Origin of the sequence: Gracilibacillus boraciitolerans JCM 21714, from assembly GCF_000521485.1 — a bacterium.
Lineage (GTDB): Bacteria > Bacillota > Bacilli > Bacillales > Amphibacillaceae > Gracilibacillus > Gracilibacillus boraciitolerans.
This window is the reverse complement of record NZ_BAVS01000027.1, coordinates 1-42735: the sequence shown is the minus strand read 5'-3', so window position 1 is coordinate 42735 and position 42735 is coordinate 1. Positions and strand designations below refer to the sequence as shown.

Sequence of the window (42735 nt, the reverse complement as noted above, 5' to 3'; positions counted from 1 at the left end):
GGATTTGACTGTTTTAAAATTTTTTATGAATAATTCAGGTAGAAAACTCCTGTTTGTTTAGTACTAGTTTAGGTTTTTTAGGTTGGTCAAAATATTTAGTAACCTCAAAGCGAATTTGATCAGGTTTTACAAGACATAGACTTCTTCCGTTTGCATGCACTGTATTTTGAAATATTGTTCTATTATCTTCTTTACCTACAAGAAAATTAATTAATTCATAGTTGGAATATCTTCTCAAAAAAGTAATTTTACCATCTTTTACAACAATATCTTCAATATGGTTTTCATGTTGAAAGGAAGTAGGCTCATATCCTTGAAATTCTATAATATCGCCCGATCTCAGAAAGTCATTTTTATTTCCGAATCGTAAATCCGATTCCTCCCAAAAACGAGTAGTAAAACTGTTAGGAATTGGCCTCACCCATTGGCCATTTTCAGTTAAACCTGCAATACAATATTTGTCAAACGCCTTCGTGACAGCTGAAATTACTATTCTCATTTTAATGCCTCCTAATTAAAATTAACTAAGTATATTTTATCATATTTTGGAAACGTTATCCATGTATCTTTGTTATTTTTTTAATTATGATTTATAATAAAAACAAGAGGTGAATGAAATGAAAAAACCAACTGGTAAACTTTATACAAGTAATCCACAAGGTTTGCGTTATTTAAAAGAGGATGCTGAATTATTACAAATCACTAGAGCTGGAGCTGATTTACCAAATACTACTGTCGTTAAGGAACTATCACCATCTCCTTATCTATTTAAATTATTTGTGAATGAATGGAAAGGCAAACCAGCTGAACAATGGTGGGATAATTATAAAGAAAGGTTTAATGAAGAATTAAAAAATGAAACAAAACTTATAGGTTTAAGATATGTTTATAAAAAATTATTGGCGGGTAATAATGTCGTTCTGATTTGCTTTTGTAGTGATCATCGAATTTGTCATCGTAAATTAGTTGGGGGGGAGTTCTTTAAGACTTATGGGGGGGTAAAAGTTTTGGAGTTAAACCCAGTAAAACAAGATCAATTATCACTATTTTAAGAGGAGTATGAGTATGGCTAAAATTGTAACGATTGGGTTTGCACAAAAGTCACTGCAACATTTTTTAGAACTCTTAAGAAGTGAAAAAGTTACTTGCTTAATTGATACAAGACTGAATAATACATCGCAACTATCAGGTTTTGCGAAAAAAAAGGATTTAAAATTCATTCTTGAAGAGTTTATGAATATAAAATACATTCATCGTGTGGATATGGCACCAACAAAAGATATACTTAAAGATTTTAAAAACAATAAAATAACTTGGAACGAATATACCAAAAAATATTTAGCTTTACTAGAAGAACGTGAAATTAAAAATAATATCGATGACTTATTCACAACAAGTGATACCGTTTGTTTTTTATGTAGTGAACATAATCATACTCATTGTCATAGAAGTTTGTTATCTGAATATATAAAAGAAAACTTTGCTAATGTAGAAATTATTCATTTGCAATGATCTGTGTATGATGTCAGAAAAGGTGACAGACCCCCCCTAAAAAAGATAAATGTTCACGTATGTAGGACACATATTATCGAATGGTAATGGATTATAATAAACAACAAAAAATGTGAAGGAAATAACTTAAATTGTGTCGATTGCTTTATTGTAAAAGTTAAAATCGTTGAACTATTTGCTTTAACCATTTTTCTATCAGATTGAGATAGTTAAGTAGTTGTTGAAAGACTTCAAGAGCGAGTTCTTCATTATATGTGTGTACAGTTAAATTGCGATGATCTACGATTCTGAGGGGGGGCAAGAATTGTTTCGTCATCTGAAAATAAGCCTACTACATGGGATAATAATAGTTATTATAGAGTGCATTTTTAATTTTTTTCGAGATTAAATGAAAGTTATTCGGCAAAAATCTCGTGTTTTTGTAATTAAAATTTGTATATTTATGACCACTTCATGATAATATTAGATCCTCTAATTAGAATATTGGAGGTTACTTTTGTCATGAATTGGATTGATCCATACCTATTTTTTCTGACAGCGCTCGCACTATGTGTCGTTTTTGTTTCACTAGCCCTATTGAAACCACCAAGAAAATTGTCGAGAATATTGCTGGCCATTGCGGCAGGATTGTGTGGTATATTCATGTTCTTGACTGTACTAGAATTAGTAATAGATGACTTTGATTGGATGCTGCGATTACGTAATATGCAGCAGATTGCTATCATCCTTATATCAGTATTCCTGCTTGGTTATGCTCGTGAGTTATATCATGCAGCACCTGCCAAAACGATGAAATGGATAGGTATTCTTGGAACAGTATCAATAATTGATATTTTACTAGTTTATACGGATCCACTTCACGGACTGATGCGCTCAGATGTAGCTGTTGTCCAAGTATGGAATTTTACAGAAATCTCGATTCAGTCGACAGCCTTAAATTCTTTTCTAGGGGGGGTTTATCCTTTTGTGTTAACTTTAGTAACGATATTTCTTTTACTTCGGAATATGTTTGATGTACCAAAACAATATCGAGTAGTACATTGGCTATCAGCATGTGTTGTTTCATTACCTGTGCTCGCAGTAATTATCACGCCTATGTTAACCTTTGAAATTCCCGGAAAGATCGCTTTACCATTTAGTTCGATGGCGTTGTTATTAAATTATTGTGAACAACAAAAGAGATGTAAATACCGTTTGGCCAGTGTCTAGACAAGCAGTATTAGATCGCCTTGATGAGGGAATTGTACTAATCGACCCACTAGGGAAAATTGTTGAAGTTAATCATGTAAGCATCGAAATTTTTCATCGATTATTTCAAGTAGAAAATTATTTAGTTGAAGTAATCGATCAGCATGTAAACCAATTTTTCCGAGAGGTGCAGCCACTAATAGATGCAATAGAAAACAACCAAATGACAAAGTTATCCTATCATCGTGCAAATATGTATTATGACATCCATGTGACGAGACTCGGTAACCGTTTAGATGATTTGTTTCTTGTTGTCTGGAAAGACGTAACAGATAAGACGTTGTATGAGAAGCGATTACAGGAAATGGCTATAAAAGATCCGTTAACCAAATTATCTAATCGGCGAGCATTTATTGATAAATATAATAAACGCGATAAAGATGCCGAGTATACATTCCTTTTATTAGACATCGATTATTTTAAACATTTCAATGATCGTTATGGACATTTTATTGGTGATAAAGTACTTCAACAAGTAGCCGATTTAATTCGTCAACACTTCCCCCGAAAAAGATGCCGAAGTAACACGACTTGGTGGAGAAGAATTAGGCGTTTTTACTAAGAGCAGATAGTAAGGTAACGGTAAAACAAGTGAAAGCTTTTCAACAAGCGCTTAAAATCACAAGTAAAGAAATAGATGTATCCATAACAGAAGAATTAACAGTAAGTGTAGGAGTTATTCAAGTAAATGCAATTGCACCATTTGAAGAGATCTATCAGATAGCAGACAAAGCCATGTATCAAGCAAAGGACGCAGGAAGAGATGGTGTGAAAGTCTATCAAGGGACACAGTAACACGTTTTGCTATAGTGCATGTCACTAACTGGATTTTGTCGAATAGTATATTGGAATAAAATCGATCAATCGCGTTTTATTATTCTTTCTAAGATAGTTTCAGCAGTAATTCTAAAAAAAGATAATGTAGATACTGCTGACATTGGATAATTTAGATAAGCTTGATGATTTTATAGATCATTAAGGCAATTTGAATAAAATCCAAATTGCCTTTAATCTTGCTTTTACATGGATCCGCAATTTTGCAAGCGGCTTCCTATCAGTCAATTAATTCTGACATATCGTCATCCTCTGTGACGATAAATAGTTCATTTAATGCTCTTGTTGTGGCAACATAGAGTAATTTCCTATCCTCATGTGAATTTTTATACTGGTCCTTCGTAACATTTGTAACGATTACTGCTTCGAATTCAAGGCCTTTACTTAGATAGACTGGCAAAACAACAATTCCACCTTCATATCTATTATTGTGATCTAATAATAATTCCACTCCTACGTCGATTTCGTTGAGCTGACTATAAATAGATGCAGCTTCAGTTCGGCTTTTTGTTATAATACCAATGTTACTGCTACCCTTTTCCTGAATTTTGCTGATCGTTTTACTCAGGTCCGATCTCATTTGTTCCGTATTAGTGTATACGAAACAATGCTTGCTACCGCTTCTGCCAACAGGTTTTGATAATTTGTATAATCCATCACTGTATGGCTGAATAATCTTGTTGGCAAAATCCGTTATTTCATTTGTAGAACGATAACTAGTGCTAAGCTCTTGGTAGAGTAAGTTCTCATTAAACAATTGACTTAATTGATCCCAATTTGATATTCCTCTGTACTGGTGAATGCTTTGTCCTAAATCACCAACTAACAGCATGGAGCCTTTTTCTGTTACATCTTTTATTATTTCGATCTGAAATGGATTATAATCCTGAACCTCGTCAATAACTAAATACTGATACCGTTTTGTCGTATAAGATCTTTTTTTGTTTTTTTGTTTACGCTCAGGAACACCGTATTTCCCATGTAGTTTGGCGAAGATCGAGAATAAACCAGCAAGATCATCATACTCAATTTCTTTATCTGTATAAAAATATTTACTAGATTGTACGAAGAAATTTAGTGTATCATAATCTGCAAAACAATCTTTCGCATAAAATTTCAGTAACTTCTCATTTGAAATGAACTGAAAATAGATCTGATAAATATCGATATACTTCAACTGCTGTTGCTCAAATTGCTCGATACTAGCCTCGAATTTTTCTTTACACAGTTCTTCGTCTTCCTCATCGAATTTATGTCTTGTCAGCGAAGAACTAAATTGTTCCGCTAAACGCTGGATAATTTTCTGTTTCCGATTGTAGAAGAAAGTAGATTGATAAGCACGCTGAAACCAATCTTTTATTTCTGCACTTGGCACTTTGAAAGAAAAATCTTTATAACTGAAACTAAAATCGGGAACATTGCTAAAATAATTCATATAATCTGTCAAATAATGGCTGATTGCTTTTTTAAATAGCATGCTGCCCTTTATTTTGCATTTTTTTATTATTTCTGCCTTTTTCCCAGTGTCCATTTTCTCCATAATATTCAGATTTTCATTGTAATCAGCAAGGGAATAACCGTGACTTTCCGGGTCAATTCTTTCGATGATCCAATTATCCAATGTATTTTGTTCTGCATTTTCTACTCCTATATTTGGCAACACAGCTTCCACATAGTTTAAAAACAGTTTATTCGGTCCGAGAAAAAGAATTTGTTCGGGTTTGATTTCTTTATACTGATATAATAAAAAGGGAATGCGATGTAATGCAATCGTTGTTTTGCCACTGCCTGCCGACCCTTGTAGCAGGATTGGTCTATTCTTTGGTGTTCGCAAAATAGCATCCTGTTCAGCCTGTATCGTCTCGATAATCTCCCCCCCAAGCTGATGGCTGGATTGCTTCCCGAGTTTTTGATGCAGCACAGGGTCGTAATACCCGCTTTCTGTTACAGAAAGATCATAAATTTTGCCATTGTCAAATTGACGGATCAGTTCAACGTTTATCGTACCTAGTGTATGATGGTTTTGCTTACCTAATTTCTTTTGATAGAAGAGGGAGGCAGCAGGTGTTGTCCATGATATAATCAAATCATCATAACCACGCTCACCAATGTAAAAACTTTTGATTTGTTTTCCTTTTCTATAAATGACTCTTCCAAAATACGGCTTTGTGTATTGTCTCTCTAATTGATCAATTTGCTTATAGCGATGTTCTCTTAAAATAGCATTTGTATATTCATCTGCACCACCAAGGTCATTGCTTCTTAAATTTTCTTTTAATCTATTAATTTCTGCTCTTATTTGCATTCTTACTGAATCGAACAAATGCTTTTCGGATTCATGCGATCTGTCAATATCGCTTGCTGTTAAGGTATCATCAGCCATTTTTGTTTTACTGGCAACCTTTGTCTGGCTCTCTTTATTGATGATTGGACGTGTTGTTTTTTTCTTGATTGGTCGCCGTTCAGATTTTGGTTTCTTATATTCACTTACATCAACATCGTGTGCTTTTAGCAATTCTAATGACTTCTGATCATTTCTTGATTTGGCGTACATAAATGCTGTAACATTCAAAGTTGATTTAACATGTGGATTGGCTCCATGATCGAGTAATAATTTTACTACTTCATGAAATGGTCCTTTTTTGATGCTTTTTAGTGCATATATTAATGGAGTTTCGAGATATCTGTTACATACATTCGGATTCGCACCAGAAGTTAACAGTTCCCTCACTCGTTCTACATCATTATTTTCTGCTGCAATCATCAAAGGAGTACTTTGATTAACGAATTCAAGATTGAAAGATGCTGCCAGTTCTTGTGCTTTTTTAAGTTTTTCCTCTGTTTTTTTTCTTTCTTTTTCTCGCTTTTCCAACTCGATTAATTTTGCTTTTTGCTGTTCTTTTAATTGTTGCTCTTGTTCAAGCTTTTTCTCTTTTATACTTTCATTCTTTATTTGTTCTTTCCGCTCTAGTTCCGCTTTGACTCGTCTCGAAGTTTGTTCTTCCAGACGTTTTTGAGCAAGTAATCGTTCATTAGTTTCTATTTCTGCCTCTCTTGATTGTGGTTGCTTGTTCTTGTTCAGATTAGCTCGATCCTTGTCATACGCGCTTATTTTCTCCTGCCTTAATTGTGAACGGTACATTTTATCCACTTCTTGATGTTGCTTTTGCTCTTTTTTCTGTTTATTTTTTAATTGTTCTAACCTTTTATGTACTTCTTTTTCTAATCTTGTTTCAACTTCTTGTTCTACTCGTTTATCAATTTCCTTTTCTATACTGTCATCAAACTGTTTGATCGTTCTGGTGTGCTTTTTTGCATTTTTTTAGCTAATTTGCTCTTAAGATTGTTTATAAATGACTGAAACATACCTTCATTTCCTTTTCTGTATTGTGTTATAGTGAACTGTGCCTGATGTTATTCGGAATCAATTATGGCTACCTTATCATTATAAGATAGTTTTAATAGTTCGAATAGACCTAGATTGATTTTTGAGGAAAAGTGTCAGACCCTCAAAAAGACAACTGTTCACTTGCGGAAAACTTTCGGTAAAATTGAACGTGGTAACTGATTATGATAACCATTTTTAGTAATTGGATAATTGGATAATTGGATCAGCTCTGATGGAAGGTAAAAATATGCTATGTTGGTTTAAGCACCACAAAAAATATGAGAAGGAAATTTCTCATATTGTCTCTACTGTTTATTAGTAATACTAGCACGAATTTGACAAGCATATATGGTTAATAAAAATATGTTTTAATTTAAACGTAGAAGAATTGACTAAACTTTTTAGATGTTAACATCGCTTTTCTATCTGCTTTAACCATTTTCCTATCAAGTCGAGATAGTTAGTTGCAGAAAGATTTCGATAGAAAGTTCTTCATTTAGTCTTTCCATATTACACCTTCTTTCTTAACCTTTTCTTGAATGACTTGACTTGCATTTGATAAATTGACGATATCTACACGATATGGAAGGTAAGACTCTTCTATACGTTCACTTAATTCAAGCCAACACTGCTCCGAGAGTTGTTTTTTCGATTCTATGGCTATATCAATATCAGATGTCCGCTTTTCTTCATTGCGTGTCCAAGAACCAAATAAATATACGTTACAAGTCTTTCCTTTCAACTGATCAGTAATAATGTGCCTTAAATATGTAAGTACTTCATCTCGATCAGATGATGGTAAGTTTGATTGCTGTGCGAAGTTATTTTTCATAATGAGCACTCCTCATATAACTATATGTACTTATATTTTAACAATATTATTATGTCAAAGCCATCCGCAAAGGATCAGTCCCTCTTTAGTACACAATTATAAAAATATTCAAGTGGCAAAATAATTATTTAAAAAACCCTTTACAACTACCTCGAAATTCTATATAGTGGAGTTACCTAATAATTCTAGGTAGGTGAGGAAATGTTTGATCGTGAACTAGTAAAAGGAAGCACATCGCTGCTTGTCCTGCAGTTATTAATCGAACGTGACATGTATGGTTATGAACTTGTGAAGGAAATGGATCGTCGCAGTGAGCATCATTTTCAATTAAAAGAAGGTACGTTATATCCTGCGCTTCATAAGCTTGAAAAGCAAGAATTCATTGAATGCTATTGGCAAAATCAAGAAAAGGGTCCTGCTCGGAAATATTATCGTATTACTGTAGAAGGTCAAAACATACTGGAAACAAAGACAAAAGAATGGCATCGTTATGTACAAGTAATGAATAATCTTATTGGGAGAAGTGAATCGTGACTTCAGGCGATAAACGGTTTGTCCAAGAGCTTGATCATGCTCTTGGAAAACATCCTGAAAAGCAGCAAATCATCGCAGAGTATCATTCACATGTTTATGAACTTCTGCAGGAAGACGATATGAAACCAGACTATGAGGAAATTGTGAAAAAGTTAGGAACACCAGAAGAAATTGCAGCGGTCTGGAAAGATGAGGCTACTGTTACACCGAAAAAGATGCAGTTGTTGTTTGTTGTATTAAATGTTGTCATGTTTCTGGGCGGAATCTTTCTTACCATTATGTATAATGTGTACCAGGTGGAATGGATTGAAGTTTTGTGGAAATGGCTTACAGCTGTACCTTCTATCCTTATTACCGTGTATATGGCATTTTGGGGCTTACTCGGATATGAGATTGGCAAAGAGTTTGGTGGTGCCGGATTGAAAATACTTTGCAGGACCTTTATCTATGCAGTGATACCAAATCTTGTATTCATGTATGTAATTGTATTCAAACTGATACCACATCAATGGTTTCAGCCGCTTTTAAATGGGCCATTTATAGTGGCATGTATTTTATTAACAATCGTATTGTATCCAATCAGCTGGATAGGGTATCGCTGGGGGAAGGAAAGCTTCTGTTTAGCACCTTGCCCTCAACTATTAAAAATGCAATATTTTTTGCATATATACATAGAATAACTATGTATATAGAATAACTAAATGGTGGTGAAATAAGTGAAGCAACGTCAAAAGAGTTTCCTGTTTTTATTTGTATGTTTAGGGCTTGGTATATTGGCAGAACTTAGTTTTTTTCATGGTGTAATCGGAATATCCTATGTTCTGTTTATTGCAGCTTTCTATGCGATCCTTTTTTCCCGGTTAGGAATTAAGTTCTCCCATCGCCGAATTGGATTATTACTAATGATCATGATCTGGGTTTTAGCAGCATCGTATCTGTTTTATGATAATGAGGTATTTTACGAATTAAATATGTTAGTGATACCTGTATTGGTTTTCACTCATATTGTGTTAATCACAACTCCTAATAACATCGATTGGATTTCAGTTCTTTTCGTGAAGCAATGGACTCAGAAGTTCACACAAACGTTTGGATATGGAAAAAGGTGGGTCAAATTTGTTTTAAAAAGAACCATATTTAGACGGATGAGTAAAGCTGCTACACAGACATTAAAACGAATTGTGATTGGATTATTGCTTGGCGGACCATTGCTGATCGTAATTGTCGGACTATTGATATCTGCAGATGCTAACTTCGGTAATGTAGTCATGGAAGTTCCTAAGTTTATTTTGGGGGGGCTGAATTTCTTAGAAGGGCTATTTCGAGTGATTGCTGTCATATTCTTAACCCTGTTGTTCTTCTCTGCATTTCAAACACTAAGAAAACGGTATGTGATACCACTTGGCAGACCAACTAATGATTATAAGCAGGTGAGTTGGGATGGGGGGGTGATTGCCGGGACCATCTTAGTGCTATTAAACAGTATCTATTTATTATTTGCAGTCATTCAATTTAAGTATTTCTTCGGGGGGGAAGCCATTCAAGGAGATTTAACGTATGCGGAGTATGCACGCAGAGGGTTTTTTGAGCTTGTAATAGTAACGGTCATTAACTGGTCATTATTGTTAATTTGTCTGAAGCTCGTCAATGTGAAAAGAAAGTCTGGCAGTTTTTTTATGAAAATCATGTATTCCCTGTTAATTGTTACGAGCGGGGGGGTGATGCTAACTTCGGCATATATGAGGCTGAGCATGTATGAGAATGCGTATGGATTTACGATGGATCGAATATTTGCTCATACATTTATGATCTTTCTTATTGTCATCTTTGCTTATACGTTTATCCGTGTTTGGTTAGAGCGCATTTCTATTTCGCATTTCTATCTCATTATAGGGCTAATTTTCTACACGACTTTAAATGCAATCAACCTGGAGGAAATAATTGTCGAGAATAATCTGGAACGTTATCAAGAAACAGGAAAAATCGATATTCATTATTTAGATTCACTATCTTATTCAGGGATTGATGGATTAATCACATTATATGAAATGGAAGCCGATTATCCAGAGTTAAGAAGTCTCCTGCAGGATCGTAAACAAATGATTGATAATCTTGATGTGGATACTTGGCAATCATTCAATTTCAAGAAACAGCAGGTAGTGGAAAGACTCAAGGAACTTGAAATGAAGTAAGGGGGGGGAGCCATATGAATACAATTCCAAAGCATGTTGCCATTATTATGGATGGAAATGGTCGATGGGGGGGAAAGCTTCATGGCAGAAGCCGGAGTGAAGGTCATTATGCAGGTTCCAAAACGATGGAAGAACTGATTGATGTAAGTGTAGGAATAGGAATAGAGGTTTTGACGCTTTATGCATTTTCTACTGAGAATTGGAAGAGGCCCAAAGAAGAAGTGAATTACTTAATGAGCTTACCCGTTAAATTCTTTAATCAAAAGCTGCCGGAGTTTATGAAACGGAATATTAAAATTCTTATCTCTGGAGATATTGAGAATCTACCAAAAGGAACAAGGAATGTCTTAGTCAAGGCAATAGAGGAAACCAGTGATAACACAGGCTTATTGTCAACTTTGCGATGAATTATAGCGGCAGAAGTGAAATGGTTCAAGCAGCTGCTCATATTATTCAAGATGTAAAGGAAAACAAAATTTCGATAGACCAATTAGATGAAAAAACATTAGAAAACTATTTGTATACACGGACTTTACCAGACCCAGACATTGTGATACGAACTGGTGGAGAAAAGCGTATAAGCAATTTCTTAATGTGGCAATCTTCTATGTCTGAATTATGCTTTGTTGATGAATTATTCCCTGATTTTAAAAAACCATTATTTATAAAAGCTTTAAAAGGTGTCTATCATCGAAAGCAAGCTTTAAACATATAGAGACAATGCTTGTATTTTGGAGTGCAACATGGGGGGGACGGAGCAGCTGTTTCAGTTTCAGCCGTTTAATTTTCATCAAGCTGACGTGTCCGTCTCTTTTTGGATTTCAATAGTTTTTCTCTCATAGATAGAGGAACAATGGTTTTATATATCTACTTTTATAATTGAATCTGGTTCCAATACGTCATGACTTTTCTTATTTTGTATCAAAGTCTTGAATAAAACGATGGATGTCAAAGTTTTTCATTATTGTGTCATGGAGATTCTCCTCTCTGAATGAATGGATCAGACCCCCCCTCAAAAAGATAAATGATCACGTGTGGAGGACATTTTATCTATTACGGTGACATAGGTAGCTATTGTTTCATTTGATGTTCATTATTTTTTTATTCTGTTGGTTTTGTCGAGTAAAGAGGTGAGATTTAGTTTGATATGCCTATTTATTTTTATTGTGATAGCATAACAGATTTGTAACTACATAATATGGTGGACAGGTTGATCATCTCCTTTTAGGTGTGAAGTGGTTGGGTAAATACATATGAAGCTATAAATTCAGTTGCTCAATTTTGTATTGTTGGTATCTTGATTTTAAGCAGACTTTAGTTATATTAGCGTATCTTTCTAATTGTTCTAACTGAAAATTATTATATTTTTATTATCCATCAATATAATAATTAGTTACTAAATCTTGCAAAACCACTTGCTGAATTTCGCTTTAATATTAAACTTCTCTAATCTTTATCTGATATAAATATTATATTGTCTTAAATGGAAACTTCTACTTTTATAACCTACATTATAAATTAATCAAGAAATATAAAATTTCAGCGGTTTAAAATCTTACTTATAAACGACAGGTGAAAACTATGCTTAATATAAACAATTCAGGCTTTCTATATAACCAAATAAAAAGAACAAACAACCAAATGCATAAAGCAATGAGCAACCTAAGTTCAGGTAAACGAATTAATACAGCAGCTGATGACGCAGCAGGCATATCTATCAGCTAACGGATGCGTGCACAAATTCGTGGACTTGCGCAAGCTTCGGAAAATGTGCAAGATGCTAGCTCACTTGTCCAGGTCGCTGAGGGTGGTATGAAGGAAATAAATGATATCCTTCAGCGCATTCGTGAATTATCTGTTCAGGCTTCGAATGATACACTTACAAACAAAGATCGTGTATTTGTGCAAGAGGAAATAGATGAGATGAAGAAATCGATAGGCAGTATTGTTCACAATACTGAATTTAATACGCATAAGGTGTTAAGCAATCGAAAGTTCGATGAATTCATAAAAGAAAGAAGACATGCATCAAATACTGTGGAAATGATGAATACAAGAAATTATAGCTATGTTAATATCTCCCAAAATATCGAGAGGACGAATCAGTTAGATTATAAAAGCGAATCTGTCATAAGTTCAAGTATATCCTCTGTACCTAATAGTAGTACTAGTTTGGCACATTTGGAAAAAGGTACAACGGTAATGGATTATCAGCCTAGATATAGTCTTGATAATGATTCGATTATATTTCGTTCAAGTAGAGACGGAAGTGCCTATGTTGTACCCATAGATGGTAGTCAAGAACCACAAGTGAATACTAGTGAGACAACCTCAGCGATAAGAATAACTTCTAGTGATGGGCTTGCGAAATTAGACAATCAAAATACAAGTTTATATCTCTATACAAGAGATTCCACTAGTGATAATTGGGGGGGATCACCTATTAAATCCTATTCTTATAATTACTATCAGGACTCAACCAATGGTTATACTTTCTCACCAAATACAGATAGTGACGGAAATACATCGTTTGTTTATTCTGATACTAATGGAAATGTCCAAAAGGTGAACATTAATACAAAAACTAAACAAGAAATTTCAAGTGTAAATCTAATAACAAATAACGATATTGAGAATCTTCCACTAAATAATAATGTGATTAACTTAAGAAATACACCAGACCTATACCATATGAATACACCCCAAGCTTCATTAATAGTCGAAAAAGTAACAGATTTAGGAGTTAATGAGCTACACTATTGGGATCAATCAGGAGATGAGCCTGCAGATCGAAATGAAGATGGTGTTTATGTAAATGAAACAACTAATAAGATTGAACTGTATGGTAGCTGGAGACCTGCAAATGACGAGACTGTCCGTGTAGAGTATTTAACGGATTATACCAAAGATGCGGCATATAACAGGTATGTTGCAAGTGGTATTGATACTTATAACTTAGAAGATGAGGATCTATTTAAAGAGCGCTCCCTACGAGTATATGTTGGCGGGAATGAGATTGAATACAGTAATACAGATGGCTATACATATGATCAGAACTCCGGATATATTTCGATCCATGGTATTGCTCGCCAGATAAACCATCAAACCAGGAAGTAGTAGTGGAATATCTCAGAGATCAGTCTGGGTCTAATACCAGTGATACTGTTTATGGTATAGCACTGGATGACTATCCGGAAATTTATAATTTAGATGGTGGAAATACATCATCCGTTAAGGTTTATCGAAATGGGACAGATGAAATAGATCATTCGGATATAAATGGTTATCAATATAATGATGCAACAAACACGATCGAACTGTTCGAAACAGCGAGGCCAGATGTGTCGGATACATATACCGTAAAATTTGTAGAGGAATCAGCGACCATTAATAATCAGGATGGAGTAGTGGAAGTAAAACTTTCTAATATACCTGAAGTATATAGTGATGATAACTCAACAGAACCAATAACTTTTGAAGTTTTAGTAGAGGGACAAGCCATTAACTATGACGATACAAAACAGAATGGATATTTTTATAATCAATCCAACAATACAATTGAAATTTATGGTGATGCACGTCCGTCCGCTGAAAGTTCTTTAAGTACTAGCGTAGGGGGGGTTAATTATGTGGTTGAAGCAAATGCTTCTACCATTGGTAATGATAGCTACGATATACCCGTCATCCCAGCACCACTAGATTATGGGGGGGTGGAAGAGGAAACAGAACCACGGGCAATGCGAGTGTATTACAAAGGTGCTGAAGTTCCATTTCATGATACAGAAGGGTTTACCTTTAACCCTTCAACAAATAGAATATCTTTACATGGCAGTTATCGACCAACAGCAGCTGATGATGCTAGAGATATCGAGATTTATTCCGTCACGGCATCCACGTTAAAAAGAACGTTACCAGAAAATCATGCTGTTCATGAAGTGAGATTAAATGGACAGCCAATACCATTAGCAGATGATAACGATGGGAATGGCTATGTTATCAATAATAATACTGTTGAACTAGTTGGTGATGCGAGACCGAATATTAATAGTTTGAGTTCTTCAGTAGACTTAGAGGTGTTGCATCATGAATCTACTGATATGATACTAAATAATAATGGGATTGCTCTAGATATATTAGAACAAGCAGAAAGTAGTGAAACACCGATACTAGCATCAGAAATTGATCCTTCAACAATCTCAGTAAGTCTTAATGGAAATCAAGTTAATCCTAATAAATTTTCGCTTCGTTACAATGTATTACGGTTCTCTGATGATATTAATTTAGTATCAGGTAATAATCAATTTGAAGTGGATTTTGATTTGAAACATGCAACAGGGTATAAAGAGAATGATTATACCTTCCAAGTTGGGGGGGCACTTTCCGGACAAAACTATACAATTGATATTGAATCATTCGATAATTTATTGCTTGATTTAAGCAGAGTGTCGGTTACTTCTCGTGAAAAAGCAAATCGTAGCATCGAATTGTCAGATGAATTATTACGATTTGTTACGAATGAGCGAAGTAAAATGGGTTCGGTACAAAATCGTTTAGAAGCTATGAGTAATAACTTAACTGTTTTTGAAGAAAACACAGCAGCCTCAAACAGTAGAATTGAAGATGCGGATATAGCGAAACATGTAATGGAACAGGCCAAGTATAATATTCTAAATCAAGTACAACAATCAATGCTAATGCATAAACGGGAAACAGATCAGAATATTGTTAATATTTTACTTTGATGGCTATAATTTCCTTTTAAAAAACCAAAAACATACTTTAAAACTAGATCAAACGAACCGATATATAAATAAAAAGAGAATTTTTGTCTTTATAAACAGAGGGTGAGAAAATGCGTATTAATTCCAATATACCTGCCTTAAATGCATTTCGACAACTTGGTATTAATCAACAAGCACAAAAAAATGCAATGACAAAATTGTCGTCAGGTTTACGTATTAATAAAGCAGCAGATGATGCAGCAGGCTTAGCAATTTCCGAAAAAATGCATGCTCAAATTAAAGGTTTAAATCAAGCATCACGCAATGCTCAAGATGGTATTTCATTAATTCAAACCGCAGAAGGTGGATTAAATGAAACACATTCGATTCTTCACCGTATGCGTGAGTTATCGGTTCAGGCAGCCAATGATACATACGTTATCGAAGATCGCCAAGAAATTCAAAAAGAAATTAATCAATTAACAGAAGAAGTAGATCGTATCGCAAATACCACTGAATTTAATACACAGAAGTTATTAAATAGAGGTGCTGTTGCTGGAGCTGGAGAAGCTATCAATGAAACCTTTAATAATATTATAACTGGTATCAATGACAATGGCTGGTTATCCGTCCCGGAAGATATGATTACAAACTATTTTGGATTATCAGGACAAAATCATAATTTATCTGTAGAGTTTACAGAGGATCCAGGTGATAATACCTTGGCTTATGTGCAATCATCTACAGGAACTACTGATCAAAAATTAGTTATTAATGTTGGAAAATTAGCTCCTAGTGAAGGGGGTGGACGGGGGAAAACACCGAAACCTTCATGTTAACAGACCGCGTGCTAGCACATGAAATGGTACATGCGGTTATGAACTCTGATTTTGGGGGCAAACAAAACACATGAAATGCAAAAATGGTTTAAAGAAGGATCAGCGGAACTATTACAAGGGGCTGATGAACGATTAAAAGGTGTGATCTATGATGGTTCTGGAGGTATTGATGATACTGATTTAGGTGACTTAGTATCACGTGCTACCGATTTATTAAATGGAGCAGCATGGAATGGAGATAGCTATGATTATGCTGCTTCTTATGTGATCATGAAATTTGCTGATTATCGTGCAGATAATAATACATCTGATATAAAAAACATAATGTCAGATGTTAAATCAGGAGTTGGCAGCAGTGCTGGAGATATAGCTGTTGAAAATGCTATTGCGAATCAAACCGGTCATACGGGTAACTTTGCTGCATTTGTATCAGAGTTTAGTACCGGTGCTGCAAATTATGTTAAGTCTCAAATGAACTTAGATATGACACAAACTGCTGAAAATGATGTTGGTTCGATTGCAGGTATTGATCATGGAGGTAGTGCTTTAAATTCCGCAGATGTTATTAATAATGCAAGTGCAACAACCGTGTCTAACAATTTTAATATAACCATTGAACAAAACACTATAAGTTCTAATTTACAAATCGCAAGCTTTACCTTTCAAATTGGAGCAAAGCAAGGTCAAAGTGTGACATTAGAAATGGAAGATATGCGATCTTCTGCCCTAGGAATTGCTGGTGGCGATCCGTGCTTCAGAACTAACGGATAGTGCAATCGACGTAACATCAGCAGAGAATGCAAATGATGCGATCGCTAAGTATGATGCAGCGATAGAGAAGGTTTCATCCTTCCGTTCTAAACTAGGTGCGATGCAGAATAGGCTGGAGCATACCATAGCAAACTTAGATAACTCTTCAGAAAATTTATCTGCTGCTGAATCACGGATCGTGATGTCGACATGGCGAAAGAGATGATGGAAATGACAAGAACAAATATTTTATCCCAGGCATCCCAATCGATTCTCGCACAAGCAAATCAGCAACCACAGGCAATTCTACAGTTATTAGGGTAATTTTCAGGATTCTGACTAGGTTCAGAATCCTTTGCTTTTATAAATGCGCCTATTCTATAATTAGAAAAGAAAGGTAGGTGAAACAATGGCATTTAGACCTATTCCAAAACAACCTACAGCCGACAAAACAGAACTACTAAATTCATTTAGTAAAACTGCTAAGTGGGTTTTAGTTGAACAACATGGTATCCTGCATCAGGAAGCTGACAAACGCTTACAGGAATTTACAAGTACTGATTATAGTGACTTATATCAATTGTTTCTTGAGAAATACGATGACTCGACAACTTTTTATGTCACAAAGTCGTTAAAATTATCCTATACAAGCAATCAAGATAAGGGATTAACTGACAAAGACAAGCAACAGTTTTTTCGTGATTTAGAATTATTTAATAGGCACTACTGAAGGGGGGCATATCAAGACACTTATCCGTGTATGAAGGACAAATTATGGTTTTCATGTGGTAAAAGGCTTCTGTAAGTGCTCTATCTGTCTTTCGATCGATAGTTTCATGGGGGCCAAATCACTCAAAAACACAGATTTTCACGTCTGGTGGATATTTTATCAAACACTCAGACGAAGCTATTGTTTCTTTTTACGTTTAATATTCTCTAAGCTTGGATGCTGTCCAATAAATAGGAGAACATTTCATGAAGTTGAGATATTTGAGCAACCTCACCGTATTCTTTTCATATGTATAATATACGAATTAATCGTTAATCCTATCTAATGTTCATTCTAAAATAGATTTACTTATTTAGATTGATTTGATTATGTGGAAAAGTTATACTCTAATGGAGAGGAGGATTCACAAATGTTAATTGAATTTGGTGTTGAAAATCTTTTGTCATATAAAGATCGTCAAATTTTTAAGATGGATTCTGATTTTAGAAGAGCAAAAATCTTCAATGACAACGTATTGTATAAGATCCCAGTAGATAAAAAGAACCGTTATGTACTTAATACAGCAGCTGTTTATGGTTCAAATGCGGGAGGGAAAACGAATTTAATTGCATCGATGAGATACTTGCATGAAATAGTGAAATCATCGAATGATTTAAATTCAATTGCTCCTTTTCAATTTACAAACGAAAGGAAGCCTATTTCTTTCCATATCAAATTTTTAAAGCGATATAACGAGGATAACTATCTTTTTAAATATGTATTAGATATTTTTGATGGAAAGGTATTGAAAGAACAGTTGTCGTATCAGCTAGTTAGAAAGACAACATTATCTGATATACAAATTATATTTAAGAGAGAAAATGATCAGATTCATGAATATGCACCTGGCTTAGAGGAACTTGTTAAAGATATGAATAAACATAACAATGAAACAAGAGCTATATTAACCGTGCTTTATCAAGACATTAATAAAACACACTATCAAAATATAGTAGATACATTAGCTTACCAATTATTAAAAGTAGCCTACGAATTTATATCGTACGATCTTGCTTTTGGAAGAGAATCCGTTGACGAATCATACTTAGTTAAAAAGTTGCAAGAATATCCGGAATTAAAAGAAAAATTAATTGATGCGCTATATGATATAGATATAACAATTTCTGATCTTGAGTTTGAAGATGTTACAGATTTGTTAATAGATGATATCATGAATGATACCCAATTACCAAAAGATTTAAAAAAAAGGTTCATTGAGACTAGAAAGTCAAACAGAGTTTATAATATTAAAACAATTAGGGAACTAGAGGATAGCAATTTTGATTTGGAATTTGGTTCAGAGTCTTTAGGTACAATAAAATTTATATTTGATTTTATTCAATTAATGGATTGTATAGAGAATAACCGTGTTATATAATTGACGAAATAGAAAATCACTATCATCCTTTAATACAACGTTACATTCTTCAATTATTCTTACAACAAGGAAAAGGGCATACTTCTCAATTGATATTCACTACACATAATACTGATTTTCTCGAATCCAAATTATTTGCTAAGGAACAAATATGGTTGATTGATAAGGATCGTCATTCACTTGCTTCTGAAGTTTATCGCTTGTCAGATTTTGATGAAGTAACGTATGAAAATCATAATTGGCGAAATATTTATCGGGAAGGGAGAATAGGTGCTATACCTAAGGTGATTTATTAATGCAAAGATTACATCCAAAATTTCACTTATATATTGAAGCAAATCAACATCAACAAAACAGTGAACAACGGTATTTTAGTGAACTGAACCGTCAATTTAAGCATATAAATATAGATCCTAATTTATCATTAACTGACTTGAAAAAGAAAGCCAAAATATCAAAAAAGAAGAAATATCATGATCAATATAAGGTAGATCATTTTGCTGCTATTATTGATGGTGATATTGATTATAACAACTATGAAAAAAGTGTAGAGGCAAGAATAAAAGAAATTTCAAAAATATGTCATGATACCGACATATCTATTTACTTATCCAACCGCCATTGGGAGAATTGGATTGTCTTACATTATCAATCTTTTCAAAAATTTACTGATAATAACACAATGCTTCCTATACCAGATTATGAGAAGACGAAGAAATGGTATAGGAAGCATATGAATTCTTTATTTAAAAATATGGATAAAGCAATGAAGAATAGTAAAAAGTTAAGACAGATACAATACTTGAATAATAATTATAATTACACTGATATAAACCATATGCCTTCATTCCAAAATAAAAATGATATAAAAAAGATACTTGAATTGAATCCAATTACATACATTGATATATTAATAGACAAAATGATAGATATGGAGAGAAGCTTTAAAATCTAGTATTCTATTAATTTAGCTATGGAGACGGAGCTATTGTTTCTTTTGATATAAAAAACTTCTCATTTAATTATAATTTGAATTATATAGTCAACGATTAATCATATTCTTAAACCTTGTGGGAAGTTTAAGAAGGAATAGTTTGTAACCTGCAATCAATAAAATCAATTAAGCTATTTTAGAAGTTAACATCGCTTTTCTATCTGCTTTAACCATTTTTCTATAAAATCGAGATACGCTGGTAGTTGCTGAAAGATTTCAAGAGAAAGTTCTTCATTATAAGTGTGTACAGTCAAATTGCGATTATCTACCATTTTTAAGGCAAGAATTGTTTCGTCATCTGAAAGTAATCCTACTTCTCGACAACAACGGATTACACCCTTTGGTGAACCTAGATCTAGACCTTCGATATCATATAAGTATTGTTTTGCAGCCTTCCAGCTAGCTTCAAAAGTGAATTCAAACCGTTGAATCGCTGCATCTCGCACAATGTCATTCACTTCATGATAATGGATAATTTCACGAAAAGCTGATAATGCTTTGGTAGCCATTTCGATTCTTTCCTTTAATCTTTCCATAGTATACCTTCTTTCATAACCTTTTCTTTAATGGCTTCGCTTGTGTTTGATAAATTGATGATATCAACGCGGTATGGGAGGTAAGACTCTTCTATACGTTCACTTATTTCTACCCAGCATTTCTCAGACAGTATATTTTTCGAATCGATCGCTATATCAATATCGGATGTCCGCTTTTCTTCATTACGTGCCCAAGAGCCAAATAAATATACGTTACAAGCATTTTCTTTTAACTCGTCTTTAATGATGTGCTTTAAATATGCAAGTATATCGTTACGATCAGATGATGCTAAGTTTGGTTGTTGTACAGAGTTATTTTTCATAAGGAACACACCTCTAATAACTTATTGTAAGTACTTATATTTTAACATCACTAATACGTCAAAGCCAGCCGAAATGCGAGTAAGAGGGATCAGACATGCAACATGGGGGACGGAGCTACTGTTTCAATTCTTGTCGTTTTCTTTAAGAGTAAGTTCCAGGCATTTTTCGATTTTCGTTTGCAACATAATTTGTATTTTAATTGGAATCTTTTACATTGGTCTTGTTCAAAAAGTAATCATAGGAAAGATAACAAGTGGAATGAAGATGCACCTGTTCCTGATTATACGAAAGATAAGAAACTATCCCACAATATCGCTCATGACACATCCTGCCAATTTATTTGATAGATTAACGTGCCTAAATAACCAATTCATGAGTTTAGGCTCCGTGTTAAATTCTTCAACCATAACTTTGCCTTCAATAAATAATATTGCCAGTTCAGCCTCTAAGTTAATATGAATGTTTTCTTGATTAATTTCCATTTTGGTAATCGAGCTCTCATAACGTTCCATATCTGTTTTTGCATATTCAAACCAGTTTAATATAAAATCGTTTTCAATAATGGCAACTAATTTCTTATAAAAGTCCTCGATATTTTCCTTAAAGACCTCCTTCTTTAATGATCCATTTACTTCTGTATCCTTAAAACTAATTGTATATTCCTTGATATCGAGCCTGTCATTCAATAGATTTATCCATTCATCACGGCTTAATGATTGATGAGATCTTGCAGAAAAATTTTTAGCGACGCCCAACGTATAAAATGTTCCCATTGCTTTTCCTCCCTTATAAAATTGAATTATATCCATTAATGAACTATTTCCTATTTCTTCTATTTATTATAGATTATAAACAGCATTATTCAAAGAAATTTAAACAGTTTTTGAAGACTGAAGGTGCCTGTCATCACCTAGATTACATCTTGAATTCGGGTTGCGTATTTGGTGCAATGGGACACTAGTGTAATGTATTTTGAAAAAACCAAAGATCGTTAGAAATGCCCAATTAAAATGGCAAATCATCTGATTCTATATCAAATGGTTCTGTACTTTTCTTTGGTTTATTCTTGTTGTTGTGGTTATTATCTATCATTGTACCAAATTTTTCTTCATAAAGATCCCTAACCCACTGCTTCACAGGTGCTTTCCATTGTTGATTTTTTGATGGAATGTTTTTTGTTAAACTTTTCGGTGTCATTCCCAATTCTTTTGCCATTTGTATATCTGCCTGATTTAGTCGACAGCGTTTTTTAGCATCTGTCCAATCAGCATTAGTATATTTTTTACCCATGTTTAAACCCCTTTTAATATTAAATCAGTTTCGCCATTGATAGTTATATTAACATGGAATAAACCGTTCCGTCATCAAGAGGCCCATGAATATGTACTCATTCTTGACATGTTTGCTTCCGTTAATCATTATGTATCTTTAAAAACTTTTTGGAGATAGAGGTGCACCATTTATCATTAACTAGAAATTTGAAATAGGATAAGTGTAACCTGAATCTTTACAAGAAATCTATCAACACATCCAAAAAAACTGGAGAATTTCCTGATTATATTCTATAAGCGAAACATGGGGACGGAGCTAATGTTTCATTTTTCTAAAGCTTAAGTTTTACTCCCTTTACAATTTTTTTTGGTTTTATCGTATAGATAGAGGTATATTAGTGTGAATTGACTGATTATTTTGAATAAAAAAATAGTATAATTGAATGGTAACTACAGAACATTGCGGACAGTTGGCCATCTTTCTTTTGGAATTACAGCTCCGACTAGAATTATACTTATAGTACTTTATTCAATCATATTTTTTTAGTCAACGATTAATACATTATTTAAAAAGAAGTGATTATTATTTCAAGACAAATAAGTTTCAGTATCATTGGCGGAAATAGCTTTCGAGCTCAATATTATTTTCGGATAGCAAAAGCCCTTCCAGAACAGTTTCAGATTAAAGGAGCAGTAATACGCGACGAAATAGCAGCGAATGAGATAGAGAAAAAGTGGGGGGGTGTAAAAACCTATCGGACACTATCTTATCTTTTAGATAAGGAAACACCAGATTTTGTTGTTGTCTCTGTTATTCCCGAAGTATGTTCACAGTATTTGATTCAATTGGCTGAGTTACAGATGCCCGCATTAGCTGAAACTCCACCAGCCAAAGATTTAGAAGGATTGCACCTGCTTCATGAAAAGCTAACCATGAAAGATTCAAAAATACAGGTGGCTGAACAATATCAATTTCATCCGATGCAGCAGGCTAGAGCATCCTTTATTGATTCTGGTCGTTTAGGCAATATTTCAGAAGCGACCGTTTCGATATCCCATTTTTATCATAGCGTCAGTTTATTAAGAAAAATGCTAAAGGTTGGTTTTGGAGAAGTAGAAATTCGTGGTAAAAGGTTTTATACGGAAATTGTTTCAGGACCGAGCCGAGCGGGTTATCCAACCGAAGATAAAATTGAAACTGTTTCACGTGATTTGGCATGGCTTGATTTTGGCGATAAGCTAGGTATTTATGATTTTACAACGAATCAGCATCGTTCATGGGTTCGCACTAATCATTTGTCGGTAAGAGGTGTACGAGGTGAAATATCTGATAATCGTATCAATATACAAGAAAACGATTTAACTCCGTTACATATGGATTTAAAACGGGTTAATAAAGGGGGAATATGAAAATCAGGAAGGTTACTTTTTGTATGGAATACTTGCAGGAGAAAAATGGGTTTATCAAAATCCGTTTATTCCAGCACGTCTATACGATGATGAAATCGCGATAGCACACTGCTTATCTAAAATGGTAGAATATATAGAAGGAGGACCAAGTTTTTATAGTTTAGCTGAAGCCTCCCAAGACCATTACCTAGGAATGAAAATGCAAGAAGCCATTACAACCGGTGAAACAATTACAACCGTGCAACAACCTGGGCCAAAGGGTGAAACATGGGAGACGGAGCAACTTTTTCTTTTTTTGTGGTTTGACGAGGAGATAGCTAATATTTATAAACATTAGCTACCAACATAAAAAATATAACATAATCGAACATTTGTTCTTGAAAGCGTAATCATGTTGATGTATAATAAGAGTACCAAATAAAAGCGAGGTGCTGTTATGACCACTATTGTTTCAAGTGTTGGTTTAAAAGGAATGGAAGGTTATCCGGTGCAAGTGGAAGTACAAACAATGCCAGGTACGTATGGGGGGGTTAAAATTATAGGCTTGCCTAGTTCAGCAGTCAAAGAATCAAAAGATCGAGTGTTGGCGGCATTGTATGCTAATAAGTGTCCATTAGCACACCAGAAAGTAATTGTTCAATTGTCACCTGAAGAAGAACGTAAAAATAGTCCGTTATTTGATTTAGCAATGGCGATAGCGATTATGAAAGAAAATGGAGTTTTAAAAGCAGAAATACCAAAAGATGCGGCATTTATCGGAGTTTTGTCGTTAGATGGCACGATTCAATCTTTGGATGCAATGCTACCGGCGATCATGGCAGTGAAAAAGCTAGGTTTTACTAAAGTTTTTCTACCACCATTTCCACAGCGTGATCTTATTTATTTTAAAGGATTAGAAATATGCTATGTCACTTCACTAAGAGAAATGCAGGATGTATTATCAGGTCAACTCAGCATGAGCTCTACATTATCTTCGAAACATACTTCTTCCATAAATACATTCAGTGACCCCCCCACCTATGACAATGACTTTCAACATATTTTAGGACATCAAAAGGCAAAACGAGCATTGGAAATTGCAGCAGCAGGCGGACATCATGTTTTAATGATTGGACCGCCTGGCTGTGGGAAAAGTTTACTGGCAGAAACATTCCCATCGATATTCCCGACATTAGAGTTAGAGGATCAATTAGAAGTACAAAGTATGTATCTGTTAAGTGATATTAAGCGCTCAGATACACGTATTGCACCATTCGAAATCCTCATCATTCTGCATCTGCCATATCATTAATAGGTGGTGGAACGTATCCAAAACCTGGTGAGATCTCATTAGCGCATAGAGGGATTTTATTTTTAGATGAAATTGTCGAATTTTCAAAAAAGACATTAGATATGCTCAGGCAACCAATGGAAACAGGGAAGGTGACCATCAGTCGAACGGCGTCAACTGTCACATACCCCCCCACTTCCTTTCTATTAATGGCAGCTATGAATTCTTGTCCATGTGGTCATTTAGATTCTAGAACCCAATATTGCACATGCACACCAAAACAAGTACAAGCCTATCAAAATCGATTATCAGGTCCCATTTTGGATCGCTTTGATATTGTACTCCGTTTACGACCGGAACTAATCGATAAACAGAATAAGAAAAAGTTAGAAACCTCTCAAACAATTCGCAAACGAGTGGCCCAGGCAAGAACACGCCAGGTAATACGAAATAACGGCATTGTTAATGCTTTGTTACCAAATGAAGACTTTTTTAAGCATATCCATCTAAATTCAAAACAAGAAGTAATGGTGCAAGAATGGGTACGGCAGTATCAGTGGAGTACAAGAGTTCAAATGAAGGTATTGCGTTTGGCAAGAACGATAGCTGATTTAGAAGGTAGTCAGCAGATTTCCGATCAATCATTATGGGAGGCAATGACAATGAAACGTACTAAGCTAGAGACAACAAAGCAAAGGGTGGTCCAATGAATAATGCTATATTAGAAGTTTGTGAAGACACGAAACAATATATTTCTCATGATCAGTTGTTTAAACAACTGATCGGCAAGTTTTTTTCTGAATTTATTGAATTATTTTTTCCGGAAGTCCATAAGCAATTAGATTATTCTCAAATGAAACCATTATCTGAGGAGTTATTTACTGACTTAATGAAAGGAGAAAATCGCAGAGCAGACATCGTCGTCGAAGCAACATTAAAAGGAAAAGAAACGCTTATCATTATTCATGTAGAACCTCAGAGTTATCATCAAGATAATTTTCCTCAACGTATGTATCAATACTTCAGTCTGTTGTATAATAGATATAGAAAACCAATCTTACCAATTGCGCTATTTACCTATGATCAAATTAAAGATGAACCCAATCAATTTACGATTCAATTTCCCTTCTTCGATGTACTAACCTTTTCTTTTTTGAAAGTGGAATTAAAAAAACAGAATTGGCGAGCGTATCTCAAATCTAACAATCCAGTAGCTGCTGCCTTATTAAGTAGAATGGGATATCTTGAATCGGAAAAAACTGAAGTAAAAAGAGAATTCTTAAGAATGCTGTTAACACTGAATACAACCCCTGCCGAGTTAGAATTAGTGAATGGTTTTTTTGAATCCTATTTAAAATTAAACGAACAAGAGGAGGAGAGATTGATGAAAGAAATGCAAGAAAAGGAATTTACCGAAGAAGAAAGAGAATTTATCAGTAGACTGCCAAATTCCTGGAGAGATAAGGGACTTCGGCAAGGTAGAGAAGAAGGTTTGAAAATAGGCATGAAAGAAGGGAAAAAAGAAGGAATAAAAGAAGGCATAGAAGAAGGGATAATAAAAGGTGAAACGAAGGCATTAGCAAAAACTACTATTCGATTAATCACAAAATTTGTTGCCCCAGTATCAGAAGATTTAGTTGAAACTATTCAGAAACAAGACATCCAAACATTAGAAAGACTTATCGATCATATAGATGAATTTAAGTCAATTGGCCAGGTGAAGGAATATTTGAAGTAAAAAGCTATGGAACTTTCCAGAGCTCTTCTTTTTTTTAGCTAAGTTGTATCAGTGAAATAAGGAGGGACGGAGCTCCTGTCTCATTTTAATTACAAAGTATACTATTTGAATTCAAAAGAAATGATATCGTTTTAATGCAATTAGAAAAAGTATATATCTAAGTCCTTTTTCTGATGTTGTATTACATTTGTACCTAATACAAGTACGATATATTACTTTATTTGCGTATGTTTTTAAAAGACGATATCTCATAAAAGATTTAAAAAACAATTTTTTAACCGATATAAATAGAACAAGGTAATATTGATAGAATGGATGATGAAATGAGGAATACAGAGCGGCAATTTTTAGAAGAAGAATGGCAACGAATCGAGGATCGTAAACTATTACTTGGGGGGGAAATGGAGCAAAAATTATTGCAGATGCGTGAATTATCAACGGAATCCGCAGATCTAAAAACTTCATATAATAAGAGAAAGATTTTGAATGAGGAGTTTCAACAGCTACAACAAGAACTAAATCAACTAAATGATTTCCTCTTCGTAAGATTACATTAATGGAAGGTGATTTACATGGAAAAGCAATATGAAATAATGCAACAAGCGTTAGTACTAGCTGAAACATTACAAGAAGGAATTTTACATATTCAAACAGAGTTAAATCAAAGCAATTTTTCGAATACGATGTATTTATTTGAAGATGTCGTACATGCGTTTTCATCGATTGAGTCAGCGAATAAGCAGTTAAATGAATCTGTTATTTCAGAAGAATTATTTGAGCAAACAGATAAGGTGAAGAAAGCAATTGAATTAGTTGTAAATCAATATGAATTAGGTAATAAAGGAAAAGTGCAGGAAATATTGCAGTTTAATTTACTACCAGCAATAAAAAGGTGGAGAACCACAATGGAGCAATCATTTCATCCGTTTATATTAAATTAAAAAAGGACTGATTATAGTCTTTCAAAGCTTAACTTAAGGCTTAATTGTGTCAGGAAGTGGTTGGTGGAATTAGTCTAACCATAATGAAACTATATAATAAGTAAGCGGAAATCTTTTTTATTTAATCGAAATTGCTTGATTGCCCATTTGCTCCCTAGCAGCCACAAACTCTTCCCTGGAAGTTTTTTTTTCGTGTGCCATCATATGGATCATTGAAGAAAATACTTTGCTTGTCAAAACCCGTGATAAGAACCGCGTGTAATTTCTTTGTAACCTCAATCGGGCCATTTGGTGTGTGCCATGTAGCAAACTCTTTTTCTTCCAGAGGCTTAAAAGTGATATTGGTGAGAGCCACAACAGGTTTACCGTTAGTAATAGTTTTTATTACACTTTCAAACGGATTACCCGTCATATCGAGAGCTTTATCACCTGCATAATTCCTAGCCAATTAATTGAGTGGATCATGATATACACCATATCCGGGGTTTTCGAGGTTATACATATCACCCACAAAGCCAATGTTTGGATCGCCAAAATAAATGACACCATTTTTCATTGTATATGGTGTATCGTCTTTTTTTATTTTTTCTGAAAGCTTCATTTTAGTAACATCCATGTCATGAAATTGCAGTAACATTGTCAATGATGTAACCTCACAACCTCTGGGAAGTTCGGGATATTGCTGGATAAAAGGAAGTCATCATAATATAATCTCCAAAATTATTTTCATAAATTTAGATACATCCCCCCCCATTTTAAAATAACTCTTCCGTATAGATAAATAGAAAAGAAGATAGAAAGAACAAAACTATATAAACAGGGTGGGGGGTGATAGATTGAAAAAAGTGCTTATAATAGCTTGCTTTGCCTTTTTAATTGCTTGTGGTCAAGGAGAAAACGACATAGAAGCGGAAGCAAATATAGTAGACGAAGAAATGGAAGCTGTATTTTATGAAAATAATATGTTCGAATTAAGTAGTTTGGAAGGTTGGTCACTTGATCAAGAAGCAACTGCTGAAGAAGATCAACACATTATTTTTTCTAATGGAACAACTAAAGTCATTGTTGCGATGGTAAGTAAAGAACAAACCATCGAACAGATGAAAAAGAGTGTAATAGCCTCATTCTCTAAAAAAACAGAAATAATAGAAGAAAAAGAGAATTACCTAGCAATAGAAACGAATCGCAAAGAAAATATTCGTGCAAATGTATACTTCTATGAAGGTTCAGCACATCAGCTAGTGTTTACTTTTATGACACCTGAACAGGACGTGAAGGAAAGTAACAATCGAATAAATGAATTTATTGACAAATTAACCATTTTATAATTAAAGGAGATTACAAATATGAAAATAAAAACATGGCTATCCGTAGCAACAGTTAGTATATTTTTTGCAGGAAATACTACATATGCAAATGAAGCAGAAAATACCATCACACCGGATCAGGAATTATATGACACCTCAATATTAATTGAGGAAACAGAATTGGCACTGACAGAAGATCTAATGGAGAGAGCCTTATTATTAGACGAGTTTGCGAACGATCGTTTGAGTGAGATCGAAGTTTTACTGGAGCAAGGTAATATTAAAGAAGCGGAACAATTAATCGAAGAATATAATACATATCTGGATCGATTAGAAACCGAGTTAGAAGATGCTGAAGAAGAACTGAAAGAATCAGAGGAAGAAACGAATCAGGAAGATGAGGAAATAGATGAAGTAGAATTACCAGACGGGGGGGAAGAAAATGACGGAAGTGAGAACTCCGAGGAAGATGAAGAAACTGAGGATTCTAATGACGAAACTCCAGAAGAAAACACTGATGATCAAGAAGAAACAGATGAAGAAGCGGAAGAAGAGTTAAGAAAAAACGCTCAACACCGAACACTTAAACTTCAAGCATTATTAGAGCGTGAGAATTTACCGGAACAAGCAAAAGCAGGTATTGCCAAAGCACTTGAAAATCAAAAACGTGCCGAGCAAAATTATCTACGGGCAAAATCAAAAAATAAAGACGAAGAAGATGACGAATCATCAGAAAGTGAAGAAATGGAACAACCTCAAGAAGATACGGTTAGTGACAATACCGAAGAGGAAAATGAATCAACAGAAGAATTAGAACAACCTGCAGAAACAAAAACAATACAACAAACAGCTTCTGAAGAGGAAGCAGACGAAAAACAATACACAGATAAGAAAACAAGTAAAGCAGAAGGAAAGATTCAAAAGACACAGATTAAAGTAGAAGAAAAAGCAGAAAAACAACAAGCGAAAGCAATAGAAAAAACAGAAAAGCAACAAACGAAGGTAGAAGAAAAAGTAGAAAAGCAACAAACAAAAGCAGAAGAAAAATCGGAGAAAGCTTTAAATAAAGCAGAAGCTAAACAGGAAAAGGCGGAACAAAAGAAAAATAATGTACCGGAAAAGGCTTTAAAGAATAAGCCAGAGCAAGCTGAAAAATCCACTCATTCACAAAAGGAAAAAGGAAATCAATAATGTATTCGATTTTTTTCGACAAATTTTTAAATTAACCTTTACCAGCTGCAATTTATGGCTTACATTAAAATAGAGATGCTTTATCCTTCAATAAATGTTTATATTCTTGAAGGATAAAGCTTTCTTTTTTAGAGTTCATGAAATGGTGTATAAGGAGAGGGCAGGATGAAGCAAGAAGACATCGAACATTCCATCAACCAAATACAAAATGGGAATGAAGTATTAAGGGAGCAGCTGATTCATTATTATCAACCATATATATTAAGTGTAGTAGGTAAAGTAAGTAAAAAGTATATAACATGGAATGATGACGAAGCTAGTATTGGCTTAATCGCTTTTAATCGTGCAATTGACACTTATAATCCTGAAAAAGGTAGAGCATTTTTAAATTACGTTTATTTAATTATACAGCGGGAATTGATCGATTTTTTCAGAAAAGAAAATTATTATCAAAATGTGAATCAGAAAAATGTAGAACTTTTAACAATAAATGTTAATAAAGCATCGGTTGAACATTTCATGGAAGAACAGAGGTTTAGCACTATTGCGGAGGAAATCATTGATTTAAATGAACAACTGTCACGTTTTTATATACGTTTTGAGGAATTAGAGTCCTATAGTCCGAAACAGAAGCGAACCAGAAAGAAAGTTCTGGAGATTGCCGAAAATTTCATTCAGAATGAAACACATGTTGTACTTTTATTTCGTCGTAAACAATTTCCAATCAAGGACTTTGTGGCGCTCACCAATTATCGTGTTAAAACCATTGAAAAATATCGAAAGTATATTATCGCCATCATTATTATTTTATTACATCCCGAGTGGAAGTATTTACAGTCATATATAAAAGCTAAAGTAAAGGGGGGGGAGAAAATGTGAATTCTACAATTAAAGGAATTGTCATGGAGGTTCAGGAAGATAAAGTGATTGTAATGTGCCAGGATGGAACATTTGTAAATGTACCTCGTAAAGAACATGATATGCCTGTTATTGGTGAGTTTGTGAGCTATCGAATGAAGAAGTCCCCTTTACTTCACTGGAATGGGAAGTTAGCATTACCTCTAGTGTCCATCACAGCCATTCTACTTTTGGTGATCTTCAATTATCCTTTTTCTCCAACGAATCAGCAAGCATATATACTTGCGATCGATATCAATCCTAGTATGGAAGTAGTATTGGATGAAGACTTCAAGGTACTTGATATAGTTGGTTTAAATGAAGATGCAAACAGGGTAATTGCTGATTTAGATGTGGAAGGTAAGAACATCGGTACTGCAATTAATGAAATAGTTGTTCAATTGATAGATGAAAATTACTTATCGCAAGACACTTCTGCTAATGTTACCACCACGTTAATCGATTTGCAGGAAACAGATCAGGGGGGGTTATCGAAAGATGCGGATATCGTGAAAGAACTTTTTTCCGAATCATTTATCAAAAATCATGTTTCTGGAAATATCGAGGTTTATCAAGAAAAAGAAAAATACTATCAAGAAGCAAAAGGTGTCTCCCTTTCCATTAACTCGTATCGTTTGTATCAACAGATGATAGAAAACGAAGAAGAGGTTGAATTGGAAGAAGCTCAAAAAAAGCCGATAAAAGAACTGAATCAAATGGCTGAAAAATCTAAAGAAATAGAAAAACATAAGCAAAAAGAATCGACTTTCTCTCAAGATAAAAAAGAAAAAGTGCAGGAGACGGAAGAGGAATATCAAACTCCACTAAATTCTAAAGGGAATGCAATAGAAAAATCAACGAAATCCGAGCCTTCGAAACAGCAAATTAAAAAGAAGGAAAATATAGATAAACCAGAAAATAATAAAAAATCCACAGCAGAGAAGACACAGAAATCAAGTGTAAAGGCGTCAGAAAACGAACTAGTTCCATCGCAAAATGAGGCGTCACCAAATAGTGAAAACAAGAATGAGTCAGAAGCTAAAGATCCAGCAAGTAGTATTTCTGAAGAAAAACAGCAAAACCAACATGATCCATCATCCTCAAAGCAAGGCAGAGCAAAAGCGGAAGATACTCGCAATAAGGAAAAAGAATTGCCACAGCAACAGGTAAATGAAGATAAAAGCAATAATAAGAAGTAGTCATAAGATATTCATAGTGGATTATGGAAAGATTGTACTATCACTTCATTTTAATAAAAAAAGATACGCATCCAAATGGTATGCGATATGCTCTCTGAATCCATAAACTTGACTACTTCAACAGGCGCGTTTCCGCAATCAATGGTACAAGATTATCAAAAATGTGGGTGTTGCCATCAGGTCCAACAGTGAAACCACCATAATAACGACTCCATGGATAATGGTTGCGAAACGTAAGCATTTGCTCATACAGTCGCTGAGCTAGTTCGCGTTCATTTAATTCAAGGCAATACCAAATCAAAAATCCATAAACAGCAGGGGGGGATTCATAGTCTACTGTGGGCAATTTAGTAGAAAGATCATATATACCATTAATTTCGCTGTTTGTATCCATATTTTCTTTAATAAATTGCAAGAAAGCTGGAGAGTGATAACCTGCAAGGGCTTGATGATAGGCGGTGATGGCCTGATCAATCATATGACTTGCCGGTCATAGAAGTATTGCTGATTGCCGATATGGTATGATTTCGGGTAGAAGCCATTTTTCACATCCGCATCTGTTAAGACTACTAACATGTTATCGTATGTTTCTGAATTTAACAGCTTACGTTCATACATATCTTTAAGAGCATCCGGATTAATATATGATAAGGTAATCACGTCTGAAGTAACCTGGTAATGGTGATCATAAAAATCCGTTAATAGATGTTCCTTCCTATTGTGTTCAAATAAATAGGAAGCAATTAAATTGGCAGTATGCGCATAATTTTTTCCTTCCCAAAGAGCTTCCGCTTGATACAGTGCTTCAATGATTCGTAAATCATCCACCAGTGCATTAGTGACTACTTCGATCGTGCCTGCTTCTGTTAGTTTCCATGGAATAAAACCATCTTTATCCAAAAAGGATTTCTGTAAAATCGAATATGCTTTGCCAAATAAGGCAGCATCTTGCTTTTCGACCGCATACATCATCCAAAGACCAAGTGATTCAGATAATGCTTCTCGTCCTTTTACCAAATCATCATCTTCTTGCTCACCTTCTAGGACATAGGTTGCTAATGTATCATTTTGATTGACAAACCACTTTTCTATAAATGATTCAGTTGAAAAGCGGTGATTTTTAGAAAACAAAATTATGCTGACTATCATGATAAACACCACCATTATGATAATTGTAATTAGGATCTTTTTATTCAACGTCATCTGCTCCAATCGTTGCTATGCTGTCTTCTTATTTTTTGCATCTTTCTGACTAAAGCGTTTTGTTTTATACCAGGTTACTTCCTGTTTTAACAGGACTCGCTTCACTTCAATGAATGCCGCATAGACAACTAAAAATAGCCACATCTGAGAATAAGTAAAATACATTAATATAACAGTTAGGACATTCTTCTTTGTTAATTGATCTTTTTCAAAACTCAAGGCCAGCAATTCTTCTATAATAAATAATAAAAAACCAGAAATTAACAGGAGATAGGAAACAAAGCCGACCGATAGTTGCACATCAAAAATTAAACTCGCCAGAAACAAGGAATGAGATAAAATCACGCCACCAAAAAAGAATACATACGTAAACATAAAATAAATTAAATCAAGTCCAACGCGCTTATGCTTTAATTTAAAAAAGTGAAAGAAGAATTTAAAAATAACATATAGATTGCCCCGGGCCCAACGCGTTCGCTGTCGCCACCAGACTTTAAGTGTCTCCGGTTCCTGCTCCCAGGTAATCGCGTTAGGAAAGAACCGAATGTGATAGCCTAAATCATAAATTCGAAAGCTAAGTTCGGTATCCTCTGATAATGCTCCCTCATCCCAGCCATTTAGTTCTTCTAAGATCGACTTTCTTACTGCAAAGTTTGTTCCGGGAATGGTAGCAAGCTTGAACCAGAACCATCTGCCAGCCTGGGCTAACCACTGAAATGTTAAGGTTTCAATATTGATGAGTCTTGTTAAGAAATTTTTGTTGGCATTTAAAACGCGGAACTTTCCTACAACAGCACCTGCTTTAGGATCATTCACTAATCCAAGTACAAGCCAATAGATTGCATCAGGTTCAGGCGTGTTGTCTGCATCATACACACAAATAATTTCCCCGGTTGTATGGGCTAATCCATTATTAAGGGCAGCAGATTTTCCTTTTCCACCATTTGGAGGTTTTGTATGAATCACTTCGATAAAAGGGAATCGTTTTCCATACGCTTCACAAATTTCCCCTGTGCGATCATTAGAATTATCATTAATTACAAGCACCTGTAATTGTTCCGTGGGATAAGTTAGATTACTCATTGCTTCAAGTGTGTCTTCGATTACCATTTCTTCATTATGAGCAGGTATCAGAATACTGACAGTTGGATAATATGGAACGTTTTGTTGCCACTGTTTGGCCGTTTCCTTAAATTGTCTGGATAATAAATTCCCACCTTGCATCAAAAAGATATGATAAAAAAGCATCCCCCCATATAATTAGTAATGCAATCATCATTAAAAAATCTGCCATTGATATGCCCTCCTTCGTTATCACGGTTCTACTCGTCTAAAAAGCCTTCACTTTAAAAATTAAACAACTCGCTTCAGTCTAAGTCGTCTTTTTACTTTTCTTTGTTGTATTTTTGATTTTGCAATATAGAAACTAAAAACAGATACCGCAGTTAACCCGGCACTAGCTAGCGCCCAAAGGGATTTATGTAGTAAGCCTAATAGTTTGTCTGCGAATAGCTGTGGATTTGAAAGATACAGTTGAAGATAATTTATCTCTGTTGTTATTTGACCGTTGCCTGATGCAATGATGATGTGCTCTGTCTGACTTTTATTTTTAATTTTTTTTAAATCTATCCACTCGATACCTTCGATTTTTTCCAGATCATTCATCAATTCCTTGAAAGATTCTAAACCAAAACCTTTTTCATTTAATAGGTAAGGGTGAAAAAAGGCAGCCAATGTGCCATCACGTAATAATTGATGATGCTTAGCATTTTCTTTAATATTTTCGAGTGCCATTTCTTTTTCTTGCTTATTCTCAAGGGCTATCTCTGCGTCTGTCTTATTTCTGTTATTTTTTGTATCATTTGCAAGGAAGCCAAGTGTTTCAGGTAATAATTGCATTCCATGAAAAAATGTTGGACTGCTAATGTAGGGAACTGTAGTCATGCTTTTCCAATTATGATCACTTATCTGTACCTGGCCAACATAGGTTGAAAAATGTTCAGATACCACACGATAACCGTTTTGTGACATCGTGTAATGTGGTGCTTCAAATGCTAATGGATATAGTCCATTGTTAACTAGTTCCTGTATTCCTTTTTTTATTCTATCTTCGACATACTTACTTTCAAATGCTATCTGTTCCTGCTGAAATTCTTGATAGACTTGTTTATTTGCAAAATCTTCTTCAGTTTTTATGATAGCGGGTTGATCTGCTTCTTGATATACAGGCCGATTATTATTTACATCCCAGAATTCAAATCCTTCGCCTGTTTCATCATCTCGATATTGATGGGTGTAGCCATGCATGACAATACTTCCGCCATTTTCCTGCATATATTGTAAGACTTCTAATAATTTTGGGTAATCAGAAAAATGATGTAATTTTCCTGTCTCTGGATTTTTGTAAACAGGTATGACCGCAATCATGTAGGGCATTTCACGTCTTTTTAACTCTTTCGCAATTTTCATTAATGCATTAGGATCAACCAGCGGATGAATGTCCTCTAGACGAATGTACGCGGGATGTTTTTCATCATGTTTAACTTCAAATACCTCATGTAGTACTTCTCCAAAAATGATTGTTGAAGGTGGATCGAGATTATCTGAAGCATAATAATATGTTTTATTATGCTGCATAAATAACGGAAATTCCTGATCCATTCCATTTACACCCTCAGCTAATATCTTGGTTTTTTGATTGACTTCGGTAGTAAATACCACTCTGGATGATTCGACTGTCATCTTCTGCTCGCGATTGTCAGACAATCTCATTTTGATAAAGCCTGCATCTTCTCCAACCGTTACAAAATTGAATCGATCCCCTAATTGCTTACTATTATGTCCTAGAGCTACCATCACACCATCATAATTATTTAACAGTTGTCGAAAAGTCTGCGAAATCCTATCCTTGACTTGCCCATAATAGAAAAGGTGGGTAATTTCTTGTAAATCTTGTTCTGTTACTTCAGAGACAGCTTTAAATTTGATATCAGAAGTGAAATGACCAATTAAGGAATCCAGTATTCGCTGATGATGATCTACTTGTTGATCTTCAGAAGAATATACGACTAATACTTTAAAATCATCTCGACTTTCGGCTTTAATAATGGGAATATCCATTATGGATAATAACAAAATTACAATAATGTACCATTTTATGTTTTTATAACTCACATTTCATACCTCCAGTTTTAAAAAAGAAGTGCAATATATTCTTTATAAAGAACAATGAATTAAAAATAATTACTTCCTAACTCGATAGGAAGCGAAAGTTAAGATGACAATTAACCCAATGCCAAATAATGCCCAATAAAGTTCCTCCTTTAAAAGTCTTAACTGATCTCCAAATGTCAGGGAAACGGATTGCTCTTCTAATACTTCATTCGTTGATTGCAACGCACTTTTTGATTGGGATGAATCGAAAGTGTCCCCCCCGTTTAGTGTGCTTTTTTCTTATCATTATCTGAAGATTGTTGAAATTTAATCTTATTTGGAAACGCATCATTGTAGATTTCTTGTAAATCAATCCATTCTATATGTGATTGCTTTTCAAATTCTGATACAAGTTCAGTCAGCTGATCCTTTCCAAGAAAGGGATGATAAAATCCACTAATCACTCCGTCACGTACAATTGACGTTTCGGTTATATGTTCTCGTATTTGAGCTAATGAATTCGGTTCATTATATTCTATATAACGAACAGTTTCTGGAAATAACGTCATCCCATTTAAAAAGTTAGGGTTTGAAATTGTCGGTGATTCTGTCATGACTCTCCAGTCTTGGTCAGATAATTGTACTTGTCCAATATAGAATGGAAAATAATCCGATATGACTTGATAACCATTTTGGCTCATGGCATAGTGAGGAGCTTCAAAAGCAATTGGATAAAGTTGAACTTTTTCTAATTCGGCCATTCCCTTTTTGATTCTTTCTTTTATATACTCCGTTTCAAATTTTTTCTTATCCTCAAGATACTTTTTATATTCCGTTGAATCTGCAAAGTCTTTTTCAGATTTAATTATTTCTAATTGATTTGGCGGAAAGTAAATGGGTTGATTATGTTGTTTGTCCCAAAATTCAAAGCCATCTCCTGTTGGGTTGTTCCCATATTGATCTGTGTAACCATGAAGTACGAAACTTCCGCCATTGTTCTGCATAAATTGCAAAACATCAACTAATTTTGAGTTATCGGACAGATGGAATTCTTCTTTTGTTTTTGGATTTTTATATACTGGAATAACCGAAACTAAGTAGGGAATATCTTTGTTCTTTAAATAGGTTGCGATTTCCATCAAATCCTCACCAATTAGCTTCGGATGTATGTCCTCTAAACGTAGCATTGCTTTATTTACATGGTCGTGTTCCACACTGAAATAAAAGTGTAATGCATCTGCCAGAAAGTGAGAAACAGGTGAAAAAAGATTAGTGGTTGCCAGATAAAAATGATTATTTCTCTTTACCATTAATGGGTAAGTATTATTATTTTTCTTTACCTTCACTAGTGTTTGCTGCTTTTTGTCTTCTTTTATAAATGGGAAGAGTTCTACATTTCGATTTGTTAACTGTTTGTCATCCACATTAGAATGGTAGCTTCTTCTAGATATATGGTATCACGATCGATTTTCCAATAGGAGGAAAGCTGTTCAATGTTATGACCAATTGCAAGAAGTGGACCGGTAAAACTATTAATCAATTTCACTGTGTTACTAGGTATTTCTTCATCGATGGTACCTTGATAGACTAAATGAGTAGTTTTTGATAGATCAGATTTTGTTACATGAGAGCTATGTCGAAATGTAATATTTTCTGAGAAATGCGCCAATTGCAATTCTAATAATCGCTGATACTCATCGATTTGGTCTTCATTGGAAGAAAAGACCACTAATACATGAATCGAATCTGTTTGTTTAGCTTGTAAGGTGTTAGAAGATACTAACAGTGGTACACTCATACATATAAACATTACAGTGATGAGACGATGAATAAGATTCATAAAAAGCACTCCGTTTCTTTTTTTGTTCTATATATAGAACAATATAATATTTACAAAAGAAACGCAAGTCTTTTTAGTTGAATTGTACTAAAATCATTAATAAAACCATTAGGAAATATATGTGTGAGTAGGTTATTAGAATTTATTTATTGTAAATATTCAAAAAAGAATATGGATGGAGGCCTAACGAATGAGTAAAATTTGTTCAATTTAACGAACAATTTAATTGTTATTTATTTAAATGTTTCCATAATAGGAAGCTGATTTACATTATCATTCTTTTTTAAAATAATTTTATTGCTTATCCAACCTGAGTTGCCTTGGTTAATTTCTATTAATAACCAGGTGCATCCATCTTTATGCATCATTTCTTTGTTTCTATAAACTATTCATAAGTTCTGAATAATAAGACAAATGAATTACTTCTATATAATTCAGTTCTAAAGTCGCGAGAAATATTATACTATATTTTAACGAGTAATAGAAGTGGGGAAATTTTTGGGAATATTCGCATATGAAATTATCTGGATGAAGGCTAAACTTACACATGTATGATTTAAGGAGTTAAAAAATAATGTACAGAGGGCATGAATACTAGCAAGTTCAAACTTTTCGAATTTACGTTTGGTTTATTGATTACGAGATATATTATTGTTTATTTTAAAACGAGATTCTAACCTTTTTATTACATCAAGTGGTTGTGGTCTAGCCAATAAAAATCCCTGTACGATCGAAACGCCAATTTTTTTAGCCATATCTAAATCCTCAGGGATCTCAATACCTTCTAGTACAAATTTTGTATCCGTATTTAAACAATAGGTGACAATAGATCGTACCATTTCTTGTTTCCGATTAGAGCTTGCTAAATGCTTTGCAAAATAACGATCCATTTTTACATAATCGGGCTGAAGTTCTATGATGGCTTGTAAGGAAGACGCACCTTTTCCGACATCATCAATTGCAATATAATAACCCTCATTTTGCAGTTCATATACACTATCCCTAATTGAATCTACATTTTGATTGACTTCTGATTCATTGATTTCAATAATTATTTGATTTGGCGTTATTTTAGTTTCTAACAGTGCTTTATTAAGCAGTTCAGAAAATTCCACATGAGCGAGATTAGATGGAAATACATTTAATAATAACTTTTTATTATTTGAAGAACTTTTTAGAATTGAGTCATACGAATGAAGTGCTTTCGAAACAGATCGCATTTCTAAATCAAAAAAACGATTGGTTCGACTTGCTTTATCAAAAAGAATCTCAGGATTTTTGAACAATTTGGTACGTAGTAAGGCTTCGTAGCCAATAGGGTTCAGTGATTCTAAATCATATAATGCTTGAAAATGATGTTCGAATTTTTCGTTATCGATTAGATCGTTAATTTTCGCAATTGACATGTAAATCCCCCCTATATGACAAACGCACTATATGACTAATAGTTAATTAATACATTAATTAAAATAATTAATTATACCTATTATTTTACATCATAAATCTAGTTTTTTCTACATTTTTTACAGAAAAATATTTTACTTATTGAAACCAACTAGTTATTTAAATAAAACATATTAATATGAAGAAATTCGAGGTAATGATGTTAGAAGAATATATATTAGTGGAAGATCAAGATGTCAAAATGAAATTCATGGAAGCAGATGTGACGGAAAAGGAAGCATAGATGTAAAAGCCACTTCGGCTTGCCTATTTCACTTTTACCCAAAGGTATAAGTCAACATCTGCTCAAGCAAACTTTCACGGTGTATCCTATATCGTGGAGGCGTGCTCTTCAACTAACTTTGTAAAGAAAACCACTTTACAAAGTGGATTTTCAGATCACGCTGATCCCTCAAAAGTCGAAATGGGCGCCTACGCTGTATAATATTTTACAATGAATGCAAGCAGCAGAATTTCGGCCTTTCAATCTCTATTTATAGTCATCATCCGTTTAAAAAGGTCAAAAAGATACTTGTCACAATCGTTGTAGAGGAAATCAAGAGCGAAGGCGCTCGCTTTCACTCCTACGGGATGTTTTTATCTGAAGATCCACTTTGGCTTGCCAAAGTTAGCTGAGGAGAAAAACCGTGTAAAGGGAAGCGGACAAGCTGGAGCGGATTGTTACTCAGTTATACCAGATCATAATTATCTTATCAGTTATTGCACATCATCTATCTTATATGCAATTAAAAAATTCGAACGATAAAAAATTTTAATCACAGAATTAACATTATCGTTCGGATTTAGTTTTTTTAAATTACATTCAATTGTCACATCCGCTTTTAATTTGTCCTTTTCCTTTTAGAAAAAAGGATATATATACTGCCAATTAGAAGTAATCCAGCTCCAATTAATAAGAAATTAAAGATAAATGATGCTGTATCTGGCATTCTTGCACCACTATCGCCGTTGCTATCTGTAGTGATGTCAAAGGATGTTTCTTCTTCGTTTGTCTCGTCAAAAGCAGTAATTATTATTTCAGCTTGAGTGGTTAATCCCTGAAATTCATTACCGAGCTCTGGAGGGAAAAGGATATGAAAATTAACTTTTTCAGTTGCATTAGCAGCTAATAAGAGTCCGTTCACTTTATTAAAGTTTGCTAATTTATCATTGAAGACTATCTCATCATTTATTTTTACTTCTAACTCTAGATTGTTATAGAACATTTCTGATCCGTCTAGGTACGTAACATGTAGGTCATATTGAATCTCTTGAGGTGTTTGATTAGTAATCGTTAATTCTCGGTCTGACCAGTCGCCAGGCTTTAGATTCTCTAAATCAAATAATTGGTTGCTATTTGAGAAAGAACCTGAAATGCTAATTAAATCATTTTCCTCATTATTTATCTCTTCTTCAGCAGAAACTTGTAAGGAATACACGAACATTAATAGCATTAGGCAACATATTGTAACAGTTTTCTTCATCGTAAACACCTACCTTTAAAAGTAACTACATGTACTTATTTTTACCACATACATATAGCTAAAATTTTAACTTTCTTGTGACATTTCGTTTTTAGGCTTTTTAGAATTTTTCTCAAGCTCGAGTATAATTTTTATGATGGTAAAACCACCATAACCGATTAGAAAGATGCCAGGAATAATAAGCAACAAGGCACTATTTGCAGGTGTTTGAGTATAATTAATTAAATAGCCTAGATATGGAATGGTTACTCCTTTGTATATTGCAATGATATTTTCTTGCTGTACCAATTCATTGTCAGGAGCATTATTGTTATCGCCCTTTGTTTTATAAAGTGTATGCTCGCCACTTTCAACAATATCAACAATTCTGTGCGTAATTAACTTTTCTGACTTATCAATAAAGGTAATAATATCGTCCTTTTTTACAGGAGTATTTTTATTATATTGTTCAACTGCTATGACGGAACCAGTTTTAAAAGCGGGCTCCATGGAACCAGAAAGTACTACTTTTAATTGATGTCCAAAAATCTCAGGTTCTCCACCATTTATTCGTGTCATCAAAACGAAAGCAGAAAGAGTAATTAAAATGACAATAAGAAAAGTAGTGATGGTATTACTCAGAATTTTCATTATCCGTTTGATTGGTAGTGATTTTTTCTTGTACCTTGTTTCCTGTATTGGTTCCATCTTCTTCACCTTCCTCTTTTGCAGGTTCTTTAGGCTTTTGTTGATCTATTGGTGTCGTATCTTCACCAGCAGTTTTATCTTCATTTTGGACAGGCGTATTTTCGAAATCATTTTGGTTTTGCTTTTCCTCTGTTTCATGCTCGTTTATGTCTTTTTTCTTCGTTTTGAATCTCTTTTAGTTCTTCTTCAGGTGACTTCTTCTCTATGATCTTTTCTTCTATGTCTTCAGGAATGTCAGCAGAGTCTGTTAATGTTTCGTTTTCTTCTAGTTCTTCATTTGGTTGTTCTTCATCTTCGCATGCGACTGTTAGGATCTCACTCCAAACAAATTGTTGCGTACCTTCTTCATCTTGATACATTGGCCGTTGATTTACTTTCAGTTGATAGTGTCCTTCAATTAAATCACTGAACACTACAACATTAGTATCATTTTCAAGGATAGGGAACAATGTGCCATTTTCTACTACAGTTCCGCTATCTGAAGGTGTTCCATCTGCAGAAAAATACAATTGGTATGTAGTACTATCTAACATGTCAAAGCCTGAATTATGAATGGTAAAAGATATGTTGTATGTGGGGGCAAGCTTCTAGTTCCTGTAGCTCATCTGTAATCGATAAGTCACTTCCATCCCACCATGTGCCAGCTTGAATAGTAAAAGTATCTTCAGATTTATTGAAAAATTTAGATTCAGTTGCCATAACTGAAAATGAAAGAAACGACAGTAATAGAATTAGAATTAGTAGGAGTAAGATTGCGTTTTTACGAATAATTGAGAAATGATACATGAGTTTCATAGACTATCCTCCTTAAGAGCTTTTATAATCTTTGTGAATCCTCCTTTTTATCCAA

General features: G+C 34.2%; 41 protein-coding genes and 9 pseudogenes. 29 read left to right on the top strand and 21 right to left on the bottom strand.

Going from position 1 to position 42735, the window contains the following annotated elements; genetic code table 11:
• Window positions 1-34: 34 nt before the first annotated feature.
• Complete coding sequence (locus tag JCM21714_RS13970) at window positions 35-499, bottom strand: dual OB domain-containing protein (protein WP_035725252.1); 465 nt, start codon at window positions 497-499, stop codon at window positions 35-37.
• A 118-nt stretch (window positions 500-617) separates the two neighbouring features.
• On the opposite strand from JCM21714_RS13970, the gene JCM21714_RS13965 reads away from it, so the two are divergent.
• Both JCM21714_RS13965 and JCM21714_RS13960 read left to right on the top strand, forming a co-directional pair.
• A complete protein-coding gene (locus JCM21714_RS13965; RefSeq protein WP_035725250.1) occupies window positions 618-1052 on the top strand; it encodes a DUF488 family protein, N3 subclade in 435 nt (144 codons plus the stop codon).
• Between the two features lie 13 nt (window positions 1053-1065).
• Window positions 1066-1512, top strand: coding sequence for a DUF488 domain-containing protein (locus JCM21714_RS13960; RefSeq protein ID WP_035725248.1), 447 nt, complete (start codon window positions 1066-1068; stop codon window positions 1510-1512).
• 157 nt (window positions 1513-1669) lie between these two features.
• Here JCM21714_RS13960 and JCM21714_RS19910 read toward each other — a convergent pair whose 3' ends face one another.
• Window positions 1670-1828 carry a nucleotidyltransferase substrate binding protein gene (locus JCM21714_RS19910; protein WP_148295050.1) on the bottom strand — a complete coding sequence of 53 codons (159 nt, stop codon included), beginning with the start codon at window positions 1826-1828 and terminating at the stop codon, window positions 1670-1672.
• A gap of 185 nt (window positions 1829-2013) precedes the next feature.
• On the opposite strand from JCM21714_RS19910, the gene JCM21714_RS13955 reads away from it, so the two are divergent.
• The 3 genes and pseudogenes from JCM21714_RS13955 to JCM21714_RS23170 all read left to right on the top strand — a co-directional run.
• Window positions 2014-2721, top strand: coding sequence for a histidine kinase N-terminal 7TM domain-containing protein (locus JCM21714_RS13955; RefSeq protein ID WP_035725245.1), 708 nt, complete (start codon window positions 2014-2016; stop codon window positions 2719-2721).
• Window positions 2714-3322, top strand: coding sequence for a GGDEF domain-containing protein (locus tag JCM21714_RS23175; protein ID WP_035725243.1), 609 nt, complete (start codon window positions 2714-2716; stop codon window positions 3320-3322). Before JCM21714_RS13955 ends, JCM21714_RS23175 begins: the two co-directional genes overlap by 8 nt.
• Window positions 3323-3348: 26 nt before the next feature.
• Window positions 3349-3555 (top strand): annotated as a pseudogene (locus tag JCM21714_RS23170) (diguanylate cyclase domain-containing protein); the annotation flags it as partial.
• A 259-nt stretch (window positions 3556-3814) separates the two neighbouring features.
• Here JCM21714_RS23170 and JCM21714_RS13940 read toward each other — a convergent pair.
• Both JCM21714_RS13940 and JCM21714_RS13935 read right to left on the bottom strand, forming a co-directional pair.
• Window positions 3815-6736 (bottom strand): UvrD-helicase domain-containing protein, encoded by a 2922-nt coding sequence (locus tag JCM21714_RS13940; RefSeq protein ID WP_035725237.1) that lies wholly within the window; start codon window positions 6734-6736, stop codon window positions 3815-3817.
• 742 nt (window positions 6737-7478) lie between these two features.
• Entirely contained in the window at window positions 7479-7814 is a 336-nt protein-coding gene (locus tag JCM21714_RS13935; RefSeq protein ID WP_052000738.1) for a nucleotidyltransferase family protein, read from the bottom strand.
• Window positions 7815-8015: 201 nt separating this feature from the next.
• On the opposite strand from JCM21714_RS13935, the gene JCM21714_RS13930 reads away from it, so the two are divergent.
• From JCM21714_RS13930 to JCM21714_RS13875, 13 genes and pseudogenes are all read left to right on the top strand, one after another.
• Window positions 8016-8348, top strand: coding sequence for a PadR family transcriptional regulator (locus JCM21714_RS13930; protein WP_035725234.1), 333 nt, complete (start codon window positions 8016-8018; stop codon window positions 8346-8348).
• Window positions 8345-9028 carry an HAAS signaling domain-containing protein gene (locus JCM21714_RS13925; RefSeq protein ID WP_200868457.1) on the top strand — a complete coding sequence of 228 codons (684 nt, stop codon included), beginning with the start codon at window positions 8345-8347 and terminating at the stop codon, window positions 9026-9028. Before JCM21714_RS13930 ends, JCM21714_RS13925 begins: the two co-directional genes overlap by 4 nt.
• A gap of 36 nt (window positions 9029-9064) precedes the next feature.
• Entirely contained in the window at window positions 9065-10540 is a 1476-nt protein-coding gene (locus JCM21714_RS13920) for a DUF4153 domain-containing protein (protein WP_035725231.1), read from the top strand.
• 14 nt (window positions 10541-10554) lie between these two features.
• Window positions 10555-11255 (top strand): annotated as a pseudogene (gene uppS, locus JCM21714_RS19465) (polyprenyl diphosphate synthase).
• A gap of 866 nt (window positions 11256-12121) precedes the next feature.
• Window positions 12122-13657: pseudogene (locus JCM21714_RS18680) on the top strand (flagellin N-terminal helical domain-containing protein).
• A 2-nt stretch (window positions 13658-13659) separates the two neighbouring features.
• Window positions 13660-15282 (top strand): flagellin, encoded by a 1623-nt coding sequence (locus tag JCM21714_RS18675; protein WP_052000731.1) that lies wholly within the window; start codon window positions 13660-13662, stop codon window positions 15280-15282.
• 110 nt (window positions 15283-15392) lie between these two features.
• A pseudogene (locus JCM21714_RS21960) lies at window positions 15393-15803 on the top strand (flagellin N-terminal helical domain-containing protein); the annotation flags it as partial.
• Between the two features lie 960 nt (window positions 15804-16763).
• Window positions 16764-17174 (top strand): annotated as a pseudogene (locus JCM21714_RS24835) (flagellin); the annotation flags it as partial.
• A gap of 85 nt (window positions 17175-17259) precedes the next feature.
• A complete protein-coding gene (locus JCM21714_RS13890; RefSeq protein WP_035725229.1) occupies window positions 17260-17580 on the top strand; it encodes a hypothetical protein in 321 nt (106 codons plus the stop codon).
• A gap of 409 nt (window positions 17581-17989) precedes the next feature.
• Window positions 17990-18997, top strand: a complete 1008-nt coding sequence (locus JCM21714_RS13885) for an AAA family ATPase (RefSeq protein WP_035725227.1) — start codon at window positions 17990-17992, stop codon at window positions 18995-18997.
• Window positions 18994-19059: pseudogene (locus tag JCM21714_RS24350) on the top strand (hypothetical protein); the annotation flags it as partial. The gene JCM21714_RS13885 and the pseudogene JCM21714_RS24350, both read left to right, overlap by 4 nt.
• Window positions 19060-19152: 93 nt before the next feature.
• On the top strand, window positions 19153-19293 hold the full coding sequence (locus tag JCM21714_RS21950) for a hypothetical protein (RefSeq protein WP_235182885.1): 141 nt from the start codon (window positions 19153-19155) through the stop codon (window positions 19291-19293).
• The gene (locus JCM21714_RS13875; protein WP_035725221.1) at window positions 19293-19952 is read left to right on the top strand and encodes an RloB domain-containing protein; all 660 of its coding nucleotides are present in this window, start codon (window positions 19293-19295) and stop codon (window positions 19950-19952) included. The genes JCM21714_RS21950 and JCM21714_RS13875 overlap by 1 nt, the downstream gene beginning before the upstream one ends.
• 182 nt (window positions 19953-20134) lie before the next feature.
• Here the strand turns inward: JCM21714_RS13875 and JCM21714_RS13870 are convergent, their stop codons facing one another.
• The 4 genes from JCM21714_RS13870 to JCM21714_RS13855 form a co-directional block, all read right to left on the bottom strand.
• Window positions 20135-20527 (bottom strand): HI0074 family nucleotidyltransferase substrate-binding subunit, encoded by a 393-nt coding sequence (locus JCM21714_RS13870; RefSeq protein WP_035725218.1) that lies wholly within the window; start codon window positions 20525-20527, stop codon window positions 20135-20137.
• Window positions 20515-20850: a nucleotidyltransferase family protein gene (locus JCM21714_RS13865; RefSeq protein ID WP_052000724.1), complete on the bottom strand. Its 336-nt coding sequence runs from the start codon at window positions 20848-20850 to the stop codon at window positions 20515-20517. Before JCM21714_RS13865 ends, JCM21714_RS13870 begins: the two co-directional genes overlap by 13 nt.
• Window positions 20851-21150: 300 nt before the next feature.
• Window positions 21151-21624 (bottom strand): hypothetical protein, encoded by a 474-nt coding sequence (locus tag JCM21714_RS13860; RefSeq protein WP_035725216.1) that lies wholly within the window; start codon window positions 21622-21624, stop codon window positions 21151-21153.
• Between the two features lie 232 nt (window positions 21625-21856).
• Window positions 21857-22141 (bottom strand): hypothetical protein, encoded by a 285-nt coding sequence (locus JCM21714_RS13855; protein ID WP_052000723.1) that lies wholly within the window; start codon window positions 22139-22141, stop codon window positions 21857-21859.
• 557 nt (window positions 22142-22698) lie between these two features.
• On the opposite strand from JCM21714_RS13855, the gene JCM21714_RS13850 reads away from it, so the two are divergent.
• From JCM21714_RS13850 to JCM21714_RS13830, 7 genes and pseudogenes are all read left to right on the top strand, one after another.
• A complete protein-coding gene (locus JCM21714_RS13850; protein WP_235182884.1) occupies window positions 22699-23532 on the top strand; it encodes a Gfo/Idh/MocA family oxidoreductase in 834 nt (277 codons plus the stop codon).
• A 19-nt stretch (window positions 23533-23551) separates the two neighbouring features.
• The gene (locus JCM21714_RS21945) at window positions 23552-23869 is read left to right on the top strand and encodes a hypothetical protein (RefSeq protein WP_235182883.1); all 318 of its coding nucleotides are present in this window, start codon (window positions 23552-23554) and stop codon (window positions 23867-23869) included.
• Between the two features lie 99 nt (window positions 23870-23968).
• Window positions 23969-25162 (top strand): annotated as a pseudogene (locus JCM21714_RS13845) (YifB family Mg chelatase-like AAA ATPase); the annotation flags it as partial.
• Window positions 25163-25218: 56 nt separating this feature from the next.
• Window positions 25219-25512 (top strand): magnesium chelatase subunit ChlI family protein, encoded by a 294-nt coding sequence (locus tag JCM21714_RS24345; RefSeq protein ID WP_369403601.1) that lies wholly within the window; start codon window positions 25219-25221, stop codon window positions 25510-25512.
• A complete protein-coding gene (locus tag JCM21714_RS13840) occupies window positions 25509-26540 on the top strand; it encodes an RpnC/YadD family protein (RefSeq protein ID WP_035725214.1) in 1032 nt (343 codons plus the stop codon). The genes JCM21714_RS24345 and JCM21714_RS13840 overlap by 4 nt, the downstream gene beginning before the upstream one ends.
• A gap of 311 nt (window positions 26541-26851) precedes the next feature.
• The gene (locus tag JCM21714_RS13835; protein ID WP_035725211.1) at window positions 26852-27097 is read left to right on the top strand and encodes a hypothetical protein; all 246 of its coding nucleotides are present in this window, start codon (window positions 26852-26854) and stop codon (window positions 27095-27097) included.
• 15 nt (window positions 27098-27112) lie between these two features.
• The gene (locus tag JCM21714_RS13830; protein WP_035725208.1) at window positions 27113-27481 is read left to right on the top strand and encodes a DUF8042 domain-containing protein; all 369 of its coding nucleotides are present in this window, start codon (window positions 27113-27115) and stop codon (window positions 27479-27481) included.
• A gap of 154 nt (window positions 27482-27635) precedes the next feature.
• Here the strand turns inward: JCM21714_RS13830 and JCM21714_RS21940 are convergent.
• A pseudogene (locus tag JCM21714_RS21940) lies at window positions 27636-28169 on the bottom strand (C39 family peptidase).
• 148 nt (window positions 28170-28317) lie between these two features.
• Here JCM21714_RS21940 and JCM21714_RS13820 point away from each other — a divergent pair.
• The 4 genes from JCM21714_RS13820 (at window position 28318) to JCM21714_RS13805 (ending at window position 32075) form a co-directional block, all read left to right on the top strand.
• Window positions 28318-28809: a hypothetical protein gene (locus JCM21714_RS13820; protein ID WP_035725207.1), complete on the top strand. Its 492-nt coding sequence runs from the start codon at window positions 28318-28320 to the stop codon at window positions 28807-28809.
• 18 nt (window positions 28810-28827) lie between these two features.
• Window positions 28828-29979, top strand: coding sequence for a DUF5667 domain-containing protein (locus JCM21714_RS18650; protein ID WP_052000717.1), 1152 nt, complete (start codon window positions 28828-28830; stop codon window positions 29977-29979).
• A gap of 165 nt (window positions 29980-30144) precedes the next feature.
• Window positions 30145-30858, top strand: a complete 714-nt coding sequence (sigI, locus tag JCM21714_RS13810) for an RNA polymerase sigma-I factor (protein WP_035725205.1) — start codon at window positions 30145-30147, stop codon at window positions 30856-30858.
• Complete coding sequence (locus tag JCM21714_RS13805) at window positions 30855-32075, top strand: anti-sigma-I factor RsgI family protein (RefSeq protein ID WP_035725202.1); 1221 nt, start codon at window positions 30855-30857, stop codon at window positions 32073-32075. Before sigI ends, JCM21714_RS13805 begins: the two co-directional genes overlap by 4 nt.
• Window positions 32076-32187: 112 nt before the next feature.
• On the opposite strand, the gene JCM21714_RS18645 is transcribed toward JCM21714_RS13805, so the two are convergent.
• The 12 genes and pseudogenes from JCM21714_RS18645 to JCM21714_RS13755 form a co-directional block, all read right to left on the bottom strand.
• Window positions 32188-32553 carry a hypothetical protein gene (locus JCM21714_RS18645; RefSeq protein WP_052000714.1) on the bottom strand — a complete coding sequence of 122 codons (366 nt, stop codon included), beginning with the start codon at window positions 32551-32553 and terminating at the stop codon, window positions 32188-32190.
• On the bottom strand, window positions 32550-33224 hold the full coding sequence (locus JCM21714_RS18640) for a glycosyl hydrolase family 8 (RefSeq protein WP_052000713.1): 675 nt from the start codon (window positions 33222-33224) through the stop codon (window positions 32550-32552). Before JCM21714_RS18640 ends, JCM21714_RS18645 begins: the two co-directional genes overlap by 4 nt.
• Window positions 33225-33293: 69 nt before the next feature.
• Window positions 33294-34572 (bottom strand): annotated as a pseudogene (locus JCM21714_RS13795) (glycosyltransferase family 2 protein).
• Window positions 34573-34631: 59 nt separating this feature from the next.
• Window positions 34632-36452 (bottom strand): DUF2334 domain-containing protein, encoded by a 1821-nt coding sequence (locus JCM21714_RS13790; protein WP_052000710.1) that lies wholly within the window; start codon window positions 36450-36452, stop codon window positions 34632-34634.
• A gap of 69 nt (window positions 36453-36521) precedes the next feature.
• Window positions 36522-36674 carry a hypothetical protein gene (locus tag JCM21714_RS20195; protein ID WP_158413525.1) on the bottom strand — a complete coding sequence of 51 codons (153 nt, stop codon included), beginning with the start codon at window positions 36672-36674 and terminating at the stop codon, window positions 36522-36524.
• A gap of 41 nt (window positions 36675-36715) precedes the next feature.
• The gene (locus tag JCM21714_RS13785) at window positions 36716-37855 is read right to left on the bottom strand and encodes a polysaccharide deacetylase family protein (RefSeq protein WP_052000708.1); all 1140 of its coding nucleotides are present in this window, start codon (window positions 37853-37855) and stop codon (window positions 36716-36718) included.
• The gene (locus JCM21714_RS13780) at window positions 37837-38271 is read right to left on the bottom strand and encodes a hypothetical protein (protein WP_035725199.1); all 435 of its coding nucleotides are present in this window, start codon (window positions 38269-38271) and stop codon (window positions 37837-37839) included. The genes JCM21714_RS13785 and JCM21714_RS13780 overlap by 19 nt, the downstream gene beginning before the upstream one ends.
• Before the next feature lie 629 nt (window positions 38272-38900).
• The gene (locus JCM21714_RS13775) at window positions 38901-39677 is read right to left on the bottom strand and encodes an EAL domain-containing protein (protein WP_052000706.1); all 777 of its coding nucleotides are present in this window, start codon (window positions 39675-39677) and stop codon (window positions 38901-38903) included.
• An 879-nt stretch (window positions 39678-40556) separates the two neighbouring features.
• On the bottom strand, window positions 40557-41198 hold the full coding sequence (locus JCM21714_RS13770) for an LPxTATN C-terminal sorting signal domain (RefSeq protein WP_035725196.1): 642 nt from the start codon (window positions 41196-41198) through the stop codon (window positions 40557-40559).
• 66 nt (window positions 41199-41264) lie between these two features.
• A complete protein-coding gene (gene sipW, locus JCM21714_RS13765) occupies window positions 41265-41885 on the bottom strand; it encodes a signal peptidase I SipW (RefSeq protein ID WP_052000704.1) in 621 nt (206 codons plus the stop codon).
• Window positions 41886-42019: 134 nt separating this feature from the next.
• The gene (locus JCM21714_RS13760) at window positions 42020-42418 is read right to left on the bottom strand and encodes a hypothetical protein (protein WP_035725193.1); all 399 of its coding nucleotides are present in this window, start codon (window positions 42416-42418) and stop codon (window positions 42020-42022) included.
• 13 nt (window positions 42419-42431) lie between these two features.
• Window positions 42432-42680 (bottom strand): hypothetical protein, encoded by a 249-nt coding sequence (locus JCM21714_RS13755; protein WP_035725190.1) that lies wholly within the window; start codon window positions 42678-42680, stop codon window positions 42432-42434.
• Window positions 42681-42735: the final 55 nt, after the last annotated feature.

Bases quoted from the DNA above. Each gene is read 5' to 3' on its own strand.
- JCM21714_RS13780 (WP_035725199.1), bottom strand. From the start codon at position 38,271: ATGAATCTTATTCATCGTCTCATCACTGTAATGTTTATATGTATGAGT.
- JCM21714_RS13755 (WP_035725190.1), bottom strand. From the start codon at position 42,680: ATGAAACTCATGTATCATTTCTCAATTATTCGTAAAAACGCAATCTTA.
- JCM21714_RS18650 (WP_052000717.1), top strand. From the start codon at position 28,828: ATGAAAATAAAAACATGGCTATCCGTAGCAACAGTTAGTATATTTTTT.
- JCM21714_RS13890 (WP_035725229.1), top strand. From the start codon at position 17,260: ATGGCATTTAGACCTATTCCAAAACAACCTACAGCCGACAAAACAGAA.
- JCM21714_RS13835 (WP_035725211.1), top strand. From the start codon at position 26,852: ATGGATGATGAAATGAGGAATACAGAGCGGCAATTTTTAGAAGAAGAA.
- JCM21714_RS13775 (WP_052000706.1), bottom strand. From the start codon at position 39,677: ATGTCAATTGCGAAAATTAACGATCTAATCGATAACGAAAAATTCGAA.
- JCM21714_RS13960 (WP_035725248.1), top strand. From the start codon at position 1,066: ATGGCTAAAATTGTAACGATTGGGTTTGCACAAAAGTCACTGCAACAT.
- JCM21714_RS13760 (WP_035725193.1), bottom strand. From the start codon at position 42,418: ATGTTAGATAGTACTACATACCAATTGTATTTTTCTGCAGATGGAACA.
- JCM21714_RS13875 (WP_035725221.1), top strand. From the start codon at position 19,293: ATGCAAAGATTACATCCAAAATTTCACTTATATATTGAAGCAAATCAA.
- JCM21714_RS19910 (WP_148295050.1), bottom strand. From the start codon at position 1,828: ATGACGAAACAATTCTTGCCCCCCCTCAGAATCGTAGATCATCGCAAT.
- JCM21714_RS18640 (WP_052000713.1), bottom strand. From the start codon at position 33,224: ATGATAGTCAGCATAATTTTGTTTTCTAAAAATCACCGCTTTTCAACT.
- JCM21714_RS13830 (WP_035725208.1), top strand. From the start codon at position 27,113: ATGGAAAAGCAATATGAAATAATGCAACAAGCGTTAGTACTAGCTGAA.
- JCM21714_RS13970 (WP_035725252.1), bottom strand. From the start codon at position 499: ATGAGAATAGTAATTTCAGCTGTCACGAAGGCGTTTGACAAATATTGT.
- JCM21714_RS13770 (WP_035725196.1), bottom strand. From the start codon at position 41,198: ATGAAGAAAACTGTTACAATATGTTGCCTAATGCTATTAATGTTCGTG.
- JCM21714_RS13870 (WP_035725218.1), bottom strand. From the start codon at position 20,527: ATGGAAAGATTAAAGGAAAGAATCGAAATGGCTACCAAAGCATTATCA.
- JCM21714_RS13885 (WP_035725227.1), top strand. From the start codon at position 17,990: ATGTTAATTGAATTTGGTGTTGAAAATCTTTTGTCATATAAAGATCGT.
- sipW (WP_052000704.1), bottom strand. From the start codon at position 41,885: ATGGAACCAATACAGGAAACAAGGTACAAGAAAAAATCACTACCAATC.
- JCM21714_RS13865 (WP_052000724.1), bottom strand. From the start codon at position 20,850: ATGAAAAATAACTCTGTACAACAACCAAACTTAGCATCATCTGATCGT.
- JCM21714_RS13930 (WP_035725234.1), top strand. From the start codon at position 8,016: ATGTTTGATCGTGAACTAGTAAAAGGAAGCACATCGCTGCTTGTCCTG.
- JCM21714_RS13955 (WP_035725245.1), top strand. From the start codon at position 2,014: ATGAATTGGATTGATCCATACCTATTTTTTCTGACAGCGCTCGCACTA.
- JCM21714_RS13935 (WP_052000738.1), bottom strand. From the start codon at position 7,814: ATGAAAAATAACTTCGCACAGCAATCAAACTTACCATCATCTGATCGA.
- JCM21714_RS13965 (WP_035725250.1), top strand. From the start codon at position 618: ATGAAAAAACCAACTGGTAAACTTTATACAAGTAATCCACAAGGTTTG.
- JCM21714_RS13855 (WP_052000723.1), bottom strand. From the start codon at position 22,141: ATGGGTAAAAAATATACTAATGCTGATTGGACAGATGCTAAAAAACGC.
- JCM21714_RS13840 (WP_035725214.1), top strand. From the start codon at position 25,509: ATGAATAATGCTATATTAGAAGTTTGTGAAGACACGAAACAATATATT.
- sigI (WP_035725205.1), top strand. From the start codon at position 30,145: ATGAAGCAAGAAGACATCGAACATTCCATCAACCAAATACAAAATGGG.
- JCM21714_RS13940 (WP_035725237.1), bottom strand. From the start codon at position 6,736: ATGTACCGTTCACAATTAAGGCAGGAGAAAATAAGCGCGTATGACAAG.
- JCM21714_RS18645 (WP_052000714.1), bottom strand. From the start codon at position 32,553: ATGATTGATCAGGCCATCACCGCCTATCATCAAGCCCTTGCAGGTTAT.
- JCM21714_RS13860 (WP_035725216.1), bottom strand. From the start codon at position 21,624: ATGGGAACATTTTATACGTTGGGCGTCGCTAAAAATTTTTCTGCAAGA.